This window comes from Asticcacaulis sp. AC460 (assembly GCF_000495795.1).
Classification (GTDB): Bacteria; Pseudomonadota; Alphaproteobacteria; order Caulobacterales; family Caulobacteraceae; genus Asticcacaulis.
This window is the reverse complement of the sequence record NZ_AWGD01000022.1, coordinates 57,672-105,777: the sequence shown is the minus strand read 5'-3', so window position 1 is coordinate 105,777 and position 48,106 is coordinate 57,672. Positions and strand designations below refer to the sequence as shown.

Here is a 48,106-nt window from a genome sequence, read left to right as displayed (position 1 = left end):
TTCGTAGGGAGGAGGGAGTTTGCGGCATCTGCTCAGATAGTTCTCCACACAAAAAAACCGGATGGCGCCAAGGCCATCCGGTAAGGGAAAGGGCACGACTCGGGAGAGAGTTCGGCCACGACGGGTAAGGAAGCTACCCGCCGAACTTGAACAGCGCACGCACACCGTAGGTCCGCGGTGCGCCGTAAATAATACCGCCATCGGCCGAAGACGACGACTGGATCTGGGACGCGATATAGACCTCGTCCGTCAGGTTGTTAACATAGCCTTCCAGCAGCCACGACGGGTTGATGTCCCACGTCAACCGCGCATCGACGACATCGCGCGCCGGCACGATGGTGTTCAGGCTGGGGAAGGGCGTCGCATTCTGTTCGGTGATGTGCGACCATTGCAGCCGCGGCGTCAGGACCATGTCCCCGGCCAACGCGAAGTCATACTGAACCCCGCCATTGATCGTCCATTCCGGTGAGAACGGCAATACCCGGTCTTCCGGCACGAAGCGCAGATTGGTCGGGCAGCCGGCATCGGTCCCCGGCGCATTGGTGTCCGAAATACAGGCGCTTTGCGAGAACTTGGCGTCGAGATAGCCAGCCCCGAAGGTAAAGCTCAGATTGCCGAAATTGCCGATCAGCTCCAGCTCAGCGCCCTTGGATTCGCCAGAGGTGGCGTTCTGGGTCGTCGGCAGGGCGCCGACCAGGCTGGACAGCTGGATGTCCTGGTAATCCGACATGAAGACGTCGGCATTGACCCGCAGATGGTTGTCGAACAGCTTCGTCTTGAAACCCAGCTCGGTGACGAAGTTGGTTTCCGGCCCGAAGTTGGGCGTATTTGGCGTCAGGTTGACCCCGCCGGCCTTATAGCCCTTGGACCCCGACAGATAGATCAGCGACCCGCCGTCGGTGTGATAGTTGACGGCCAGCTTGCCGGTCGATTCCGACGATTCCGCTGTGCCCACGACCGGGGTCGGCAGCAGCGGCCCGCCGGCGGCATAACGCGTATAGACCTGAGTGTCGTTCGAATTACGCAGCCCCAGCAGCAACTCCCAGTTCGGCGTCACCTTCCACGTCGCCTGGCCGAAGATCGACTCCGATGTATTGACCGCAAAGGTCTTGGACATGGATGTGACGGTGCTGACGTAATCGATGTGGTTGTTGTCGCGCAGCAGCAGCAGGTCGATATCCTCATCCATCCGGAAGGCGCCCAGCACCCACTGGATCGGGGAATCGCTGGTCGAGATCAGGTTGATCTCGTGGATCGAGGTGGCGGTAAGCTGATAGGCATTGGACACCCGGCCGGTATTGCCTGCGGGTGGACGCGGCGGGCGGGTATCGGTACGGTCGCCGTCGGTCTGGTCCCGGTTCCAGCCGCGCTGGAACGAGCCGAGATAGCGGACCTGCAGCTCGTCGGTCAGGGCGTGGCGGACCTCGATCGAGGCGCGGCTGCCGTTCTGGTTCATGTAGGAATAGCCGTCTTCCTCGATCTCGAACGGGTCGGTCGATACCGTGTCGCCGCGGCGTTTAACGGCATTGTTGTCGGTTTCCAGGTCGAACCATTCCAGGCGCAGGTTGAACTTCGTCCGGTCATCGCTGGACCGTATGGCCAGGTTCGAGCGCACCGAGGTCAGGTCCGTATTGCCAGGCTGGCTGAGCGCCTTGGTGGAAATATTGGTGGTATAGCTGTCGCGCTGGTCCATGACGGCGGCGACGCGCAAGGCGACATTGTCGTTGAAGCCGGCGTTGACCGCACCGACCACGCGCTGCTTGCCGTAGTCGCCCAGCGTCACGTCCAGCATGCCGCCATAGGTATTGTACTTGGGCTCGGGCGTGCGGACATAAATGGCGCCGCCGGTGGAATTCTGGCCGGTCAGGGTGCCCTGCGGCCCGCGCAGCACTTCGACCGAATTGAGGTCATAGAAGCTCTGGCCGATGAACTGCTCATGCGGGATCAGCTGGCCGTCGATATAGTAGGCGACGCCGGGGCTGGAGGTCGGGGCGGACTGGGCGATGCCGACGCCGCGGATGTTGATGAAGGTCGAGCGGTTGAAGGTGTTGATGGCCACCGACGGCGCAACCGCTTGCAGATCACTGACATTGGTCACGCCCTTGCGGGTGATGTCGCCGGTCAGGACGGTGGCGGCGATGGGGACGGTGCTGAGACGCTGGCTGCGCCGTTCGGCGGTGATGACCACTTCGACGCCGTCATCCTGGGCAGGTTCGGCGGCGGGCGCCGTATCCTGGGCCTGCGCCAGGGCGGGCAGGGACACACCCGCCAACAGCAGGGCGGTCAAGGCTTTGAAGGGGAGGGCCCGCGTTTTGAACGGGTGGGTCATAGGTAATCTCCTGGGCCTGTTTCGGCGACGGACGCCAAATTAGTTATTAATAATCATCATTATGTGTGATTACGTTTTTTCAGGCATAACGCCGTCTCGAACCGGTTGCAACGGAAATATGTAAACGTCTTGCCTTACGCTTGCATTGAGCCTGCGATGATGCAAATCGGCAACTTCCGGCGAACGGTCCCTGGGGAAGCTCGTACCGGCATCCCCAGGATATCGTTCAAAGGCAATAAAATAAAGACAGGTGCGATTTTACTTTTATATGATGAATAACATTGTTGATAATATGGTCGGCGAAATGTCATGTCTGGATTATCGGCTGAAACTGAAGAAAAGAGACCGATTGCCGGGTGTTTTGTGGCAGGGGAATACCTGAGACTTACAGATACTGCGCAATATCTGCCTGTAGAAATGCCTTACCCTTGCATGTGTCGGGCCAGCAACACTTTGCAACAACGTCAGGATGTGATTGACGGCTCGCCAAATGCACATTAGGTATAATTGCTACTAAATAATATCCATAACTAATATGTGATATATAAAAACAGGGAGATTACCTAATGTTGAGACACCGGAAATACCGTGCCTTCGGGGGCGGAATTTACAGGATGGGCGTCGCGGCCATGGCCGTGTCCTGCCTGCCGTTTCTGTGCGGTCAGGCCTTTGCCCAGACGCAAGCCGCGCCGCAGGCGGCCGAACCCGACGGCGAAGTTGTGGTCGTCACCGCGCGTCGCCGGGCGGAAGCCCTCCAGGACACGCCGATCGCCATCACCGCCCTGAGCGCCAGGTCGCTGGAACGCCAGCAGATCCAGACGACGACCGACCTGGGCAAGGTGACGCCCAACCTACAGTTCGCCACCTACGGCACCCTGACCGGCAACAATTCCGCCGCCCAGGTCTTCATTCGCGGCATCGGCCAGACCGATGCCACCGGCGCTGTCGATCCCGGCGTCGGCCTCTATATCGATGACGTCTATATGGGCCGCTCGGTCGGTGGCGCCATGGAATTCCGTGACATCGCCAACGTCCAGATCGTGCGCGGCCCCCAGGGCACGCTGTTCGGACGCAACACCATCGGCGGCGCAGTGCTGCTGGCGACCAACAAGCCCGGCGCCGGCAACATGGTGCGCGCCGGCATTGGCGACGACAATCTCAAGGAAGCCTTCATCGCCTTTGACGTGCCGATGACGGAAGAACTGCAGGGGCGCGTGGCGCTGGGCCGGCGCACGCGCGACGGCTATGTCCACCGGGTTTCTGATGGCCTGGACCTGGGCAATGTCAACACCACCAACGCCCAGGGCACCCTGCGGTGGGAACCGACCGCCGACCTGACCTTCACCCTGCGCGGCGACTATGCCAAGGCCGACGAAAACGGCTCGCCCTTCGTCTTCCTGCAAATCAACGAGCGCCAGACCTTCCCGGCGGCGGCCAGCAAGGCGGCCGGCTGCCCCGGCGCCACCTTCCCGCCACCCTTCGTGCCGGCCACCGCGGATCCGCGCTGCGCCAACGACGCCCAGTACAAGGGACCGTTCACCAATGGCGGCACGGCGCCGGCCTACAGCACGCTGGAGAATTCGGGCCTGTCGCTGGTCGCCGAATGGAAGGTCAATGACGCCCTGACGCTCAAGTCGATCTCGTCGGCGCGGACCCTGGAATGGTCGGGCGCCCGCGACGCCGACAATACGCCTCTGCTGATCCTTCAAACCAAGTACGCCAGCGAGAGCGAGCAGAAGAGCCAGGAATTTCAGGCCCAGATCAAGGCCGGCCGCGTCGACGGCGTCATCGGCGCCTACTATTTCAAGGAAGAGACCTTCGACCGCGTTCTGGTCGGGCTGGGCAATCCCGGCACCTCCTATGACACCCAACGCGTCCAACTGGATACCGAGGCGACGGCCCTGTTCACCCACTGGACGTTCAAGGCCTCGGATCGCTTAAGCCTGTCGGCCGGCCTGCGTTACACCGATGAGAGCAAGGGCCTGCAGGGCATCATGTTCAACGTCGCCCCGGCGAGCGCCACCGAACCGGCCGCGCCGACCGCCCTGTGTCCGTTCGGCGGACCGCCGCCGACGCAAACGGGCTGCCTGTTCATCGGCACCGGCCAGAATGAGCGTAACTTCACCGCCACCACCGGTTCGGCCAGCGCCCAGTACCGCTGGAATTCGGCCCTGATGACCTATGTCAGCTGGTCCCAGGGCTTCAAGAGCGGCGGCTTCAACGAGCGCTACAACAACGCCCCTCCGGGCAACAAGCCGATCTCGTTCTCGCCGGAATCGGCCGAGACGATCGAGGCCGGCTTCAAGGCCAATCCGGTACGCGGCCTGCGCATCAACGGTGCCGCCTTCAGCACCAAATATACCGACATGCAGATGACCTACCGCCTGGGCGTCGTGCCTCTGCTGTTCAATGCCGGCGAGGCCACCGTCAGCGGTTTCGAACTGGAAGCCGAATATGTGCCGGTGACGGACCTGTTCCTGAACGCCAGCCTGGGCTATCTGGAAACGGGCTTCGACACGATCACCAATCCGCCGGCCTTCGGCGCGGTGACGCCCACCTCGGTGGCCACCTTAGACAGCCGGTTGCCGTTTGCGCCCGAACTGCAGGGCCATATCGGAGCGGCCTACACCTTCCATCCGGATGAGGGATGGCGCCTGACCCCGCGGGTGAACGTCAGCTATACCAGCGCGCAGTACTTCGACGCCGGCAATACGGAATCGATCGCCCAGAACCATTCGGTCACCATCGTCAACGCCTCGCTCGTTTTCGAACCGGATGACCGCAAGTGGAACCTTACTCTGTCGGGCAACAACCTGACCGATGAGCTGTATCCCGTGGCCGGCACGTCGTCGGAAAGCACGTCGGCGGGCTATGCCGAGGTGATCTATGCCCGGCCGCGCAATATCAACCTGACCTGGTCGCTCAACTTCTGACGCGGCATCGTGCCGGGCCGAAAGGTCCGGCGCCTTTTACTTCAGCAGAGCAGCATTGCCCCAGGTAACGACGGTCCGTTCGGCATTGCCGGAGACCGTGCTGCGCGCGACCAGCTCCAAAATCTTGTACCCCGCAACCTCGACCGTCAGCTCTTCCGGCGCCGAGCCGAACCGCAGGGCTGACGACTGACCCAGCAGCTTGCCATCGCCATAGACCTGGAAGGTCACCGGCGTGGAGGTATCGAGCGTCGAGTCATCGACACCCACGCTGGCGGTAAACCGCCGCTCGCCGCTCAACCGCACTTCCAGACGCGAATTGGCCAGGATGCCGATACCGCTGGCGAACGGCTTGCCGGCGATCTGCAGGCTGCGGCCATAGGGCGTCACATCGGCTTGGGCGCCGCCCCAGCCGGCATACATCGGCAGGTCGCCGCGTCCGCGCGTGCCGGCCCAGGGGCTGACACCTCGGTGGATGAACGGATCGGCCTGCGGCGTGACCACGCCGTCGACGGCCGGATTCACCCGACCCGGCATTTCGGACAGGTACACACCGCCATCCAGAGCACGCATGCCACGCGCGTCGAAGACCAGGGTCTGGCGCGGTTCGACCCGCAGCTTGACCTCGCCCTTGAAGGCCGGCAGCGCTGCCTTGGTCCACAAATCCGTCAGCTGGACATCGGCGCCGGCCGCATATTTCAGGTGATCGGCGCTCAGGGTCACCTCCTGCGCCGCGGTCCCGCGGTTGAAGATGGCCACAGCCTTGTGCGCCGGATCATCGCCACGGCTCTTGACGAAGATCTGCACGTCATCGGTCTCGTAGGCCAGAACCGCCTGGTTGCCGGCCGGATCCTGGTTGATAGCGATCAGCTCGCTATTGCCGAAGATCTCCATAAGCTCCGGCGGCGCCTTGCGCAGGTCGTAGCCGATGATCAGCGGCGCACTCAGCATGGCCCACAGGGCAAAATGCGACCTCGCCTCGGTCAGATGGTGCTCGTCGAAGTCGCCATGGCCGACGAATAGCATGTCGGGATCGTTCCAGCTGCCCGGATGGGCATAGAGCGCCCGCGTCGCGGCGCTGTCGAGATTGGTCAGCATCCGCCCCCAGCTCGGGGTAATATCGTCACTGGTCCGCGACAGGTTGCCGACCGTCCGGCTCCAGGACCGCACGTCGGCCGATCCCCAGGCGCAGATCGAGAAGACGAAATCGCCGTCGGGGTTATAGCGCTTCAGGTGGTCGGCGACTTCGCCGTAAAGCTTTTTGATTTCCGCGACATCGGTGCGGTTGACCGACTGGAAGTCGATCATCGGCCCCAACACCCGGTACTGCCCGCTCGTGACCTTTCCGGAATCGGGCCCGAATGCCCGCACACCGCAGCCGTCGACCTTGATGAAGTCGAAGCCCCAGTCCTGGAAGTAAAGCTTGATATCCTTCTCGGCATGACCGTACAGCCCGACCTCGCGTTCGGCGACGGTCCCTTCCGGCAGGTTCGGCGTGCTCGGCCCGCCATAGGCCTGGGAGCAGGAATTGCGGCCGAGATCGGAATAGATTCCGGCCTTCAGGCCCATGCTGTGGATCTTGTCGGTAAACGGCCGAAAGCTCGACTCGTCCTTGCCGCCGACCGCGGCGGACGGAAAGATCACCGTGCGCACCTGCATGCGGCCGTCGCTTTGGCGGCGCTTCAGCCACCAGCCATCATCGATATTGATATAGAGATAGCCCTTGGCCGCCAAACCGCTGGCGACAATCGTATTGGCGGAATCCAAGACGCGCGCCTCGGTCACATCGGTGCCGAAGGCATTCCATGAACTCCATCCCATGGGCGGCGTGGCGGCGCGGCCGGCGGTATAGACGCTCCATCGCCCGGTCGCCGCCAGCGGATCCGCATCGCCGGCCATGGCTGGGACGGCGGTCAACAAAAGGGAAACGGCAAACAGGCCGCAGGTGGCCAGGCGTAACTTGAGCTTCATATCGGGCCTCTCCGGCTGACGGCGTTCAACCGTCTTTTACGCCGGGATTCGCCCTCGGCGCACCCACAAAAAAAACCGGTAGCCTGGCGGGCGTCACAATCGCCAGGCTACCGGTGCGTCGCGCGTGGCTTCAGCCCTTCGGCTTCATATAGCCGTGCATGGTCAGCCAGCTCGCGAAGGCCTCGAACCAGCCGGTGCTGGTGGTGGTCTTGGGGTACATGCCGAAGCCGTGTCCGCCCTGTTCGTACAGGTGGAACTCGACCGGGCGCTTGGCCGCCTTCCAGCTGTCGATCAGGCCGTAGCCGGCATTGGCGAAGAAGGGATCATCGGCCGCCAGGGCGATAAACAGTGGCGGGGCGTCGGCCGGAACCGTGACCGGCATCAGCGGGCCGTAGATGTCACCGATAAAGGCCGGCTTGGCGTCCTCGCCGTACAAGGCGGTCGACAGGGTCAGCATGGCGCCGGCCGAAAAGCCGACCATACCGACGCGATCGGGATCGATATGCCATTCCGCGGCGCGCGACCGGACCAGGGCGAAGGCAGCGCGCGAGTCGGCGATCTGCGGCGCCAGCATCTTGGCCGGATCTTGTTGGCCCGGAGGCGCAGGCGGACGCGCGCCGGGCGTGAACATCTGCTTAATCGACTCTTCGAACGCCACCGGGTCGGCCGGCGTCGGGTTGAGACGGTATTTCAGCACGAAGGCGGCAACCCCGCGGTCGGCCAGGGCCTGGGCGACATCCCAGCCTTCGTTTTCCATCGACAGGGTGCGGAACCCGCCGCCGGGGGCGACGATCACGGCCGCGCCGGTCGCCTTGGACGGATCGGGCAGGAAGGGGGTGAGGGTGGCGACGGTGACGTTACGGGCAAACACGCTGCCATACTGGCTGTGCCACGCTTCAGGCGCGGTGGCGCCGGGCAGGGGACCGGTGTTCAGCACAATGGCCGTCGGCTGGGCCGGGATGGCGATCGGCGTCATCTTGTCGTCGAGCGCGCTGGCCGGCGAGGCGAGCGCACAGATCAGCAGAAGCGCGCCGGCGGCGGCGCCCGTCTTCAACTGGCGGAAAAGGGTGGGTTTCATGACGTGTCCTCGCGTTTATTTTTGTAACGGTCGTCTGCCCGGCTATCGTTGCTGCCTGAGCTCCAAAAAAAAGGGCGCATCCGAAAATGCGCCCATTACAGTGCCCCGGAGACAGGGCAGCAAGGTCAGGAGCTAGAGGTACGAAAACAACTTGTTCTGTCGGGGAGAACAAGGCCGTCGCTAAACAATGTTAGCGGTCACACAAGCTATAAGATCAGACAAATTTCGTCAATCGCTCCGCGGCCGCAAAAGTGAGAAATTTCAATAATATTTTTGACGCACCGCGACAAAGAACTTTCCAAATCTGAAATAAAGCAATGAAAATAAACATTAAAATAAAAATGTCAGCGCTGTCAAAAATTTCGCTAATAAAATAAACTGTCTCAAATTCGTCATGGCCCGTTTCAAACTTGTGTTATGGTAAAACTCCGGACTTGATTTCTCGTTCGTATTGTCCGAGGAAATAAAAAACGAATAATTATAAGGGAGAACTAATGCGTCAGGTGCTTTTCGGCCTCTGCGCCATCCTGGTTTTGGGCGCAGGTTCCGCTGCGGCCCAGTCCGTACGCGTCGACCGAATCACGGTCCACAGCCAGGCACTCGAAGGCAATCTTGAGGGTAATACCGCCAACCGCAGTGTCACGGTCTATCTGCCGCGCGATTATGATGCCAACAGTGGTAAGCGCTACCCGGTGCTGTACGCCCTGCACGGCTATTCGATCAACAACGACATCTGGTCCAGGGAGATCAAGACGCCGGAGACGATCGACGCCGCCTATGCGGCGGGTGTCAAGGGCATGATCGTCGTGCTGCCCAATTCCCAAACCCTGCATAACGGGTCGATGTATTCCAGCTCCGTCACCACCGGCGATTTCGAAGGCTTTATCGCCACCGACCTGGTGGCCTATATCGACAGCCATTATCGTACCCTGGCCCGGCGTGAAAGCCGCGGCCTGGCCGGCCATTCGATGGGCGGCTATGGCACCGTGCGCATCGGCATGAAACACCCGGAAGTGTTCAGCGCGCTCTACGCCATGAGCCCGTGCTGCCTGTCGGCCCGCGGTGCCCCGTCGGCGGAGGAAGGCCTGAAACTGGAGGCGCTGAAGACGCCGGAGGAGGCGAAAGCCCTCGGCTTCTTTGTCCGCGCCACCCTGGCCGTGTCTTCGGCCTGGTCGCCCAACCCGAACAATCCGCCCTTCTATATGGACCTACCGACGAAAGACGGCGTGGCCCAACCCGACGTCATCGCGCGCTGGGCGGCCAACGCGCCCCTGTCCATGGTGCATCAGTACGTCCCGAACATGCGTCGCTATACGGCCATCGCCTTCGATGTCGGTGACCGCGACGGCCTGAAGACCGACACCGAGGCCCTGAGCAAGACGCTGACCGCTTACAAGATCGACAACAGCTTCGAACTGTACGACGGCGACCATGTCAGCGGCGTCGCCGACCGCTTCCAGAACCATGTCCTGCCCTTCTTCGCCGAACATTTGTCGTTTGAACCGGTGAAGCCATGATAAAGCGCGTCATAGCCCTGATACTGGCCGGCGCCCTGTGGTCTGCGCCCGTTCTTGCGCAAACAGATCCCCTGACTCCGCGCCTGGAATTTGCCTTCGAAGAAGTCGTGCTGCTGGGCGAAGGCGTCTTCCCGGGCAAGACTCCGATGGGCGAGCGCTACATCATCCCCATCACCGGCGGTAGCTTCGACGGGCCGGGCGATGGTGGCGGTTTCAAGGGCATGGTCCGCCCTGGTGGCTGGGACTGGCAACTCAAACGCGCCGATGGCTGCGTCTGGGCGACGGCCGACTATATGCTGCAAACCGACGACGGCGCCGTGATCAATGTCCGCAACCAGGGGCCGATGTGTCCGCCAAGGGAAGGGCAGGCGGGCGCGCCCATCCTGTTGACGCCGATCTTTGAAGCGCCTTTGGGCCGTTATGAATGGCTGAACCAGTCGGCCTTCGTCTCGCGGCTGGAAATCGTCACGCACGAAGGCAAGCCCGCCGTCCGCATCCGGTTCTACCGGGTACGCTGAAAACGAATACAGGCGCCGCCATGCCGGCGCCATAAGCCTTGGGAGGAATTATGAAGTCGCTTATCCTGACCGCCGCGGTGTCGCTGGCGGCTCTCTCCGTGCCGGTCCACGCCCAGGACCGGGTTACCGTCACCGTCGATGCCGCCAAGCCGGGCGCCAAGATCGACCGGCGCATCTTCGGCCAGTTCGCAGAACACCTGGGCAGCGGCATCTATGAAGGCGTCTGGGTCGGCAAGGACTCGCCCGTCCCCAACACCCGCGGCATCCGCAACGACGTGGTCGCCGCACTGAAGGCCATCAAGGTGCCCCTGGTGCGCTGGCCGGGCGGCTGTTTCGCCGACGAATACCACTGGCGCCGCGGCATCGGTCCGGAACGCAAGCCGATGATGAACGCCAACTGGGGGGGCGTCATCGAACCCAACACCTTCGGCACCGACGAATTCATGGATTTCGCCAACCAACTGGGCGCGGAAGCCTACCTCTCGGTCAATGTCGGCTCCGGCACGGTCGGTGAAGCTGCCGAATGGCTGGAATATATGACGGCGAGCACGCAAGACGCTATGGGCGCCGAACGCGCGGCCAACGGGCACGCCGAACCCTATAAGGTGCCCTTCGTCGGCCTGGGCAACGAAAGCTGGGACTGCGGTGGCGGCATGACGCCGGACTTCTACGTCAGCCAGATGAAGATGCACTCCCGCTTCGTCCGCAACTATAACCCCGCCGCGCCGATGCAGCGCATCGCGGTCGGCCCCAACGGCGGCAACACGGAATACACCGAAGCGGTGATGAAGGCCTTCCAGGGCCGTAGCTGGGCGTGGAGCATCGAAGGCCTGTCGCTGCACCAATACACCACGGGCGGCGGCTTCCCGGTGTCCCAGCCGGCCACCGGCTTCACAGAAAAGCAGTACGCTGTCATCCTGAAGGACACCTTGGGGATGGAAGGCCTGGTGACCAAGCATTCGGCCATCATGGACAAGTACGACCCTGAAAAGAAGGTCGCCTTGGTCGTCGACGAATGGGGCGCCTGGTATGTCGCCACGCCTGGCACCGATCCCGGCTTCCTCAAGCAGCAGAACACCCAGCGTGACGCCATCCTGGCGGCGCTGAACATCAACATCTTTGCCCGCCATTCCGACCGCGTCCGCATGGCCAACATCGCCCAGATGGTCAATGTCCTCCAGGCCATGGTCCTGACCGACAAGGAAAAGATGGTCCTGACGCCGACCTACCATGTCTTCAAGATGTACGTGCCGTTCCAGGACGCCACCTATATCCCGGTGACCTTCGATGCTGGCACCTACACCTACGACGGCATTACCCTGCCGCGGGTCGACGCCGTGGCAGCAAAGGGGACTGACGGCAAACTCTACGTCTCGCTGACCAACCTGGATCCGAACCAGCCCGTCGACATCGACACCGCCTTCCTGGGCGTAAAGGCCAAATCCGTCTCGGGCGAAACCCTGGCGGCGCCGAAGTTCGACGCCTTCAACGACTTCGCCGCGCCGAACACGGTCGCGCCCAAGCCGATCTCGGTGAAGCTGAAGGACGGCAAGGCGGTTGTGCGCCTAGCGCCGGCCTCGGTCACCGTCCTGACCATCACGATGTAAGCCTGAGCGAAGCGTACTGACGCGGTATCACCGCATATGTGCGCGGAGCGTAAAACGTAAAACTAGGCGGGTTGCGTTCTGCCAAGCGTTTCCATCTCAACGCAACCCGCTCTCATCCGGCGGCATCGACAACTGACCCGTTATCGATTTGGCATCTTCTTCCTTCTCCTCCCTATCGAAGATGGGGAGGTGGCGAGCAAGCGAGGCCCCTTATGGGCCGAAGCGCGTCGAGACGGAGGGGTCCTTTAGCGGTCATTGCCAATGCCTTTGGCATCCACGATTGCGCCAGGCCGACGGACACATGTGCCGTTGGCCGCGCCCTGTCCGAAACCGCGAGGTTACCATGCCCACCGATATGAAAATGTCCCTGTCCCGGCGCCAGGCCCTGATGACCGGCGCGGTCGCCGCGGCCTTCGCCGCCTCTCCGGCTATGGCCCAGTCCGCCGCCATCGCCTCGACCATCCAGGTCGGTCGCGAAGGTCCGTCGCTCAATCCGTTCCTGTACGGCGGTTTCCTCGAGCACATCGGCAACCTGATCAATCACAGCATGTGGAGCGAGGTGCTGGACGACCGCAAGTTCTTCAACGCCATCAACTCCCAGCCCGCGCCCAAGGCCGACGGCCCGGCCTCGCGCCGGCGTGACATGCTCAAATGGGTGCCGGTCGGCCCCGACAGCGCCGTGACCATGGACCGCAAGGCCCCCTATGTCGGTGAGCAGTCGCCGGTGGTGGCCCTGGCCGGTAGCGAGCCGCGCGGCTTTGGCCAGGCAGGCCTGGTCCTGTCCAAAAAGGCCTATGTCGGCCGCATCGTCATCGCCGCTGACGGTCCGGCCGATGTGTCCGCCACCCTGATCTGGGGCGCTGGCCCCGGCGACCGGCAAACCGTCAAGGTCCCGGCGGGCAAGACCTGGAGCACCGTGCCGCTGCGCTTTTCGTCCCCGGCGGATACCGAGGAGGCCAGTTTCGAAATCACCGGCACCGGCTCCGGATCGTTCCGTATCGGCGCCGTGTCGCTGATGCCGGCGGACAATATCAAGGGCTTCCGCGCCGACACCATTGCGCTGATGAAAGAGGTGGATTGCAAGATCCTGCGCATCCCGGGCGGCAACTTCATCTCTGCCTACGACTGGAAGAACACCATCGGCGACCCGGACAAGCGCCCGCCGATCCTGGACCCGGTGTGGAACTTCCCCCAGCCCAACGACGTTGGCGTCGATGAGCTGCTGCAGATGTGTCAACTGATCAACGCCGAGCCGAGCTGGTGCGTCAGCACCGGCTTCGACGGTCCGCGTTCCGGCGCCGAGCAGGTCGAATATGTCAACGGCGCCGCCGACACCGAATGGGGCGCCAGACGCGTCGCCAACGGCCACTCGGAACCTTACCGCGTCAAATACTGGAACATCGGCAACGAGATGTACGGCCACTGGCAGATGGGCCACATCCCGATGAAGCAGTACGCCGTCAAACACAACCAATTCGCCGACGCCATGCGCAAGGTCGATCCGTCGATCTACATCATCGCGCCGGGCGGCTTCGCCGATGAGATGACGACCGGGCAGGGCATCTTCATCGAAGGCCAGCCCCAAGTCGAATTCGGCTCCGATCGCGACTGGGCCTACGGCATGTTCGCCAACTCCTGGGGCAAGTTCGATGCCCTGGCCACCCACGCCTACCCACCCGAAAACAAGAAGTTCGACGTCAAGACCGGCAAGCTGTTCGACGTCGAACGGCCTCTGGTCGAATGGGCGCGCCAGCCGGCCAACCGCGTCCTGACCATGGTCGAATGCTGGGAGGCGTACAAGCGCCGCTTCCCCGCGCTCAATGAGGGCAAGGTCAAGGTCTTCTTCGACGAATATGCCTACAGCTTCCGCCAGACCCTGAAGACCTGCCTGGCCATGGGCATGTGCCTGCACGAATTCTTCCGCCATTCCGACTTCATCGACATGGCCGGCTACACCATGGCCACCGGCTGGATGGACACCAACCGTACCCGGTCGGTGATCAGCGCCACCGGGCGGCTGTACCAGATGTACAACCAACACTTCGGCACCATCCCTGTGCAGGTGACCGGCAATTCGCCGGTGCCGGCGCCGCAATACCCGGCTGGGGGCGACCAGCCGCGTGTCAATGCCGGCAGCGCCACCTATCCGCTGGACCTGTCCGCGGCCCTGACCGCCGATCGGTCGGCCCTGATCGTCGCCGTGGTCAATGCCACCGAGCAGGCCCAAAGCCTCAATCTGAGCCTGGACGGCTTCAAGGCCCGCAAGACCGGCCGCGTCTGGAAGCTCACCGGCCCCAGTGTCGAAGCGCAGAACCAGGTCGGCAAGGCGCCGGAAGTGGTCATCGCCGAAAACACCTTCACCACAGCGTCGGCGTTGAAAATCGCGCCGATCAGCGTCGAACTCTACGAATTTGCCCGCGCCTAGGGAATGATGATGAAACGAAACCTCACACACTACACCCTGACCGTATCGGCCCTGGCCCTGCTGGTTTGTCTCGCGGCGCCCGCCGCCCAGGCCCAGAACCCGCTGGACGCTCCGGCCTACCAGGACGCCACCAAAACGGCGGAGCAACGCGCCACTGACCTGGTGTCGCGCATGAGCCTGGAAGAAAAGGCGGCGCAACTAATCAATGACGCCCCGGCCATTCCCCGGCTGAATATCCGCGAATACAACTGGTGGAACGAAGGCCTGCACGGCGTCGCCGCCCACGGCTACGCCACCGTCTTTCCGCAGGCGGTCGGCCTGGCCGCCACCTTCGACGAACCCCTGATCCATCAGGTCGCCGACACCATCAGCGTCGAATTTCGCGCCAAATACGTCGCCAGCCGCCATCGTTTCGGCGGTTCCGACTGGTTCCGCGGCCTGACCGTGTGGTCGCCGAACATCAATATCTTCCGCGATCCGCGCTGGGGCCGCGGCCAGGAAACCTACGGCGAAGATCCCTACCTGACCGCGCGCATCGGCGTCGCCTTCGTCAAGGGCCTGCAGGGCGAAGACCCGCTCTATTACCGCACCATCGCCACGCCGAAACACTATGCCGTCCACAGCGGCCCGGAAGCCGGCCGCCACCGCGACAATATCAACCCGTCGCGCTACGACCTCGAAGACACCTACCTGCCGGCCTTCCGCGCCACCATCGTCGAAGGCAAGGCCCTGTCGATCATGTGCGCCTACAACGCCATCGACGGCCAGCCCGCCTGCGCCAATGACGACTTGCTGGTCAAACACCTGCGTCAGGACTGGGGCTTCAAGGGCTTCGTCGTCTCCGATTGCGATGCCGTCGGCGACATCTATTACAAGACCTCGCACCACTACCGGCCGACGCCGGAAGAGGGCGTGACCGTCGCCTATCAGGCCGGCACCGACCTGATCTGCGGCAATGCCAACGAAGCCGACCATGTGGCGTCCGCCGTGCGCAAGGGCATTCTGCCGGAAAGCCTGGTCGACACCGCACTGGTGCGGCTGTTCTCGGCGCGGTTCAAGCTGGGCCAGTTCGATCCGCCTGCCCAGGTTTTTCCGGCGATCACCGCCGCCGACTACGACACCCAGGCCAACCGCGACTTTTCGCAGCACGTGGCGGAATCGGCCATGGTCCTGCTGAAGAACGACGGCCTGCTGCCGCTGAAGGCCGAGCCGCGCTCGATCGCCGTCATCGGCCCCAATGCCGACTCGATGGACTCGCTGGTCGGCAACTATAACGGCGATCCGTCGCATCCGGTGACGGTCCTGTCGGGCATCAAGGCCCGCTTCCCCAACGCCACGGTGCGCTACGCCCAGGGGTCTGGCCTGATCGATCCGGTCATGACCGCCGTGCCCGACGATACCCTCTGCCGCGACAAGGACTGCGCCGCCAAGGGCGTGACCACCAGCCGCTACGCCTCGCCCGAAATGTCCGGCGCTGCCCAGACGGCCCCCGAAGCCGGTATCCACCTGGCCTGGAAGGGCGAACAGCGCAGCGGTGCGGTTCGCTATGACGGCTTCCTGACCGCCCCGGAAACCGGCGAATACCGCTTCCGCTACGACGCCAATGGCGGCTACCGCATCTGGGTCAATGACAAGCTGGTCGTCGATGCCTGGCGCGTCGACTGGCGTCCTTCGATTGCTACCGGCGCCGTCCGTCTTGAGGCCGGCAGCCGCAACGCCATCCGCGTCGAATCCTTCCAACGCCAGGCCGCCGGCGACGAAAAACTGGTCTGGAGCCTGCCGTCGGACACCGGCGCCCGTGAAGCCGTCGCCGCCGCCAAAGACTCCGACCTGGTCATCTTCGTCGCCGGCCTGTCCCAGCGGGTCGAGGGCGAGGAAATGCGCGTCGAAACGCCGGGCTTCTCCGGCGGCGACCGGACCAGCCTGGACCTGCCGCCCGTCCAGCAAAAGGTGCTGGAGCAGGTTTCGGCGACCGGCAAACCCGTTGTCCTGGTCCTGGTCAACGGCAGCGCGCTCGGCGTCAACTGGGCCGATACCCATGTCCCCGCCATTGTCGAAGCCTGGTATCCGGGCGGGCAGGGTGGGGCGGCCGTCGCCCGCCTGATCGCCGGCGACTTCAGCCCGGCCGGCCGTCTGCCGGTGACCTTCTATCGCTCGGCCGACCAGTTGCCGGCCTTCACCGACTACACCATGAAGGGGCGCACCTACCGCTACTTCAAGGGCGAGGCCCTGTATCCGTTCGGCTACGGCCTGTCCTACACCCAATTCAGCTATGCCCCGGCACGATTGTCGGCTGGCAAGGTCGGCGGAGGCGGAGAGGTCACCGTCTCCGTCGACGTCACCAACAGTGGCGCCCGTGACGGCGATGAAGTCGTGCAACTCTACCTCAGCCATCCCGGCCAGAAGGATGTGCCGATCCGCGCCCTGGCGCGGTTCGACCGCATCCACCTCAAGGCCGGCGAGACCAAGACCGTCACCTTCACGCTCGACAGCCGCGCGCTCAGCACGGTCAACGCCGATGGTTCGCGCTCCGTCAAGCCGGGCAAGGTCAATCTTTGGGTCGGCGGCGGACAGCCGGACCAACGCGCGGGCCTGCCAAAGGCGCCGGGTGTGGCGACCACCCTGACCGTAACCTCCGCCCAAACCCTGGAGCCCTGATCATGAAGCGAACACTTATTCTGGGACTGGCCCTGGCCGCTCTGACCGGACCGGCCTTGGCCGACACCGGGCCTTATCCGGTCGTGGTCGAAGAAGATCCGAACCTGCCGGAACATGTCGTCTACCGACCGGCCGACCTGGCCGGGGTCAAGCCGGCAACACTCGGCATCTATGTCTTCGGCAATGGCGGCTGCAGCCATGACGGCACCGGTTCGCGCAACCACCTGCAGGAGATCGCCTCGCACGGCTATCTGGTGATCGCTCCGGGGATCATCCCGGCCAACCACCCCAAGCCCGCCGAGGAACAAGGCCAGCCGGGCCAGCTCAAGGCGTCGAACTCGCCGGCCTCCCTGACCGAGGCCATCGACTGGGCGGTGCGCGAAAATACCCGGCAGGGCAGTCCCTATTTCGGCCGTGTTGCCGCCGATAAAATCGCCGCTTCCGGCTGGAGCTGCGGCGGCCTTCAGGCGATCGCAATCGGCAAGGATCCGCGCATCTCGACCTTCATCATCATGAACAGCGGCGTGTTCAACGAAGGCAATCCCATCTCGGGCATCGAGGTCAACAAGGCCATGCTGAAGGACCTGCACGGCTCGATCATCTATGTCATGGGCGGACCGACCGATATCGCCTATAACAATGGCCGCGACGACTATGCCCGCATCCATCATATCCCGGCCGCCTATGTTGACATCCCGGTCGGCCACGGCGGAACCTACATGCAGCCCAACGGCGGTATCGGCGCGGAAATCGTCACCGCCTGGCTGGACTGGAAGCTGAAGGGCGATACGACGGCCGCCGGTAAATTCAGCGGCCAAAGCTGCGGTTACTGTGTCGACAAACGCGTTAGCTATGAGAAGAAGAACTTCTGAATGTATCGCCGTAAAACCTTCCTGGCCCTGCTGGCCGGCCTCGCCGGGCTCTGTGTGGCGGTGTTCGCTTTCGCCGCCAAGGCTGAAGACGCGGACTATGTCCGGCAGTCGCTCTATGTCCCCGTGCGCGACGGCACGCGCCTGGCCGTCAACATCTATCGTCCCGCCGCCAATGGCCAGGCCACGGCCGGACAGCATCCGGTCGTCTTCCTGTTCACGCCCTACCGCGCCCGCTTTCGCAACGAAAAAGGCGAGGTAAAGGAAACGGCCCTGGACGATCAACTGGCCCTGCGCACCCTGATCCGCTCGGGCTATGTCGTCGCCACGGCCGATATCCGCGGCAAGGGCGCCTCCTTCGGCCATCGCCGCGGCTTCCAGGACCGCACCGAGGCCTATGACGGCTACGACCTGGTCGAATGGCTGGCGCGCCAATCCTATTCGACGGGTAAGGTCGGCATGATCGGCTGTTCCTATTACGGCGGCACCACCTTCCATACCGCCTCTACCGCGCCACCTTCGCTTAAGGCCGTCTTCGTCGGCGCCTCGGATCTCGACAAGTACAACTTCGTCCGCGCCGGCGGGATCACCGCCCAGTTCAACACCCGCCCGGACGAGCCCCTGTCGGTCGACCTGGCCAGCCTGCCGGTCGATGCCGACCCCGACGGCGCGTTGCTGCGTGAGGCGGTTGCCGAACACGCCCAGAACACACCCATGGGGCCGCTGTGGTACGGCATGCCCTACCGCGACAGCGTCTCGACCTATACCGGCAATGCCTATTGGGAAGAGGTCGGGGTCTACAACTATCTCGACGCCATCCGTAAGGCCGGGATCGCCACCTATTTCTGGAGCAACTGGCAGGACGAGCCGACGGCCCAGACCCTGTTGGCCGCCAACAACCTGGGCAGCAAATTCCTCGGCGGACCCGGCGGTCACTGCGTCCCGCCGCCGGGCTTCGACTTCACCGGCGAGATCACCCGCTATTTCGACCATCACCTGAAGGGCGTCGACAACGGTATCGACCGTGAACCGCGCGCCACCTACTGGGTCGAAGGCCTGGACGGCAAGGGCAGCTATGTCCGCGCCGAACAACTGCCCGGCGCCAAATCCCAAGCCCTGCTATGGTACCTGACCGGCGATCGCGGTCTGGCCTCCAAGGCCGCCGCCAAAGGGATCGACACCTTCACCGTCGATTACAACCTGCCACCGCCGGAATATTTCGCCTTCTGGCCCCAGCCCATGGACAGCCACGGCCTCAGCTACACCGGCCCGGCCCTGGACAAGCCGGTCACCCTGATCGGCTTTCCGGTCGCCCATCTCACCGTGAGCACCAGCGACCCGCGTGCCGATGTCTTCGTCTATCTCGACCAGGTCGCCGCCGACGGCAAGACAGAGGTGATCGCCTTCGGTCGTCTTAAAATCAGCCATCGCAAGCTGTCGACGCCGCCCTATGACAATTTCGGCCTGCCATGGCATTCCGGCCGGTCGGGCGACATCCTGACCCTGAAGCCCGGCGAGCCGGCCCGGATGGACATCGCCCTGACGCCGGTCTCCCGCGTCGTACCGGCCGGGGCGAAGCTGCGCCTGACCGTGACCGGAGCCGACCCGCGCCAGCGTAACCTGAAAGAGATCCAGCTCGATCCGGCACCCCAGATCACCGTGGTCTATGGCGGCGCCGAACCCTCGCGTATCGACCTGCCTCAGATGTCACAGTGAGACAGTTATCGCGCGTCCCGTATAGGTGACCTCGACGCCCTGACCCGGAAGCAGGGGCGGGTGGTCCGGCGACACGACATGGACGCGGAACAGCCGGCGTTCCGCCATGCCGTCGAATCGGCCCTTGCGGGCGCCGATGACCAGCTCTCGGCGGTCACACTTCCAGTTTATGCGAACTGTGCTGGAGGCGCCTTTTTCGTAGCCATAGGTCAGGCCATCATCTTCATAAAGTTCGAAGGCACCGTCCCGGCCGGGAAAAACCGCGAGGTCGATGGGCTGGTCGGAAATTTCCGCCGTCGACTGGACGACCGGCCCCAGCGGCAGGATCGTACCGGCGCGGACATGCACCGGTATCTGCGCCAGAGGCGAGGCGACCTGGTGGGTTTCACCACCCGCGCGTTGGATTCCGCTCCACAGATCGTACCATCCGCCCTGTGACGGCGGAAGATAGACCGGCCATTGCGCCACACCGGGTTCAAGCACCGGCGCCACCAGAAGTCCCGGCCCAAACATATAGCTGTGCTTCTGATCCAACGCCCTTGCATCTTCCCGAAAATCGAAAACCAGCGGGCGAATGAGCGGCGTTCCTTTGCGGTGAGCCACCGAGGCCAGGCTGTAAATATAGGGAAACAGCCGGTAGCGCAGGTTCAGATAATCGCGCGCCACGCCTTCTACGGTCTCGCCATAGCGCCAGAATTCCGTGTCGGTCATATAGCCGTGGACCCGCTGCAGCGGCAGGAAGGTAGCGTACTGGAACCAGCGGATAAAACGCTCGTGATAGGCCGTGTCAGTATATTGCGACGGCCCCGGCCGGAAAAACCCGCCGGCATCGACCGTCCAATACGGATAACCCGCCGCCGCCATGTTCAACCCGGCCGGAATCTGCCGCTTCAGCGTCTCCCAGTCATTGCCGATATCGCCGGACCAGGTCGCCGCTGCATAGCGCTGCTGGCCCAGGAAGGCGGACCGGGTCAGGGTAAACACCCGCCGGTCGGGATAGTCGCGGCGTTGGCCCTCATAGACCGTGCGGGACACCTGCAACGGATAGGTCAGCCGGACGTGTTCCCCCTTACCCACATGGGTTTGGCGCCCGACCAGGTCGTCATTTTCCGGTTCCGTCGCGTCCTGCCACCACGCGTCGATCCCCAGCGCCGCCAGGCGTTCGCTCTGGTTCTGCCAGTAGAAGGCCGAGGCTTGCGGATTGAAGAAGTCGATCCAGTCGGAGTCGGGAATGTAGAAACCCTTTTCCGCCATGGCCTTGCCCAGTTCCGCCTTGCGGTCGACTTTCGACCAGACCGACAGCATCAGGCGCATATCCATGCCGTGCAGGTTCTTCACCAGTCCCGCCGGATCGGGATAATGCGCTTCGTCAAAACGCATGGCGTTCCAGCCGTGCTTGCCCCAGTACTGCCAATCCTGGACCATGACATCGACCGGCAGCTTGCGCCGGCGAAATTCCCGGGCATTATCAAGTATTTCCTGCGACGATTTGAACCGCTCGCGGCAATGGATATAGCCGTAGGCCCATTTCGGCATCAGCGGCGTTTCGCCGGATAACTGGCGATAGGTTTCCATGATGTTTTCCGCCTCGGGGCCGGCGATGACGACATAGTCGATCGCTTCAGCCACATCGGACCGCCAAACCGTCTGGTCGCGTACCGTATCAAACCAAAGGGACGGTGCGTCGTCGGCATTGGCAATGACCCGGATCTTGTGTTTTCCGGCCTCCAGGTCAGCCAGGAAGCTGGTCGTGGGCGGCAGCCACAGATTGGTCAGGTCGCTATAGACCTTGCCGTCGATCTCGACATGGTGGCGCGACGCCATCTTGCGTCCGATATCGAGCTGGAAGGCGTAACGGCCCGCGGTAGCCAGCGCGATCTCCGCCTCGAACACGGCCTCGGTCCGGGCGATGCTGGCATTGCCGGCGCCGGTGGTGACATCGACCTGCGCCTGAGCGCCTACCTCGACGCGACTGAGGCGAACCTGGCGGGACACCGGGTTAAGGTCGCTCTTTCCGCCGTTCAGCCACAGGAGACCATAGCCTTGGCTCGACAGGATTACCGGCAGGCTGATCTGGGTATTGACCTGGGTCAGGCGGCGCGGAAGGTGCCGCAAATCGAGCGCGCCGTCCTGAAAGCAGCCGGTGCCGTAGATATGCTCGCCGGGCGGCGAATCAAACGTCTGTTCGGCGATAAATACGTCCTCGTCCCCCAGCTTCGACGGTGTGAGCCGCCTCCCGCCTGGTGTTTCGCTGAGCAGAAGACGGCCGTCGCGGTCGTAGAACCGCAGCCCTTCTGCATCGATTTCGCAGCCTATCGCCGGCAGGCGAAGGCGAACCGTCGCGCCGTTTTTCTGCCGGACTTTCGGACGCTGCTGTTGCGGCAAAAGCAGGGTGTCCGGGGCGGTGAGCGTCCCGGCACCGGGAACGAACCGCACGCGGAATGCTGCATCCGTCAGGGCAAAGATCTGCAAAGTACCGTCCGGCGTTACGGCGACATGGTCGGGATGGCGCGCTTTCACGCCGGCCGCGGCGCGCGTTGCGGCAAAACTCAACAGGGCCGCGCCGCCCATCAGGACGTGGCGGCGCGTTGTCTGGCTCGTGCGCGTATCGGCAAATCTCATGTTCCACCCATAAAAGAAAAGGCGCTTCGCATGCGTCGGCATAAAGATTTTCACCGCGCAGCAAGGCTTGTCTTGGCAATCTGCAATTTTTCTATATAAAAGTAAATTCCATATAGGTAAATGAATCGCCATGCTGACTGTCTCCTGCAACAAACCTTTCGACCTGTCCCTCGCTGAGCGGCCTGTGCCTGTCCGGCGCGACGGCGAAGTCCTGGTTCGCATCCGGCGCATCGGTATGTGCGGTACCGACTTCCACATTTTTTCCGGCAATCAGCCCTACCTTTCCTATCCACGCATCATGGGCCACGAACTGTCCGGTGAGGTTCTGGACGCCGACCCTGGCTCCCCTATCCGCATCGGGGCGACGGTGACGATCAACCCCTATCTGCGGTGCAGGACCTGCCACGCCTGCCGGCGCGACAAGCCGAACTGCTGCATGAACATCCGCGTCATGGGCGTCCATATCGACGGCGGCATGGCCGAATATGTGACGGTGCCTGAGGAAGCGATCATCGACGTCGAAGGCCTCAGCTTTGACCAGGCCGCCATGGTCGAATTCCTGGCCATCGGCATGCACGCCGTCCGCCGTGGTGCTGTCACCGCCGCTGACCGGGTGTTGGTCGTCGGCGCAGGGGCCATCGGCGTCGGGGTTGCCCTGTTTGCTAAGATGACCGGCGCCGACGTCGCCGTGATCGACACCAACAGCGGCCGTCTCGAGCGCGCCCGGTCGGTATGCCCGGGCATTGAAACCGCGCTGGCCGGTCCCGATGCCGACGCCTGGCTGCGGGATACGACCGGAGGCGATTTCTTCGACGTGGTTTTCGATGCGTCGGGCAATTCGGGCGCGATGCAAAAGGGTTTCGCCTATGTCGCCCATGGCGGCCGCTATGTCCTGGTCAGCGTGGTCAGTCAGGACATCACCTTCTCCGATCCCGAATTTCACAAGCGGGAAATGCAGCTGATCGGCAGTCGCAACGCCACCAAGCATGACTTTCAGATGGTCATCGACATGATTCGCGATGGCGCTATTCCGACGGACAAGCTGCACACCCACTCTTTGAACGCCGTCGACCTGCCGCATCAGGTGCCGGAACTGCTGAAAACGCCTGACGACCTGCTCAAGGCCATCGTCACCATATAAAATAACAGGAACAGGGAAGATGTTTGCATTACTGGCCGCGGCCGCGGCAACCCAGATTGTCCTGTCGTCTCCGGACGGCAAGGTTGAATTTCGTGTGGCGCCAGACGGATCCGCCTTTACCGCCGTGCGCAACAGTGAAGAGATCGTCTCCGGACATGCCGGCCTTCAACTGGCCGGCGCGCCCGGCTTTTCCAGCCTGGCTCTGGTCAACAAAACCAGCTTCAGCGAAAACCGCACCCACCCCCTGACCGCGACGAAGGCGGCCAGTGCCGCGGACCACTATAATGGCCAGCGTCTGACCTTCCGCGAGGCCGACGGCCTCAAACGCGAACTGTCGATCGAGGTTCGCGCCTATAATGACGGCGTCGCATGGCGCTATCTCCTGCCGCAAGGTGCGGCTGTGGCGCTGGCTGATGAGACGACCCAACTGCGTCCCGCCGGCGATCCCGCCTGCCTGGTTTCGGAATTCGCCTCGTCGCATGAAAACCCCTGGAATCCGGTGCGGATCTCGCAACTCGACGCCGCCAAGCTCTACGACTATCCCGTCGTATGTCCTTCGCCCAGCGGCAAGACCCATTACGCCATCGTCCAGGCGGGTTTATCCGGCTATGCCGGCTCGGCCCTGAAGCCGGCGAACGGCAGTCTGCAGGTCAAGCTGTTCCCGCGGCAGGACGACAAGGCGGTAGCGGTCAAATCCGCCGACGGCCTGCAGAGCGGCTGGCGCGTCATCATGATGGGCGACAGGGCAGGGGACCTGATCGAATCACACCTGATCGGAAACCTGTCCGCCCAGGCGACGGGAGACTATAGCTGGGTGAAACCTGGCCTGGTTGCCTGGGACTGGTGGTCCGGCCCGACGGTGGGCGACAAGCCGACCATGGAACGCTACCGCCGCTTCATAGATTTCGCGGCCGAATCGGGCTTTCCCTATTTCCTCATCGATGCGGGCTGGGCGCTGAACACCGGTCCATGCTGCGCCGCCGATCCGCGCACAGACATCACCAAGGGTGAGGCCGGCATCGACATGCCCGCTCTGGCGGCCTATGCCGAATCAAAAGGCGTCGGCCTGCTCCTGTGGGCGCACTGGAAACATGTCGAGCCGCGCATGGCGCAGGTGCTCGACACCTACAAGGCCTGGGGAATCAAGGGTATCAAGGTCGACTTCATGGAGCGCGACGACCAGGAGATGGTCGCCTTCTACGAACGCCTGGCCTCCGAAACGGCGAAACGGCATATGCTTCTCGATATGCACGGCGCTTTCCCGCCGATCGGATTGTCGCGGACCTATCCCAACTACATCACCCAGGAAGGCGTACTGGGGGCAGAATACAACAAATTCCCCTGGGGCAAGGTGACGCCTTCGCACAATGTGCATTTGGCCTATACCCGCATGCTTCTGGGCCCCATGGATTACACGCCGGGCGGCTTCCGCAATTCGTATCCGGAAGCCTACGTCCAGACCGAGGTCTTCCCGTCCACGCGCTTTACGCGCGGCCAGGCCCTGGCGCAGTTCGTCGTCTACGACAGTCCTCTGCAAATGGTGTCGGACGACCCGGTTGCCTACGACAACGCCGACGGCTTCGACTTCGTCAAGGCGGTACCGACAGCCTGGGACGAGACCAGATTCGTCGGCGGTGCCCCTGATACCTACATTGCTGTCGCCCGCCGAAAAGGAGCGACCTGGTATGTCGCTGCCCTGAACAATGAAACCGCCAGAATCATCGAGATTCCGCTCGGCTTCCTGGCCGATGGAGCTCACAATGCCGTGATCTGGGAAGACGGTGCCACAGCGAACAGGACCCATCGGGCCGTAAAGCGAGTATCGCGCGGGGAGACTCTTCGCCTCTCAGTAGAACGTGGGGGAGGTGCGGTGCTGGTGATTGGCGAGTGACTTGGTCACTTTTTCGCGACCTGGTGCTGCCCCGCTTGCAGATAACGACGAAATAATGCAATTTGGAAGCGCTTCCTAAAGTACGGAATGGCAAAGATTTTTCGTAAAAGTCTGATGATTGATTTTCGAAATTTATATTTATAAGTAAAAAATCATCGACATTTGTGGCGCTGGCAAATGCCTGAAATGTGGCCAAAGTGTGAGCTTTTGGCGCCATCGTATTTCGTATACCTGGATTAATTAAATAAAAACAATATTGTAAATGTTATAAAATTTGCGGCATTTTGCGCTGACGGAGTGGCGCGACCACCATTCTTAAGTTACAAGAAAGTATCAGGTATGGAATTAAAGTGTCGCAATCGTGCCACGGGAATGACATTATCTGAAAATTGTCCGACTTTTATTATTGAAAGTTTGTGACCGGTAACATACCGTTTGGGGGTCTTAAGGCGCGGGCGGGCTGAGTGTACGAAGTGCGGTCCGCGCGCGAACGACACCAACGAGTTTATTCATAGGTCCTTTCCCTAGGGGAAGGCATAAAATCACCTCGCGGCCCATGCAGCCAGTCGAGGATAGGGAGGCGTAATATCATGAAAAGCACACGGGACAGTTCTGTCCAAAATCGCAGTGTTGTCGGTCGCCAGTATCGACGGAGCGCTGTGTTGCTCGGTTCGACGGCGCTCGCCGCGGCATTGCTGTCTACGGCGGCTTTCGCCCAGGACGCAGCGCCGGCTGCCGCTGAACAAGCCGCGCCGCCGGCGGATGATTCCGTCATCGTTGTTAGCGGTATTCGTGGTTCGCTGCAGACCGCAGCGCAGATCAAGCGCAAGGCCTCGACCTTTGTCGACTCGATCACCGCGTCGGACGTTTCCGCTCTGCCGGACCTGTCGGTCGCTGAAGCGCTGCAGCGCGTTCCCGGCGTGACCGTGACCCGCTTTACGCTGGGCGGCAGCCCGGACTTCCCGTCGCCCGAAGGTCGCGGTAACCTGATCCGCGGACTGGGTTTTGTGCGTTCGGAATTCAACGGCCGTGACGCCTTCTCGGCAAATGCGGGTCGCGCTCTGGATTGGTCCAGCATTCCGCCGCAGCTCGTCGGCGCCGTTGACGTTTTCAAAAACTCGTCGGCTGACCTGATCGAAGGCGGCATCGGTGGCACGGTTAACCTCCGCACGCTCGAGCCTTTCGACCGCAAGGGGTATTTCGCGTCGGTTTCGGCGGATTTCAACTATGGTGACCTGGGGAAGAAGTGGTCGCCGTCTTACAACGCCGTCATCGGTAACCGCTGGCAGACAGATATCGGTGAGTTCGGCCTGATGGGTGGCTATTCGACCTCGCGGCTGCTGTCGCGGATCGAGGGCTGGCAGCAGCCTGCGCCGATCCCGCGCGCTGTTGACGCCAATGGCAACAGCACCAGTGAGCAGCTGACTACAAATCCGCGCACGACCAACGACAAGATCGTCGGCGCCATGCTCGGCTTCCAGATGCGCACCAACGACGTCGATCGTAATCGTGACAGCCTGTACATCGCCGGGCAATGGAAGAATGACAACTCCCGCCTGACCGCCAAGTACATTCGGGTCGAAAACGACACCCAAGGCGTCGAACGTACGCTTGAATCCTTCCCGGGCGGCAACAACAACCAGCACTACAGCTTCACCGATGCCAAGTACAATACCGGTTGGTCCACCCCGGCCCTGAACCTGTGTAATGACCCGAACGTTGACGCCGGCGCAAACCCGCCGCGCGGCCAAGACTACTGCGAAAAAACTTTCGCAACGACGGGCGGCCTGATGGAGTCGGGCCTCATCACCAATTCCGACGATACCTGGTTTGGTGCTTACGGCCTGGGGGTCAACGTTTTGTCGATTGGCAAGACTGAGAAGTCGACGACCGAGGACCTGAGCCTGAACTACAAGTGGCGTCCGACCGACAGACTGTTTGTCGAACTCGATGCCCAGCAGACCAAGGCGACGGCTTCCGTTGACGAACTGTGGGGCGGTACCCAGACCTTCGCAAAGGCGTGGATATCAGCCGATTTGGATGACCCGCGTGTTCGCTTGACGGTGGATCCGCGGACGAAGTTCGACACAGCCTTCAACGGGAACGGCGGTTACCAATCCACGGCGATAACCGGCACGAATGATCCGGCCAATACGCTTTGGTTGTACAACTCTCAGGGCCATCAACGCGGTACCGGCGAACTGACAGCCTTCCGCGCCGACGTCCAGTACGACTTCGAGGACAATAACTGGTTCAAATCTGTGAAGTTTGGCGTCCGTACGTCCGAACGTAGCCAGGTTAACAAGCAGGCTGACCTGAATTGGGGCGGCATCGGTCCCCGTTGGGGCAATGTCGGTCTCGGCACCCTGGGGGCCATGGACAAAAAGCTGTATCAGGAAGTCGACTTTGCTGACTTCTACCGTGACTCTGGCGTGTTGATGTCGGATCAGGGGGGGCAGACCAAGTTCCTGGTTATCAGCGATGAGCTTCTGCTCAACCCCGAGGCTATGCTGCGTTTCATGCAGTCCGATAGCCGACTGTCGAACGCTGACGGGTCGCTGAAGACCAACTGGCTGTCGCCGCTGGATTCAAATTACCAGCCGGTCTTTAACGACAACAACGTTTCGCGCATTACCGAAAAGACCGACAACGTCTATCTGATGGCCAACTTCGGTCATGATTTCGACAACGGCATGTCGATCGATGGTAACTTCGGCGTTCGCTACTCGAAAACCAATTTGGATTCTGAGGGCTACTTGAGCTACCAATCGTTCTCAGCGGATCCGGTACAGCTTTCGACCCCGACGCAGCCTCGGACACCGGATGCCGAAAGCCGCGACGCCGTGCAGGACTTCCTGCCGGAAACGACCAAGTTCCTCTGCCCTGGTTTGGGGGCTGACATTCACGTAGCCTGCGCGGCAGGGCAAACGGGTAAGTATGAACCGCAAACTGTCCACGTTGAAGACGATCATTGGCTGCCCTCGTTCAATCTGAAGTGGAACTTGAACGAAGACATGCTGATTCGTTTCGGCGCCAGCAAGAACCTCAGCCGTCCGAACATTCAGGATATGCGTGCTGGCCAAACCTTGCGTGCTGTCACCAGCCGCGCGTCCTTCCCGGTGATCCAGCCGTGCGTGCCCCAGGCGCCCGCAACGACCTGTACTGAGGATCCGTTGTTCAAGGTTGACCGTGGGGCATCGTCCTTCTCGCTGGAACAGATCCGCATCACGGGTGGTAACCCCAGCCTGAAGCCGACGACCTCCATCAACTACGATGTGTCGTGGGAGTGGTACTTCCAGGGTGGTACGGTTTCGACGGCCTTCTTCAAGAAAGAACTGAAGAACATCATCCAAAGCGGCGACACGACGATGGGGTCCATGACCCTCGACGGCAAGACGGTCAGCGTGGTGTACGGTGGTCTGGTCAACCAAGATTCGGCCGACATTCAAGGCGTCGAACTGGCCTATCAGCAGTTCTATGACTTCCTGCCGGGCTGGATGTCCCACCTGGGTATGCAGGCCAACTTCACCTATATCGACGCAAGCGCCGCACCGCCTCCGCCCTACACCGACGCTGACGGTGACGGAACGCCCGACGCCTTCGGCACTATCTATCGCTTCGGTGTCAACAACCTGCTGGGTCAGTCCAAGTATATCGTCAACCTTGTCGGTATCTACCAGGACGACAAGTGGGAAGGCCGCCTGGCCTACAACTGGCGTGATGAGAATCTGACCACCTACCGTGACTACATCACCGGTGGTCCGATCTTTAACTCGGCGGTTGGTTTCCTTGACGGCTCGATCAAGTATGAGATCAACGATAAGTTCCAGGTCTCCCTGAACGCGTCGAACCTGCTCGACACCAAGAACAAGGCCGAAGCGCAAATCAGCGCCGATGGTCAACGCGTTGATCGCTTCAGCTTCCTGAACGACCGCCGCTTCGTGTTCAGCGTTCGCTACCAGTACTAAGGTGCATAACGCATGACGTCCGGCAAGGGGTGGGAAATACACCCACCCCTTGTTTGGTCATATTGTTTGCACATTTATGTTGAGTAGATGAGGGTAAGCGAAGTTCTGATGGCCTTTTTAATGAGGCTGCCTGGTTCGGCGTTTATTCGGTGCGCTGTTGCATCGTGGTCAAGGCCGCGTTGGCAGCATGCAAGAAGGAAATCCACAATGAAGAAATTTCTGACCATCGTGGCTTCGGCCATAGCTATAAGTGCAGTTGGTACCCTTCCATCTGTCGCCATGGCGCAAGATTCGGTCTATCAGCCTGCCGGCGCCAACGGTGGTGCGGGTTACACATCGGCTTCTCTGGGTGGTAATCAGTATGTCGTCGTCTTCACCGGCGAAGCTCGCACTAAGAAGACGTTGGCGGCACAATATGCGTTGCTGCGCGCCGCGGAATTGACGGAAGAATCCGGGTATGAGTGGTTTGCCGTTCTCAGTTCCACGGTCAAAACCATTGAGCAAGGCGGCGAGGATGATATTGCGTCGCGGTCAGGCGCCTTTATCGGTAACACCATGTCTGCGAGCGGGAGCGCCGGGGGATCGGGTTCCGGTCCTGCGGCGGGCAACAGTGCCGGGGGTGGTGACGGCAATGTTCAAATGGGCCCTTCCACGGGTGGGTTCGGCGGCGGTGATGTTCCTCCGTCGGTTCTCGAACGTTGGAAGCCCAAGAAGGTCGTTCAGGCAGCTCTGATTATTCAGATGGGCAGTGGTGACGAAGCCAAGTTCGAAGGTGTCAAGAAGCAACCTGATATCTTCGAAGCCAAATCGACTGTTGAAGAGATCCGCTCGACTATGAAGTAAATTTGCGCATAGTTGGTGCGCCAAGTCATTTTTGCGGCTTGGCGTGCCTATGTGTGTAAGTATTGTTCGGCATTTTTGGGTTCTCGGCGGTAAATGCGTGTCGTAAGGAAGTGCATTTGATTTATTTCACGGGAATTGTGGTCGCGATTACTTTTTTTGAATTTAATATTAAAATATAATATTGATAAATATAACGCGTCGTAAGTCTATATATGCATTATACTTGTTGACTTGGGATATGTATGAGTTATGATCATTGCGGTTTCAATTCTTCTCCCGAAAAATTGTGCCGAAGCGACTGGGGGCGTCGCGCCCGAGAAACGCGGCGCCCTTATCACGTTCTCACTCTTCACATCCATGCCATGAGCCAATCGCCGTGAGCTACATCCGGCGCAGGGCGTGCTCATAAGTCCGCACTAGAGCGCATCCCGAAAGGTGTGACGTACTTTTCGGATTAAGATGCGCGTTAAAACAAAAGCTTAGAGCGCCGATCCGATTCTTCCGGATCTAAACGCGCTCTAAAGCAATCACCAGGATGACAAGTCGATATACGGCAATTACGTTGGCAGATGGATTCAATTCCTGATGAGATTTGACAACCCAGGTTGCGGCTGGTCGTCATCGCGCAATTTCATTGTATAACGGCATTCCGAGCCAATGCCTGATACTGCGGCAGAGAGGACCCCCAGCATGAGCGATCATCCCCAAGCCATAAAAAGCATATGCATTGTGGGCGGTGGTACGGCGGGATGGATGGCGGCATCCGCCCTGGCGCATGAATTTAAGAGGCTGCCGATTTCCATTACTCTCGTGGAATCCGACGAAATCGGCACGGTTGGCGTTGGTGAAGCCACCCTGCCTCACATCCGTAATTTCAATACGGCCCTTAACATAGACGAAGTCACCTTTATGAAGGCGACCGAAGCGACATTCAAACTCGGCATCGAGTTTTGCAACTGGGGCCGTATCGGCGACCGTTACATTCATCCATTTGGTGATTACGGCGAGCCCATCGATGGCATTGCCTTCTATCAGCATTGGCTGCGCCTGCAGAAGCTTGGCCTGGCCTCCCATCTTGACGACTATGCCTTTCCTACCTCTATCGCTGAAGCCAACCGGTTTCGTCATCCCTCGAACGACAGGACCCGGATCGAATCGACTTTCGGATATGCCTACCAATTCGACGCGACACGTTACGCCGCCTTCCTGCGTCAGTTTGCCGAGGCGCGGGGCGTGGTTAGACGCCAGGGCAAGGTCGTTGATACAAGACTGGACGCCGAAACAGGCCACGTCGCTTCGATGACACTGGACAGTGGTGAGGTTGTGGCCGCCGATCTTTATGTCGATTGTTCGGGTTTTCGCGGCCTCCTCATCGAGCAGGCGCTGAAAACGGGCTATGACGATTGGAGCCAGTGGCTGCCATGCAATCGGGCCCTGGCTGTGCCGTGCGAATCGCGCGGCAGTTTGACGCCGTTCACGCGCGCGACAGCCCTCGAAGCCGGATGGCAATGGCGGATCCCTTTGCAGCATCGAACGGGCAATGGCTACGTCTACTGCAGCAGTTTCATCAGTGACGAAGACGCGGCACATCGCCTGCTCGGCAATCTGGATGCGCCAACACTGGCTGACCCGCGTCAACTCTATTTCACGACCGGCCGACGCAAGGCGTTCTGGAATCGCAATGTCGTGGCCATCGGGCTTGCCGCTGGTTTCCTGGAGCCGCTCGAATCGACCTCGATCCATCTGATTCAGGAAGGCATCACGGAATTACTGCATATCTTCCCTGACAAGAGATTTCTGCAATCAGATATCGATGAATACAATCGGCGTATGGGGGTGAATTTTGAACGTGTGCGCGACTTCCTTCTACTGCACTATGTTGCGACCCAGCGCGACGACACCGAGATGTGGCGGCATTTCCGAAACTTGAAACTTCCCGACAGTCTGGAGGAAAAAATCCAGATATGGCTTACTCGGGGGCAACTCATCCGTTATGAGTTCGGCGTTTTCTTGCCACCAAGCTGGATTGCCGTCATGACGGGGCAGAACCTGTTACCTCGCAATTATGATCCCCGTGTCAACCGGATGGTGCAGGATGCATTGATTCAGAGCTCGGAGGACTTACGGCAACGGGTGAAGGCCGCAGTTTCGGCGACGCCCGACCATAAGGACTACATCCGCCAAATGGGGGCGGCGTCTGACACCGGTCCCTTGGTCGCGCAGGTAGGGTAAACCATGGGAACATCTGATACGTCGGCCGCTCAAATTGTGGGCCGTCAAATTGTCGTCTGCGGTGGTGGTTTGGCCGCTCAGCAGGTTTGCGCCGCTTTGGCACCTTATCTTTGCAGTTCGCTCAACGTGATCTGGATTGCGGGTATGTCGGACGCTGATACCGACGTCTTCTACGGCAACCTGACCTCGCCCGCGGCCTACGATTTCAACCTTTCATTGGGGGTCTCCGAGCCGGATCTGATCCTGGACAGCGACACGACCTTTTCATATGGAACGCATTTCACGAACTGGGGCGCGCGCCGGTTGGACTGGGTTCAGGCATTTCATCTGCCTCTGCCGGTCCTGGAAGGCGCGACGTTTCAACATTACCTGACGCAACAGGGGCAAGCAGCTCTGGAGCCGTTTCTGGTATCGGCCGTGGCGGCCCGACGCGGCGTCTTTGCCCATCCCCCGGAAGACCCTGGCCACCCGTTGTCGCGGGCGGAATACGGCTATCAATTTGACGCTTCGGCCTACGGATCCTTGTTCGAGCGCGCTGCCACACGTAGCGGCGTGCGGAAGATCGCCGCAGATATTTCTGCGATTGATGCCGCCGATGGCGTTATTAACGCCATTCACCTGAGCGACGGTCAGACCCTGACGGCCGATTTGTGGATCGATGCCACAGGGGCGCAGGCGACGCTTTTGTCGCACATTGCAGGCGAGCGTCACAGCGCCCGGCGCCTGCATGCCTATCTGACACGCACGGAAACGGAAACGCCCGGCCAGGCCGTTACGACGATCAGCGGTATGCCTTATGGCTGGCAGGCAAAGACTGCCTTGCGCAGCTCTAACCTCATGCTGACGATCACGAGTCCGGATTCGGACACGGAGGTCCAGGCCGCGTTTGCCACGGGGCCGGAAAGGTCGGCGATCGTCGATATCGGCTGGCGCGACATGGCCTGGGTCGGCAACTGTGTCGGCATTGGTCACGCGGCTTGTGTGGCGGAACCCGTCACCATAGCCCCCATGCTCCTGCTTCAGCGGGATATCGAACGCCTGCTGCCCCTTTTGCCTGTATCGGATGACCTTTCGGTTGAGCGCCGTGAGTATAATCGCCAGGCCCTGGCGGATTATGTCCATGCCGACCTGTTCACGCGCGCCCTGTTCGAGACGCAACCCGTGGACGGGGCTCCGTACTGGGGCGCCGCCCTCACACCAGCCGATGAACGCCTGATACGCAAGATCGAACAGTTTGAAAGCCGCGGTCTGCATGTCGCTTACGACCTGGAACCGTTCGGTCCGGAGGACTGGCTCATTCTTCACTACGGAATGGGGCGCCGGCCGTTACGGTATGATCGCATTGTTGATGGCGCGGACAATGCCAGGATCAGGCAGTATCTGGAGGCACTTCGTAACAACATCGACAGTGCGATCCGATCCATGCCACCGCATGGAGCCTATCTGAACGGTCTGACCAAATATCTTCGACAACAAAAAGGTGAGGCATGACCTCGTATCTGAAGAAGATCGTCATTCTGGGCGGTGGATCCGCGGGCTGGATGACTGCGGCGGCGCTGTCCAGCCAACTCGATCCGAAGTTCGTGTCGGTCACCCTGGTCGAGTCTGACCAGATCGGCACGATCGGTGTCGGCGAGGCGACCATTCCCGAGATCATCAATTTCAACCGTCACCTCGGCATTCGTGAAGACGAGTTCATGAAGGCGACCCACGCCACCTTCAAGCTGGGCATCGAATTCGTCGACTGGGGGCGCAAGGGGGATGCCTATATCCATCCGTTCGGCGGCCATGGCGTCGATATGAATGGTTACGAGTTCCATCAGTACTGGCTGCGCAGCCGCGCTGACGGCAATGCTTATCCTATCGACGCCTACAGCATGTCCGCCGTTGCTTCCCGCCAAAGCCGGTTTGACCTGCCAGGAACGACAAATTCGCCGCGCAGTCATCTTCGCTATGCCTATCATTTCGACGCCACCCTGTATGCACGCTACCTGCGCAGCTATGCGGAGGCGCGGGGCGTGCGCCGTGTCGAGGGGAAGGTCGAGGACATCCTTCAGGCGCCGGAATCAGGCGACATCACCGCACTGAGACTCGACACGGGCGAGACGATTGACGGCGAACTCTTCTTCGACTGCACGGGGTTCAGCGCGCTTCTGATCGGCAAAACCCTGGGTGTTGGTTATCATGACTGGAGCCACTGGTTGCCATGCGACACGGCGCAGGCTGTGCCTTGCGCCCACGCCGGTCCGCTGTTGCCCTATACGCGCTCGACGGCCCGGACCGCGGGCTGGCAGTGGCGGATCCCGACCCAGACCCGCACCGGCAACGGCCATATCTACAGCAGCGCCTTCATGGAGGACGACGAAGCCACCGCGATCCTGCTCGCCAATCTTGACGGCGAGGCCATGGCATCGCCTCGTAAAATTCGCTTCAAGGCTGGGCACCGTCACGCCTTCTGGAAGAACAACTGCGTCGCCATCGGTCTGTCGGCCGGTTTTCTTGAGCCACTGGAATCGACCTCGATCTATCTGATCCAGGAAGGCATCAGCCGCTTTATCGCCCTGTTCCCGGACGCTTCGCTGCCCGAGGTGGTGCGCAAGGAATATAACCAGCACATGCAGACCGAGTTCGAGCAGGTGCGCGACTTCATTATCCTGCATTACAATGCGACCGAACGCGACGACACGCCATTCTGGAACTACTGCCGCAACATGAGCATTCCCGATAGCCTCAGTCACAAGATCGACTTGTTCCGAACGGCAGGTCGGACCTATGCCTACAGGGAGGAACTGTTCGGACGCCCGAGCTGGATCGCCGTTTTCCTGGGCCAGGGCATCATGCCGCGAAGCTTTGACCCTGTGATCGCCATGCTGCCGTCTGATGCCGTCAGGGACAGCCTTGACTCCATGCGTCAGGCCATGCACGCCGAAGCTGGCCGCATGCCCACCCACGCTGCCTTTCTGCAAAGCTACTGCCCCGCTGTAGGGGCCTGATTTTTAGCGCCAACCGCAAAGCCACATCATGCAAGATTTGAGAATTCGCAAAGTTGTTATCGTCGGGGGGGGAACCGCCGGATGGATGGCGGCCGCCGGTATGTCGAAACTGCTGCCGGCAAACCAGGTTGCCTTCCGCGTCGTCGAATCCGAAGCCATCGGCACGGTCGGTGTCGGTGAAGCGACCATTCCGCATATCCTTTACTTTAACCGACTTTTGGGAATCGACGAAAACGAGTTCGTCAGAAAAACCAACGCAACCTTCAAGACGGGTATTGAGTTCGTCAACTGGGGACGGCTTGGACAGAGCTATATCCACCCGTTTGGCCCTTACGGCGGTCCTATGGACGGCATCCACTTCCACCACTTCTGGCTGCGTTATGCCGCTCTGGGCAAGGCGCCACCGCTGGAACGGTACAGCCTGATGATACAGGCCGCACGGGCCGGCAAGTTCCAGCGCCCCGACCCGTCCAAGGTGAATTCCGCGCTCAGCCTTATTGCCTATGCCTTCCATTTCGATGCCAGCCTTTACGCGCGTTTGATGCGCGAGCAGGCTGAGGCCCGAGGCGTGATCCGGACGGAAGGACGTATCACGAATGTGGTCCAGGATCCGCAATCCGGTCACGTCCAAAGCGTCGTCCTAGAAACGGGTGAGGTCATCGAAGGCGATCTGTTCATCGATTGCTCCGGATTTCGCGGGCTGCTGATCGAGCAGACTCTCAAGGCAGGTTATGACGACTGGAGCCGCTACCTGCCGTGTGACCGAGCTGTCGCGCGTGCATGTGAGCGGGTCGCCGATCCGATCCCCTATACGCGCGCTACCGCCAAGTCATCGGGCTGGCAATGGCGCATCCCGCTCCAGTCTCGAACGGGTAACGGCCATGTCTATTCCAGTGCCCATATATCCGACGATGCCGCGCTGGACAGCCTCAATGCCGATCTGGATGGTGCCCCGCTAACGGAGCCGAATTTCCTGAGGTTTACAGCCGGCATACGAAAGAGCCCCTGGAAGAAAAATGTCGTATCCCTGGGGCTGGCGTCGGGTTTCCTGGAGCCGCTGGAATCGACGTCGATCCACCTGATCCAGACGGCCATCGCCCGACTGATGACCAACTTTCCAGACAAGACCTTCAACCAGCCGGACATCGACTATTACAACCGTCGAACCCGACTGGAATATGAACAGGTCCGCGATTTTATTATTCTGCACTATAATGCCACCGCGCGCGACGATAGTCCCTTCTGGAACTATTGCCGGACCATGGCGATACCCCAGACGCTTGAAGACCGTTTGGCCATATTCAAAGAGAATGCGCGGCAGTACCGTCACGACAACGAACTGTTCAACGAAGTCAGTTGGTTGGCCGTGATGCACGGCCAGAATATCGAGCCGAAGCGTTACCACCCGATCGCAGACATGATCTCGGAGGAGGAACTCGTGCGCCGCATGGCACATTTTGAGGACGACGTCACTCGCTCGCTCGCTACGATGCCCGGCCATCAGGCCTTTATCGACCGGAATTGCCGCAGCGCGGGTGGTCTGTATTTGAGTGCATCCCAAAAAGCGTGACGCACTTTTGGGGATGCGCGTAAAAACAAAAGCTTAGAGCGCCCATCCGATTCTACCGGATCGAAACGCGCTCTAAGACGCGGGTTACGAGAGGATCGCGCCCAGTTCTTCCGAGATCTGGCGGCAGCTCTCCTGTAGGACGAGGCGGACCTCGTCGCGCAATACCGTTTGTGTTCCGTCAATGAGCTGAAGGAAAGGGACGGTCAGGGCGGCCAGCACGATACCGTTGCCTCCGAAGATCGGATAACTGATGTCGGTTACGCCGACCGTGCGCGTACTCTTCATCATTTCATAGCCCCGCGACTTCACCTTTCGCAGCATGAGGTCAACGGCGGGATCCTCGATAACGCTACTGACCACGGGACCATCGTTCACTGCATCGAAAGCGAGCAGGACGTGGCCGGAACAGGTGCTTTCGAGCGGGATTTGCGCGCCTACGCGGACTGCGAAAACCGTCGGCCCGGGGGTTTGCTGACGGTAGACCACCATGCCTTGGTTTCCGTTGCGAACGACCAGATGGCACGATTGTTCAATGCGATTGGTGAGTTCGCGCATATATGGGGCGGCGGTCTGAACGAGATCATCGACGGGAGTCGCCTTGAACCCGACTTCAAGCACCCGCATGGTGACGCGGAAACGATCGCCAGGATGGCGCCTTAGCCAGCCAAGGCGTTCCATAACCATGATGACACGAAAGATCTCGCTGACGGACAGGCCAAGTTTTCCGGCCATCTCCGTAATCGTCAAACCACGAGGGAACTCCGCCAGGAGTTCCAGGATCGTGAAGCCTTTTTCGAGCGCCGGCGCGCTGTAGACGGGCGCCTTTGCCGCGTCATCGGGTGCTTGGGGCGAACTGGCCATGGATATGGGAGCCTTTAATAGCAACGAAGGTGATGATTTGGGGCAGCTGCTGAATCACCCTAGACATAAGCTAATGGCGGATGGCAAGAGAATGCAATCATCTGGTTTCGCGTGGCGACGGAAGAAGACTATCGCGCGGCGTGGTAAAGGCAGGCGTTCCATACTAGGCGCTCGCGAAGGATTCGGAGTACGCCTTGAAAAAGAAAACCTCGTCCGTTGAAACGGATCCGACGGAACTGCTGGAGAGTCAGATTGGTTTCCAACTGCGCCTCGCGCAGTTGGCCGTGTTTGCCGAGCTCATCGACCGGATGAAGGAGATTGGGCTGCGCCCGGTCGATCTGTCGGTGCTGATGCTGATCGAGGCCGAGCCCGGTCTGCGTCAGCACGTTATCGGTGATCGGCTGAAAATCCAGCGGCCGAATGTGGTAGCGTTGATCGACGCGCTGCAGGAGCGGGATCTGGTGGGACGGAAGGTGGACAAGATGGACCGCCGCGCCAATCAACTGGCCCTGACGAAGTCGGGGGGGGAACTGCTGGCCCAGGCCAAGCTTATCCAGCGCCAGCACCTGGAGCGGATGCAAAAAATCCTGGCGGGCGTTGATTTCGATAACTTCATGAAGGGCCTGCGCCAACTGGCTGCCATGCCGCCGCGGGAGGCGGAGGAGTAGGGGCCTCAGGTGTCCGGATCGCGTCTCTTGACGATGTCCTTCTGAGCCTGCCGGATCAGGGATTCCATGCACCAGCGTGCTTCGGCAGGGTCACTGTGCTCGATGGCGTCGTAAACGGCCCTGTGGGCGGCAACCGGGTCGGAACCCAGCACATCATGTTCGATCTTGTAGCGGGTCGACAGGGCGACCGAGGCGCCGATCGATGCGTTCAAAGAGGCCAGTTGGTCGTTATCTGCCGCCGCCAGAAGAGCGGCGTGGAAGTCCTTGTCGGCCTGCTGGCCCGATTCGGTAAACAGGGTGTCGCGATCCATGATCTCAAGCGCCTTGAACATCTGCGCCAGGTGCGTGACGTTTCTGCGCTGAGCGGCCAGGGCGGCGGCGGCCGGCTCGATAATCAGCCGCAGTTCGAACAGGTTGCGGACCAGCCGGTCGTCGGGCTCGTTTGCGAACATCCAGCCGATGACATCGGGATCCAGCAAATTCCAGGCACTTTTCTCGGTGACGCAGGTACCGCGCTTGGGGCGTGGTTCGATCAGGCCTTTGGAACTCAGGATTCGCATGGCTTCGCGCACGGCGGTGCGGGAAATACCGAGCGAGATGGACATGTCCATTTCCGTCGGCAGGACGTCCCCCGGCAGCCGGTGGCCCGAGATGATTTCCGTCGCCAGCTTCTGCGCCAGCATATCGTGGAGGCGCGACGACGATAGCCGGCCACTCACGGACTGACCTTCCCCGGTGTCGCTGTCCCAGGTTACGATCTGCCGCCGTTTGTCTTTACTCATGAATGACCGTGGAAAATCAAACCGGATATTTCCGATGCTGTGTATGCCCCAAGCCGTGCCGGCTTGTCGCGGGTGGGTTCCTGTTATGATCGTTAGTGCCATAGCCGGACGAGAATGCAAGTCTTCCGTACAGGGACGGGGGGTGCCGGTCCCGCCGATGGCCGGCTCAACCGGGGTCGGTGTCCCATTTTTGATTTATACAAGCAGACTATTTATCCCAATTAGACTGGGCGCGAGGTTTGAGCGCTTGCGCCTAATTTTGAAATAAAGTTGCCCAGTTATAAAAGGGCCTTGGAGGTTTTGCTATAAAAAACAATAAATTAAAGTCAAAATTCCCCTGACGATTTTCTGGGGGTGGAAATCGAGTGCATTGCGTGGTGAATAGCTATTGACGGGAATGGACGATGTGAACAATTATAACATCAGACCTAATCTCGTGCGGCACCACAATTCAACACACCATGAAGAGCATGACCTATATCGACATCGCTGGCGTCAATAATGTACGTCCGAGCGCGCAATTTCCGCTGGTTCAGCAAGGTCCTGTTTATGGTGCGAATTAACAGCGGTGGCGTGAGGTGGGGCATTATTGCGCTGCTGACAGTCGGCACCATCCTCAACTATCTGACGCGCAGCACGCTCAGCGTTGCGGCGCCGACGCTCATGACCACGATGAACATGAGCGAAAAGGACTATGGCTTCATTACCGGCGTTTTTCAGTTCGGCATCATGTTGCAGCCCATCGCCGGTTTCATCCTCGATGTCGTCAAGCTGAAGATGGGATTGTTCCTGTTCGCCCTGGCCTGGGGTGTGATCACCATGGCCCATGCCCTGGCGGGCAATTGGCAGGCATTGGCCTGGTTGCGCGGCCTTCAGGGGTTTGCCGAGGGCACCGCCCAACCCGGTGGGCTCAAGGTCGTTTCCGAGTGGTTTCCGGCCAAGGAACGGGGGTTTGCCAGCGGTCTCTACAATATCGGCGCCTCTGTGGGGTCCATGCTGGCGCCGCCTTTGGTCGCGTTTGCCATCCTGTATTACAACTGGCAGGCCGCGTTCGTCTTTGCCGGCGCGTTGGGTGTGCTGTGGGCGGTGCTGTGGTTTTTCACCTATCGCTCGCCGTTAGAGCATAAAGCGTTGAAAGATCCGGAAAAGAACTACATCCTGGATGGTCAGGAAAAGCATCTCGCGGCTTCGGGAGAGCGGCCGTCGCTGCTCAACATACTGAAACAGCGTAACTTTTGGGGCATTGCCATCCCGCGGTTCCTGGCCGATCCGACCTGGAGCACGCTGGTCTTCTGGCTGCCGCTGTACCTGGCCACGGTGAGGGGGTTCGACCTGAAGCAGATCGCCCTGTTCGGGTGGTTGCCGTTCGTCGCCGCCGACATCGGATGCCTGTTCGGGCCGTTCCTCGTTTCCACATTTCAGAAATTCGGGATTTCTCTGATTAATGCTCGCCGGCTGACCTTTACGGTCGGGGCCGTCATGATGATGGGGGTCGTCTTCGTTGGCTTCGTGGAGAGCCCCTACGTCGCCATCGCACTGCTGTGTTTGGGGGCCTTCGCGCACCAGACCCTGTCGGTGACCGTCATCACCATGTCGTCGGATTTGTTCCGCCAGAGCGAGGTCGCGACCGTGGCGGGTCTGGCCGGGACCGCCGCCAATCTGGGCGCCCTGCTGTTTTCGGTCGCCATAGGGACTTTGGTGGCGACGACGGGCTATACGCCCTTCTTCTTTATCCTGGGCGGCATCGACCTGTTGGGGGCGTTGCTGTTGTGGCTTCTGGTCAAGCCAACGGAGGCGGTGCGTGATCAGTAATCCTGTGTTGCAGGGCTTCAACCCCGATCCGTCGATCATTCGCGTCGGCAGCGACTATTATATCGCCACCTCGACCTTTGAGTGGTTCCCGGGCGTGCAGATCCATCACTCCACCGACCTGGTCAATTGGCGGCTGGTGTCGCGGCCCCTGCGGCGGTCGTCGCAGCTGGATCTGCGCGGCATACCCGATAGCTGCGGCATCTGGGCGCCGTGCCTGAGCTATGCCAAGGGCCGGTTTTATCTCACCTATTCGCTGGTCCGGCGCTATGGTCGAACGACCGAGTACGGCGCCCAGGGCATGTCGCTGCGAGACTTCCACAACTATGTCGTGACCGCCGATGCGATCGAGGGCGACTGGTCCGATCCGGTCTATCTCAATAGCAGCGGCTTTGATCCGTCGCTGTTCCATGACACGGACGGCAAGAGCTATCTGCTCAATCTCCTGTGGGATCACCGCAGCGGCCATAACCGCTTTGCCGGCATCCTGATGCAGCCGTACGACACGGAAGCCCGAGTCCTGTTCGGGGAAGCGAAGGTGATCTTCGAAGGCACCGAGTTGGGCTATACCGAGGGGCCGCACCTCTATCGCCGCGATGGTTGGTATTACCTGGTTGTCGCCGAAGGCGGCACCGGGTGGGACCATGCCGTCACCCTGGCGCGGTCGCGTGACCTGTACGGACCGTACGAGGTCTGTCCGTATGGGCCGATTGTGACGAGCCGCGGCCGGCCGGACCTCGCCTTGCAGAAGGCCGGGCATGGCGACCTGGTCGAGGCGGAGGACGGAACGTGGCTGATGGCCTATCTGTGCGCCCGGCCGGTTCCGGGGACGCAAGCTTGTGTGCTGGGGCGCGAAACGGCGTTGCAGCCGGTACGCTGGACGGCGGACGGATGGATCGAACCGTCGGAACCCCTGGCTCAGGTCGGCCAGCCGGCCAAGGCCTCAGCCGAGGAAACGCAGCGCTATGCGTTTGGTAGCACATTGCCGGAGGACTTCCAGTGGCTGCGCACGCCCTATCCGGACGCTTTGTTCAGCCTGTCGGCGCGGCCGGGGCACCTGACCCTGTTCGGGTGCGAAACGATCGGGAGCCTGTTCGAGCAAAGCCTGGTGGCGCGGCGGCAGACCTCGTTCGGCTACGAGGCGACGACGGTTGTCGACTTCGAACCCGAAAGCTTCCAGCAGTCGGCGGGGCTGGTCTGCTATTACAACTCGACCAAGTTCCACTACGCCTGCATCAGCTTCGATGAGGCGGCCGGGCGGCATCTGCGCGTCATGTCGGCGCTGCCGGATCCGGCATGTCCGGAGGCGCTGTCGAAAATCTATCCGCTTCCGGCCGGGCCGGTCGAGTTGCGCGTGGTGTCGGATGGCCGGCATCTGTGGTTCAGCTATCGCAGCGACGGTGCGTGGCATCAGCTCGAGGAGGTCTTCGACGCGACCTGCCTGTCCGATGAGGCGACCTTGCCGGGGCATCCGAGCTTTACCGGCACCTTTGTCGGTATGGCCTGCCAGGACACGTCGGGACGGGCTTGCCCGGCGCATTTCGCCGGGTTTGCCTATACCCGCCGGGATGCGGCGACGGAGGCCGCGAGCGTACCGCGGCGTCGCGTCGGGATGTAACAAAAACGCGCGCCGGGCTTTACCTGCGCCCCATAAGCGGGGCCAATGGCTGAACGAGTCGCAAGCCGGAGACGCGCATGAAATCCCTCGCCTTGTCGTGGCCCTTCTGGGCTGTGCTGTCCGCCGTCTTTGCCGCCCTTACCGCGATCTTCGCCAAGATCGGTGTCGAGGCGGTCAATTCGAATATGGCGACCTTTATTCGTACCCTGGTCATCGTTGTAGCGGCGGCCGCCGTCGTCCTGGCAACCCACAGCTGGCAGGCGCCGGGCAGCATTTCCAACCGTACCTGGCTGTTTCTGCTTCTGTCGGGCCTGGCGACAGGCGCGTCGTGGTTTTGCTATTTCCACGCCCTGAAACTGGGTGACGCCGCCCAGGTGGCGCCGATTGACAAGCTGAGCGTCGTGTTTGTCGCCGTGTTTGCCGTGCTGTTTCTGGGTGAGAAGCTGTCTCTGCTCAACTGGCTCGGCGTCGGGCTCATCGCCGGCGGCGCCGTCCTGGTCGCGTACAGGACCTGACCGATATGCGCCTTCTGCTGGTCGAAGATGATGATTTGTTGGGCAAGGCGCTGCGCACCGGGCTGATCCAGGGCGGCTACACGGCCGACTGGCTGCGCGACGGCGAATCCGCGCTCGAAGCCGCCCGTACCAACAGCTATATGGCGGTCATTCTCGATATCAACCTGCCGGGCATTTCGGGCCTTAAGGTCCTGAAGGCGCTGCGCCAGACGTCCGACACGCCGGTCCTGATCATGACGGCGCGCGACGGGTTGGAGGCGCGCGTCGAAGGCCTCGACCTCGGCGCCGACGATTACATCGTCAAGCCGTTTGCCCTGGCCGAGTTGCTGGCGCGGCTACGCGCGGTCCATCGCCGCAGCCTGGGGCGTTCGCAGACCGTCATCACGCTGAACGACATCGAGGTCGATACCGCTGCCCGCACGGTCCGCAAGGCCGGGGAATGGGTGAAGATCACCGCCCGCGAATTCCAGATCCTGAACCTGCTGATGGCGCGCATGGGGCGCATCGTCAGCAAGGGCGACATCGAGGCACAGGTCTATAGCTGGGACGGCGATTTCGAGAGCAACACGGTCGAAGCCGCCATCTATTCCTTGCGCAAGAAACTGGGGCGCGAACTGATTTCAACCTTGCGCGGGGTCGGTTATGTCATCAACGGCTAAGCGGCGCCCCTCCCTGACACTGCAGATCCTGCTGGGGGTCGGCATTCCCTTCATCGTCGTGACGGCCCTGATCGGCGTGATCGCCTATGTCAGCGCCCAGGATGAGGTCTCGGAGGTCTACGATTCCCAACTGATCACCACGGCCCAGGAATTGTGGCATCTGGCCCGCGCCAATGACGACCTGGCGGCATTGCGGGTCGGGACACATGATCTGGGCCTCGACGCGGAGGATCGGGCGGCGCTGGACGAATACGCCAAATGGCGGAGCTTTCGGGTGTGGAAGGGTGGCCGTCTGGTCATTGAATCCGACAACGCGCCGGCGGGTGCGCCCGTGGCCGGCAAGGGGTTCCGCGACACGAAACGTGGTCACGACGCATGGCGTGTCTTTACACTACGCGTGCCGGCCGACGGCGTGGTGGTCGAGGTCAGCGAGATGCTGCATGCCCGACGCGAGGTGAGTGAACGCATCGTCTGGGGTGTGTCCCTGCCGCTGCTGCTCATCCTGCCCATCATTGCCCTGGCGGTGTGGCTGGGCATTCGCTGGGGTTTGCGCGATCTGCTTGGATTTGCCGCCGCCGTGCGCAAACGTTCGTCCGATGATTTGTCGCTGATCGACGGCAAGGCGATTCCGTCGGAACTGGCCCCCTTGTCGGACTCGATCAATCACCTGCTGGCCAAGCTTGACCGGTCTATCGCCCAGGAACGCCTGTTTACCGACAATGCGGCGCATGAATTGCGCACGCCCCTGGCGGCGCTTGGCGTGCAGGTCGATGTCGTCCGCAATGTCCGCACGTCCAGGGACCGGAATGCCATGCTCGAGGATCTGAGCCAGGGCGTCCACCGCACGTCGCGCCTGCTCGATCAGTTGCTGACCCTGGCGCGTATCCGCCATGTGCAAGCCGACGCTGCCCCGGTCAATCTGTACGATGCCGCCAGGGAGGTGTTGGCGGAGGTCTATCCCAAGGCCCTGGCCAAAGGCATTGAGCTTGGTCTCTCCGGCGACGAGGCAACGGCCATAGTGGCGGCGAAGCCCTTGCTTGCGCTGCTGGTCGGCAATCTGCTGGACAATGCCATCAAGTATTCGCCGCCCGGTGCTCAGGTCGATGTCACCGTCAGCCTGATGGACAGCCGCGCCCGGCTCACTGTCCGTGACCACGGCCCAGGCATTGCCGAAGTTGAGCGCGAACACGTCTTCGGGCGCTTTTACCGCATCAAGGGGACGACCCAGCCGGGCAGCGGACTTGGCCTGTCGATCGTGCGCAGTATCTGCGATATTCTCGGCGCAGAGATTCGCTTGTTTACGCCGCAAGATGGTGAAGGCCTCGGCGTCGAAATCCGTTTTATCGTCTGACGTTTCAGTTTCGCCTCATCTTGGCGGACTATGACCACCCGAAATGTCATGCAGGCATCGAGGACCAAGGCCAATATGGGTACGGGATATCGGGCATTATCGGCCACCGCCCTGGCGCTTATGCTGACCCTGTCAGCCTGCGCCCATTACCAGGCTGCGCCGATGGACCTCAAAACAGCGGGCGGCCCCTCTGTGCACGCGGGTGACCTGCCGGCTGACGCCGATGCCCAGACCTTGCTGCAACTGGCATTGCAACGCGACCCGGCGGTCGCGGCGGCGCGCGCAACCCTGGCCGCCGCCGAGGCCAACCGGAAGGCCGCTCGCAATCTGCCGCCGCTTTCCCTTATGCTCACCGTGGAATATTCGAAGGATGCCGATCCGCAGAAGCCGTGGCTATACGGTGGGGCCGTCGGCATTCCTTTGGACACCGGCGCCAGGCGTGCCGCCCGGGTTACGGGCGCCGATCTGACGGTTATCAGGGCGCGTTATGCCCTGGCCGAGGCGGTCTGGGGCGTACGGCAACGGCTTTACCAGGCCCTGAACGACCTGAGCCTGTCAGCGCAGGAGATTGCCCTCAATCAAACCCTGCTGGATCAACGTATCGCCTATCAGGCGCTGATCCAGAAGCGGGTCCGTCACGGTGAAGAGGCGCAAGGTGTCGCCGCGCAGGCCGCACTCGATGTGTCAGGCGCACGCCAGGCCCTGGCTGAGGCCAAGGCCAGGCATATCGCCGCCGTCGCGGCCGTGGCGCACGCGCTCGACGCCGATGTTGCGGCCGTGGAAGCGATGACGATACGCCCCGCGGCAGAACTTGATGTACTTGATGAGGCGCAGTTGCGCGCCATGATCGACAAGGCAGTCTATCATCGTGCCGACGTCCTGCTGGCGGTTGTCGACTATGACGTCGCCGAGAACGACCTGCGTACGGCCATCGCGGCGCAATACCCGGATATCAGTCTTCAGCCGGGCTATAACTGGGAACGTGGTCAGGTGAAAATTCCGTTCTCGCTCAGCCTGACCCTGCCGCCCCTCGATGGCAACCGCGCCGCCATCGACGCAGCACAATCGACGCGTCTCGCCGCCGGCAAAACGCTGGAAAGCGTGGTCAAGGCCACCCGTAGCAACGCCGCTCAGGCGGCCACGACCTACAGCGCCGACCTGGGGACTGCTCGAAGCATCGCCACCACCGATCTGCCGGTATCGCGCGACATGGCTGCCCGTGCCCAGCGCATGAAGTTGGCCGGCGAGGGCGACCAGGCCGATGCCCTGCTCGCCGAACTCAATGCCACGCAGACACAAATCCATCTGCTTCAGGCGCAAAGGACCGCGCACAATGACCGGCTGGCGCTCGAAGACGCGCTGCATCAAACCTTCGACACCACGGATACCCGGATTTTGAGCGACGCCGTAAAGACCGATGAGGTTACCCAGTGAAATTGATACCTGCCGCCGCCCTGATCCTGGCCCTGACCGCCGGCTCCGCTTACGCCCAGGCCGACAAACCGCTGCAACTGGATGCGAAAACCCAAACCCGGCTGCAGATCAGGGTGGCGCCGATCCGCGCCGCGCAGAGTTCCGGTTCGGTGAATGCCTTTGCCACCGTGGTCGATGCGACGCCCTTGCTGACCCTTTTGAGCGATCTGGCGACCGCGCAGTCGGCTTATAATGCCTCGCAGGCCGAAGCGGCGCGCACGCAAGATCTGGCCAAGGACGATACCGTTTCGCAGAAAGCCGCCGAGGCGGCGCTGGCCCAGGCCCGCGGCGACCAGGCCAAGGTCACCCTGCTTAAACAGCGCCTGGGTCTGGAATGGGGCGCCTGGTTCTCCAATCAGTCCGATGTCGCCCTGCGGCAGCTCGGCAGCGACCTGGCCAACGGCAAGACCGCTCTGGTGCGCGTCGATACGCCGTCAGGGCAGGGCCTCAAAGGGGCGCAGACGGCCACCCTCGATCTGGGCGCGATCGGCTCGGTCGATGCCCGTGTGCTCGGAATTGCCCGGACCGCCGACGCCCGGCTGCAATCGCCGGGACTGATGACCATGGTGACCGGCCCGAACGCGGCCTACCTCGGCAACGGCCTGACGATGAAGGCGTCGCTCTATGGCGGCGGCACGACGAATGGCCTGCTGATCCCCAATGCGGCGCTTCTGCGTCAGGGCGGGCGGGTCTATGCCTATGTCAGGACGGGGCCGCAGACCTTCGACCGCCGTGCCGTCGTGCTGGTCCGCGTCGTCCCCGACGGTCTGATCGTCAGCGACGGCTTTGCGGCCGGTGAGCAGGTGGTCGTCCAGGGCGCCTCGGCCCTGCTGACCGCCGCCACTTCCACCCCGGCGGGCGAGTAGCACGATGTTGAGCGCCCTTGTTCGCCTCAGCCTGAGCCACGCGCGTCTGGTCGCGCTTGCCGCCTGCCTGCTGTTGGTCGCCGGCGGCTTTACCCTGACCCATGCCAATTACGACGTCTTTCCCGACTTCGTGCCGGCCCAGGCCGAGGTGCAGACCGAAGCCCCGGGCCTCGCCGCCGACCAGGTCGAGCAGCTTGTGACCCGCCCGGTCGAACAGGCGATCAACGGCGCGGCCGGCGTGCAGAGCGTGCGTTCGGAATCGATCCAGGGCTTGAGCCTCGTCACCGTCACGTTCAAGGAAGGCGCCGAACCCTATCGCGCCCGCCAGATCGTCGCCGAAGCGCTCAATGAGGCCGCCGCCAACCTGCCGGCCGGCGCAAAATCGCCGAAGGTGGCGCCGCTGACCTCATCGACCATGGACCTGCTCAAGGTCGGCTTTGTCAGCGACAAGCTGGATCCGCAGGCCTTGCGCGATTTCGTTCAATGGCAGGTGCGGCCGCGCCTGATGTCCGTGCCGGGCGTCGCCCGCGCTACCGTCTACGGCGGAAGCGTCCGCCGTATCGAAGTGCGCGTCGACCCAAACGCCCTGTCGGCGCGGGGCCTCAGCCTGGACGACGTCATCAAGG

General features: G+C 61.5%; 31 protein-coding genes (1 of these 31 running past the window's edge). 25 read left to right on the top strand and 6 right to left on the bottom strand.

The features are described 5' to 3' along the window. Window positions 1–133: 133 nt before the first annotated feature. Window positions 134–2,329: a TonB-dependent receptor gene (locus ABAC460_RS37785; RefSeq protein WP_023453916.1), complete on the bottom strand. Its 2,196-nt coding sequence runs from the start codon at window positions 2,327–2,329 to the stop codon at window positions 134–136. A 566-nt stretch (window positions 2,330–2,895) separates the two neighbouring features. Between ABAC460_RS37785 and ABAC460_RS37780 the strand changes: the two genes are divergently transcribed. After that, complete coding sequence (locus ABAC460_RS37780) at window positions 2,896–5,262, top strand: TonB-dependent receptor (RefSeq protein WP_035426230.1); 2,367 nt, start codon at window positions 2,896–2,898, stop codon at window positions 5,260–5,262. 36 nt (window positions 5,263–5,298) lie between these two features. Here the strand turns inward: ABAC460_RS37780 and ABAC460_RS37775 are convergent, their stop codons facing one another. Together ABAC460_RS37775 and ABAC460_RS37770 are read right to left on the bottom strand one after the other, a co-directional pair. After that, window positions 5,299–7,230, bottom strand: a complete 1,932-nt coding sequence (locus ABAC460_RS37775; RefSeq protein WP_023453914.1) for an NPCBM/NEW2 domain-containing protein — start codon at window positions 7,228–7,230, stop codon at window positions 5,299–5,301. Window positions 7,231–7,360: 130 nt separating this feature from the next. After that, a complete protein-coding gene (locus ABAC460_RS37770; protein WP_023453913.1) occupies window positions 7,361–8,308 on the bottom strand; it encodes an alpha/beta hydrolase in 948 nt (315 codons plus the stop codon). Between the two features lie 494 nt (window positions 8,309–8,802). On the opposite strand from ABAC460_RS37770, the gene ABAC460_RS37765 reads away from it, so the two are divergent. From ABAC460_RS37765 to ABAC460_RS37735, 7 genes are all read left to right on the top strand, one after another. Next, window positions 8,803–9,825, top strand: coding sequence for an alpha/beta hydrolase (locus tag ABAC460_RS37765; protein WP_023453912.1), 1,023 nt, complete (start codon window positions 8,803–8,805; stop codon window positions 9,823–9,825). Beyond that, the gene (locus ABAC460_RS37760) at window positions 9,822–10,343 is read left to right on the top strand and encodes a DUF3237 domain-containing protein (protein WP_023453911.1); all 522 of its coding nucleotides are present in this window, start codon (window positions 9,822–9,824) and stop codon (window positions 10,341–10,343) included. Before ABAC460_RS37765 ends, ABAC460_RS37760 begins: the two co-directional genes overlap by 4 nt. Before the next feature lie 50 nt (window positions 10,344–10,393). Then, complete coding sequence (locus ABAC460_RS37755; RefSeq protein WP_023453910.1) at window positions 10,394–11,950, top strand: alpha-N-arabinofuranosidase; 1,557 nt, start codon at window positions 10,394–10,396, stop codon at window positions 11,948–11,950. Window positions 11,951–12,311: 361 nt separating this feature from the next. After that, a complete protein-coding gene (locus ABAC460_RS37750) occupies window positions 12,312–14,375 on the top strand; it encodes an alpha-L-arabinofuranosidase C-terminal domain-containing protein (protein ID WP_235075810.1) in 2,064 nt (687 codons plus the stop codon). A gap of 9 nt (window positions 14,376–14,384) precedes the next feature. Beyond that, a complete protein-coding gene (locus tag ABAC460_RS37745; protein WP_023453908.1) occupies window positions 14,385–17,033 on the top strand; it encodes a glycoside hydrolase family 3 protein in 2,649 nt (882 codons plus the stop codon). A gap of 2 nt (window positions 17,034–17,035) precedes the next feature. Continuing rightward, a complete protein-coding gene (locus tag ABAC460_RS37740) occupies window positions 17,036–17,905 on the top strand; it encodes a hypothetical protein (RefSeq protein ID WP_023453907.1) in 870 nt (289 codons plus the stop codon). After that, complete coding sequence (locus ABAC460_RS37735; RefSeq protein WP_023453906.1) at window positions 17,906–19,618, top strand: CocE/NonD family hydrolase; 1,713 nt, start codon at window positions 17,906–17,908, stop codon at window positions 19,616–19,618. Here ABAC460_RS37735 and ABAC460_RS37730 read toward each other — a convergent pair. Next, on the bottom strand, window positions 19,610–22,240 hold the full coding sequence (locus tag ABAC460_RS37730; RefSeq protein ID WP_052012760.1) for a glycoside hydrolase family 31 protein: 2,631 nt from the start codon (window positions 22,238–22,240) through the stop codon (window positions 19,610–19,612). The two genes, ABAC460_RS37735 and ABAC460_RS37730, sit on opposite strands and share 9 nt — an antisense overlap. A gap of 130 nt (window positions 22,241–22,370) precedes the next feature. Here ABAC460_RS37730 and ABAC460_RS37725 point away from each other — a divergent pair, with 130 nt between their 5' ends. The 8 genes from ABAC460_RS37725 (at window position 22,371) to ABAC460_RS37690 (ending at window position 36,878) form a co-directional block, all read left to right on the top strand. After that, a complete protein-coding gene (locus ABAC460_RS37725) occupies window positions 22,371–23,381 on the top strand; it encodes a zinc-binding alcohol dehydrogenase family protein (RefSeq protein ID WP_023453904.1) in 1,011 nt (336 codons plus the stop codon). Window positions 23,382–23,400: 19 nt separating this feature from the next. Next, window positions 23,401–25,272 (top strand): glycoside hydrolase family 97 protein, encoded by a 1,872-nt coding sequence (locus tag ABAC460_RS37720; protein ID WP_023453903.1) that lies wholly within the window; start codon window positions 23,401–23,403, stop codon window positions 25,270–25,272. Window positions 25,273–25,931: 659 nt separating this feature from the next. Further along, window positions 25,932–29,240 carry a TonB-dependent receptor gene (locus ABAC460_RS37715; RefSeq protein WP_235075809.1) on the top strand — a complete coding sequence of 1,103 codons (3,309 nt, stop codon included), beginning with the start codon at window positions 25,932–25,934 and terminating at the stop codon, window positions 29,238–29,240. A 207-nt stretch (window positions 29,241–29,447) separates the two neighbouring features. Continuing rightward, window positions 29,448–30,083, top strand: coding sequence for a CC0125/CC1285 family lipoprotein (locus tag ABAC460_RS37710; protein WP_023453901.1), 636 nt, complete (start codon window positions 29,448–29,450; stop codon window positions 30,081–30,083). 690 nt (window positions 30,084–30,773) lie between these two features. After that, entirely contained in the window at window positions 30,774–32,315 is a 1,542-nt protein-coding gene (locus tag ABAC460_RS37705) for a tryptophan halogenase family protein (protein ID WP_035426228.1), read from the top strand. Between the two features lie 3 nt (window positions 32,316–32,318). After that, window positions 32,319–33,806, top strand: coding sequence for a tryptophan 7-halogenase (locus ABAC460_RS37700; protein ID WP_052012758.1), 1,488 nt, complete (start codon window positions 32,319–32,321; stop codon window positions 33,804–33,806). Further along, window positions 33,803–35,308, top strand: coding sequence for a tryptophan halogenase family protein (locus ABAC460_RS37695; RefSeq protein WP_023453898.1), 1,506 nt, complete (start codon window positions 33,803–33,805; stop codon window positions 35,306–35,308). Before ABAC460_RS37700 ends, ABAC460_RS37695 begins: the two co-directional genes overlap by 4 nt. 28 nt (window positions 35,309–35,336) lie before the next feature. Next, a complete protein-coding gene (locus tag ABAC460_RS37690; protein ID WP_031236910.1) occupies window positions 35,337–36,878 on the top strand; it encodes a tryptophan halogenase family protein in 1,542 nt (513 codons plus the stop codon). Window positions 36,879–36,962: 84 nt separating this feature from the next. Here the strand turns inward: ABAC460_RS37690 and ABAC460_RS37685 are convergent, their stop codons facing one another. Continuing rightward, on the bottom strand, window positions 36,963–37,739 hold the full coding sequence (locus ABAC460_RS37685; protein WP_023453896.1) for an IclR family transcriptional regulator: 777 nt from the start codon (window positions 37,737–37,739) through the stop codon (window positions 36,963–36,965). 194 nt (window positions 37,740–37,933) lie between these two features. Between ABAC460_RS37685 and ABAC460_RS37680 the strand changes: the two genes are divergently transcribed. After that, window positions 37,934–38,407 (top strand): MarR family winged helix-turn-helix transcriptional regulator, encoded by a 474-nt coding sequence (locus tag ABAC460_RS37680; protein WP_023453895.1) that lies wholly within the window; start codon window positions 37,934–37,936, stop codon window positions 38,405–38,407. A 5-nt stretch (window positions 38,408–38,412) separates the two neighbouring features. Here the strand turns inward: ABAC460_RS37680 and ABAC460_RS37675 are convergent, their stop codons facing one another. Beyond that, the gene (locus ABAC460_RS37675) at window positions 38,413–39,189 is read right to left on the bottom strand and encodes a FadR/GntR family transcriptional regulator (RefSeq protein WP_031236909.1); all 777 of its coding nucleotides are present in this window, start codon (window positions 39,187–39,189) and stop codon (window positions 38,413–38,415) included. A 549-nt stretch (window positions 39,190–39,738) separates the two neighbouring features. Between ABAC460_RS37675 and ABAC460_RS37670 the strand changes: the two genes are divergently transcribed. The 8 genes from ABAC460_RS37670 to ABAC460_RS37635 all read left to right on the top strand — a co-directional run. Beyond that, the gene (locus tag ABAC460_RS37670; protein ID WP_031236908.1) at window positions 39,739–41,001 is read left to right on the top strand and encodes an MFS transporter; all 1,263 of its coding nucleotides are present in this window, start codon (window positions 39,739–39,741) and stop codon (window positions 40,999–41,001) included. Continuing rightward, the gene (locus ABAC460_RS37665) at window positions 40,991–42,616 is read left to right on the top strand and encodes a glycoside hydrolase family 43 protein (protein WP_052012757.1); all 1,626 of its coding nucleotides are present in this window, start codon (window positions 40,991–40,993) and stop codon (window positions 42,614–42,616) included. Before ABAC460_RS37670 ends, ABAC460_RS37665 begins: the two co-directional genes overlap by 11 nt. A 77-nt stretch (window positions 42,617–42,693) precedes the next feature. Beyond that, on the top strand, window positions 42,694–43,131 hold the full coding sequence (locus tag ABAC460_RS37660; protein WP_023453891.1) for an EamA family transporter: 438 nt from the start codon (window positions 42,694–42,696) through the stop codon (window positions 43,129–43,131). 5 nt (window positions 43,132–43,136) lie between these two features. Then, window positions 43,137–43,790, top strand: coding sequence for a response regulator transcription factor (locus ABAC460_RS37655; RefSeq protein ID WP_023453890.1), 654 nt, complete (start codon window positions 43,137–43,139; stop codon window positions 43,788–43,790). Further along, window positions 43,774–45,141 carry an ATP-binding protein gene (locus ABAC460_RS37650; RefSeq protein WP_023453889.1) on the top strand — a complete coding sequence of 456 codons (1,368 nt, stop codon included), beginning with the start codon at window positions 43,774–43,776 and terminating at the stop codon, window positions 45,139–45,141. Before ABAC460_RS37655 ends, ABAC460_RS37650 begins: the two co-directional genes overlap by 17 nt. Before the next feature lie 30 nt (window positions 45,142–45,171). Further along, entirely contained in the window at window positions 45,172–46,575 is a 1,404-nt protein-coding gene (locus tag ABAC460_RS37645) for a TolC family protein (protein ID WP_081716554.1), read from the top strand. Then, a complete protein-coding gene (locus ABAC460_RS37640) occupies window positions 46,572–47,480 on the top strand; it encodes a hypothetical protein (protein WP_023453887.1) in 909 nt (302 codons plus the stop codon). Before ABAC460_RS37645 ends, ABAC460_RS37640 begins: the two co-directional genes overlap by 4 nt. A gap of 4 nt (window positions 47,481–47,484) precedes the next feature. Then, window positions 47,485–48,106, top strand: the beginning of a protein-coding gene (locus ABAC460_RS37635) for an efflux RND transporter permease subunit (RefSeq protein ID WP_023453886.1). The gene runs 2,492 nt beyond the window's last position; only the first 622 of its 3,114 coding nucleotides appear in the window; the start codon lies at window positions 47,485–47,487; its stop codon lies beyond the right edge, outside the window.

Coding starts and splice junctions, on each gene's coding strand:
- ABAC460_RS37700 (WP_052012758.1), top strand. CDS start 32,319: ATGGGAACATCTGATACGTCGGCCGCTCAAATTGTGGGCCGTCAAATT.
- ABAC460_RS37760 (WP_023453911.1), top strand. CDS start 9,822: ATGATAAAGCGCGTCATAGCCCTGATACTGGCCGGCGCCCTGTGGTCT.
- ABAC460_RS37645 (WP_081716554.1), top strand. CDS start 45,172: ATGACCACCCGAAATGTCATGCAGGCATCGAGGACCAAGGCCAATATG.
- ABAC460_RS37710 (WP_023453901.1), top strand. CDS start 29,448: ATGAAGAAATTTCTGACCATCGTGGCTTCGGCCATAGCTATAAGTGCA.
- ABAC460_RS37660 (WP_023453891.1), top strand. CDS start 42,694: ATGAAATCCCTCGCCTTGTCGTGGCCCTTCTGGGCTGTGCTGTCCGCC.
- ABAC460_RS37775 (WP_023453914.1), bottom strand. CDS start 7,230: ATGAAGCTCAAGTTACGCCTGGCCACCTGCGGCCTGTTTGCCGTTTCC.
- ABAC460_RS37770 (WP_023453913.1), bottom strand. CDS start 8,308: ATGAAACCCACCCTTTTCCGCCAGTTGAAGACGGGCGCCGCCGCCGGC.
- ABAC460_RS37745 (WP_023453908.1), top strand. CDS start 14,385: ATGAAACGAAACCTCACACACTACACCCTGACCGTATCGGCCCTGGCC.
- ABAC460_RS37750 (WP_235075810.1), top strand. CDS start 12,312: ATGTCCCTGTCCCGGCGCCAGGCCCTGATGACCGGCGCGGTCGCCGCG.
- ABAC460_RS37720 (WP_023453903.1), top strand. CDS start 23,401: ATGTTTGCATTACTGGCCGCGGCCGCGGCAACCCAGATTGTCCTGTCG.
- ABAC460_RS37740 (WP_023453907.1), top strand. CDS start 17,036: ATGAAGCGAACACTTATTCTGGGACTGGCCCTGGCCGCTCTGACCGGA.
- ABAC460_RS37675 (WP_031236909.1), bottom strand. CDS start 39,189: ATGAGTAAAGACAAACGGCGGCAGATCGTAACCTGGGACAGCGACACC.
- ABAC460_RS37650 (WP_023453889.1), top strand. CDS start 43,774: ATGTCATCAACGGCTAAGCGGCGCCCCTCCCTGACACTGCAGATCCTG.
- ABAC460_RS37685 (WP_023453896.1), bottom strand. CDS start 37,739: ATGGCCAGTTCGCCCCAAGCACCCGATGACGCGGCAAAGGCGCCCGTC.
- ABAC460_RS37655 (WP_023453890.1), top strand. CDS start 43,137: ATGCGCCTTCTGCTGGTCGAAGATGATGATTTGTTGGGCAAGGCGCTG.
- ABAC460_RS37690 (WP_031236910.1), top strand. CDS start 35,337: ATGCAAGATTTGAGAATTCGCAAAGTTGTTATCGTCGGGGGGGGAACC.
- ABAC460_RS37725 (WP_023453904.1), top strand. CDS start 22,371: ATGCTGACTGTCTCCTGCAACAAACCTTTCGACCTGTCCCTCGCTGAG.
- ABAC460_RS37695 (WP_023453898.1), top strand. CDS start 33,803: ATGACCTCGTATCTGAAGAAGATCGTCATTCTGGGCGGTGGATCCGCG.
- ABAC460_RS37755 (WP_023453910.1), top strand. CDS start 10,394: ATGAAGTCGCTTATCCTGACCGCCGCGGTGTCGCTGGCGGCTCTCTCC.
- ABAC460_RS37670 (WP_031236908.1), top strand. CDS start 39,739: ATGGTGCGAATTAACAGCGGTGGCGTGAGGTGGGGCATTATTGCGCTG.
- ABAC460_RS37785 (WP_023453916.1), bottom strand. CDS start 2,329: ATGACCCACCCGTTCAAAACGCGGGCCCTCCCCTTCAAAGCCTTGACC.
- ABAC460_RS37780 (WP_035426230.1), top strand. CDS start 2,896: ATGTTGAGACACCGGAAATACCGTGCCTTCGGGGGCGGAATTTACAGG.
- ABAC460_RS37765 (WP_023453912.1), top strand. CDS start 8,803: ATGCGTCAGGTGCTTTTCGGCCTCTGCGCCATCCTGGTTTTGGGCGCA.
- ABAC460_RS37705 (WP_035426228.1), top strand. CDS start 30,774: ATGAGCGATCATCCCCAAGCCATAAAAAGCATATGCATTGTGGGCGGT.
- ABAC460_RS37735 (WP_023453906.1), top strand. CDS start 17,906: ATGTATCGCCGTAAAACCTTCCTGGCCCTGCTGGCCGGCCTCGCCGGG.
- ABAC460_RS37730 (WP_052012760.1), bottom strand. CDS start 22,240: ATGAGATTTGCCGATACGCGCACGAGCCAGACAACGCGCCGCCACGTC.